This window comes from Limnothrix sp. CMB-01, from assembly GCF_055193175.1.
In genome coordinates this window covers 1-57,671 of sequence record NZ_CM143720.1, presented here as the reverse complement: position 1 = coordinate 57,671, position 57,671 = coordinate 1, and the positions used below count along the sequence as shown (strand labels likewise).

Below are 57,671 nucleotides of genomic sequence, written 5' to 3'. Positions count from 1 at the left end.
GGGCTAAAGACGGTTCCATCCAATCCACCTTGGCCTGTGTCCCCATCAGTTTTTGTACCCAACCAAAATCACCAATCACGGGAAACACCCCAAAATAGCGCAGGGTGCTGACGAATCGATCAAATGCCCAAGTTGCCATTGGTTTGCGTGGGGTGAATCAACGATTTAGGAAACAATGGGAAACGATTTAGGAAAAGACTCGATGCAGTGGACTGATTGATCCTGTGAACTGTATTGATCCTAATGATTTCCACCAATGCTTTGCGGAACCATGGGCCGTGATTTAGCCCAATCGATGGCGCAACCAAAGGGCCATGAGCGGCAAAGCCACCCGATATCCCAAATCGGGCCCGTAAACCAAGCCCTTTTGTTGCAAGCTGGCCAGGGCCCCTTGCAGGCCGCCCCCCCGCGAAAGGCGGTGTTTTTGGACATATTCCCGCGCATGGGGGCGATCGGTCGGATCCAACGCCAAACTTTCCAGCAGCCGCACTTGGGAATCGGGCAGCAACAACAGCAAGGATTCAAACGTGGCCGACAAGTCCTCCACTAACCCGATCGCCGCGCGATCGACTTGCTCCGCCGTAATCGCCACCGGGGTCGCCGTCGATCGGCCCCGTTGCCCCGCCAACACATCAAGCCAAATTCGCCGCGCCAGGGCGATCGACTCGCCAAAATGGCCCCCCGCATTCAGGGCAAACCGTCGAATCGCCTCCGGAGTCCAATGCAACCCCAGCCGATCGCTCCGTTCCCGCAGCCAGGGTTCCAATTCCGCCGCCGACAGGGGAGGCAGCAACAAAATCGCCAAATTGTGATCGGTGACCCACTCATCGGCTGTTGTCGCAATCAGGGCATAGCTCACTCGGGTTTGTCGCTGAATTTCGGCCCGCAAATATTGCTCCCAGCGCCCGTCACGATCCCATGACCTAAGGTGGGGTAAGTTTGCCAAAACCATCACCACCCGATAGTTCAGCCCATCGGCTAACTGTTGGGGCAAGGCCAGCAAAGATTGAAAACTCGCCCACTGATCGGCCGTGGGCGGCAACCGCAGTTCCGGCCGATGACCCCAGCGGATGGTGGCCCCCATGGTTTCGGCCCAGCGTTGCAGGGTTTGGCGCTCCCGCTCTTGGCGGCAGGCTTGCAAAATACCCGTGGCCAAGCAGTCCACCAATCGCTCCGGACTCACGGCCCGCAAGCAATCAATTTCCATGACTTGGGCCCCCAAACTGGCGGCCGCATAGGTCAAAAGGGTGCGCCGACCAATGCCCGGCACTCCGGCCAACAGCACGTCGCCATCCGCTTGCAGAATTTGACACAACTGCTCCCGATCGCTCACGCGGCCCACCAAATAGGGCGGAATAAAGGGATTCAGCGGGGGGCGATCGGGAAATGCATTCGCAGCCGCCACGGGCGAAAGGATGACCATTTTCACAACCTCAGCCAAACCAGTGACGGACTTCAATCAAGATCGATTGCGATCCTGATAGCACTATATAATAGTGCCAGCCGATCCCGCTGACTCATCTCGCCTTAGGGGATCGCAATTTTTAGCGACCAACGCGACCAAAGCCCATTTGCAAATTTTCTGATCCCAAACCCCGCGATCGCCCACCATCCCACTAGAGCGATCGGGTTTGGTCACCCACCCCCTCCAGATCTATGACTATTGACTCTCCTGCCCGCACGGCCACCCCCAACGCGGCGGCAGCCAAGCCCGTGGCCTGGCATTCCCTGGATCCACAAGCCGCGATCGAGCAGTTGCAAGCCCGACCCGAAACCGGCCTCAGTTCCGCCGAAGTGCGCGATCGGCTGGCCCAATACGGGCCCAACGAACTTGATGACGGCGGTGGCCGCAGCGTTTGGGAAATTCTGTTGGGTCAGTTTGGCGACATCATGTTGCTGATGCTGATCGGGGTTGCCTTCGTGTCCGCCGGCCTGGATTTGTTTGAAGGTTGGCAAAGCACCCAACAGGCCAACCTCAGCTTGGCGGAAGGCTTCCAACAGGGCAAATTTCCCTTTCCCAAGGATGCCTTGGCCATCTTTGTGATCGTGATTTTGAACGGCACGTTGGGCTATTTGCAGGAGAGTCGGGCCGAAAAAGCCCTATCCGCCCTCAAAAAATTGTCATCCCCCCGAGTTCGGGTGCAGCGAGATCAGCAAATCTTGGAAGTAGATGCCAAGGAACTGGTTCCCGGCGATGTGATGTTGATTGAAGCCGGAAACCAGGTGGCCGCCGATGGCCGAATTTTGGAACTGGCCAATCTGCAAATTCAAGAAGCCGCCTTGACCGGGGAAGCCCATGCGGTGGATAAGCAGGTGAATTTGACCCTGGATCCGGAAACATCCCTGGGCGATCGCCTCAACCTGGTGTTTCAGGGCACAGAAGTGATTCAGGGCCGCGGCAAGGTGCTGGTCACGGAAACCGGAATGCGGACGGAACTGGGCAAAATTGCCACCATGATCCAGTCCGTGGAAGCGGAAGAAACCCCCCTGCAACAGCGGATGGAGCAGTTGGGCAAGGCCCTGGTCACCGGCTCCATGGTGTTGGTGGTGCTGGTGGTGGTGGGTGGAACCTTTGCCCTGGGTTGGGAAAACTTCCGCAAGCTGTTGGAAGTGTCCCTCAGTATGGCGGTGGCTGTGGTTCCGGAAGGATTGCCCGCCGTAATTACCGTGACGCTGGCCTTGGGAACGCAGCGGATGGTGCGCCGCCATGCCCTGATTCGCAAGCTACCGGCCGTGGAAACCCTTGGCTCAGTCACCACCATTTGTTCCGACAAAACCGGGACGCTGACCCAAAACAAGATGATTGTGCAGGCCCTGGAACTGTGCGATCGCTCCGTGCGGGTCACGGGCCAAGGGTACGAACCCTTCGGCTCTCTGCAACCGGTGGATGCGACGGGCCCAGTGGGTGAGCCGATCGCCGCCGAAACTTTGGCCCAGGAAGCGCCGGACGTATACTTGCTGCTGTCGGCCTGCGTGCTCTGTAACGATGCCATTTTGCAGTGCGACAAAACCGTAACCGATCGGGGCAAGTCGCCTTGGATGATCATTGGTGACCCCACCGAAGGAGGGCTGTTGGCCCTGGCCGGCAAAGGCAACCTGAACCAGGAAGAGTGGACGAAGCGCTATCCCCGCGCCGCTGAAATTCCGTTTTCGTCCGATCGCAAACGGATGAGCGTGTTTGTGCGCACCGATCAGGCCGGGCCCCTGTCGTTGACAGCCATCACCGGCCCCGCCAAGGTTTTGATGGCCAGCAAGGGATCGCCAGAATTGGTGCTGGAACGGTGCGATCGCGTCCAAAGTGGTGCCGAGGCTCGCCCCCTGACCCCAGCCGATCGAGCCGACATTTTGGAGCGCAATAACCAACTGGCCAGCAAAGGACTACGGGTCTTGGGCTTAGCCTACAAACCCTTGGATCAACTGCCCCCCGAAGCCAACAATCATTCATCGGAACCGAACGGCTCCGCCACCGACCCCGAACAGAACCTAATTTGGCTCGGATTGGTGGGCATGATGGACGCGCCGCGCCCGGAAGTGAATGAAGCCGTGGCCCGCTGTCGCATGGCTGGCATTCGCCCAATGATGATTACCGGTGACCACCAACTGACCGCCAAAGCGATCGCCCAGGAGTTGGGCATTTCCGCCGAGGGCGATCGGGTCTTGACCGGCACGGAACTGGAAAGGATGACCCAAGGGGAACTGGAAGAAGCCGTGGGCCGCGTTTCCGTCTATGCCCGCGTTTCCCCAGAACACAAGCTGCGGATTGTGAAAGCCCTGCAACACCAAGGCAAAATCGCCGCCATGACCGGCGACGGCGTGAACGACGCGCCCGCCCTCAAGCAGGCCAACATCGGCATCGCCATGGGCATCACCGGTACCGATGCCAGCAAAGAAGCCAGTGACATGGTGCTACTGGATGACAACTTCGCCACGATCGTTGCCGCCACCGAAGAAGGCCGCGTTGTTTATGACAACATTCGCCGCTTCGTGAAATACATCCTCGGCTCCAACATCGGTGAAGTGCTGACGATCGCCAGCGCTCCTCTGATCATCCCCATTTCCCAGGTGGGTGGCGATTTGGTGCCCCTCACGCCCCTGCAAATTCTGTGGATGAACTTGGTCACCGATGGGTTGCCGGCCTTGGCTTTGGCAATGGAACCCGCTTCCCCGGACGTGATGCAGCGGCCACCCCATGCCCCCCACGAAGGCATCTTCGCGCGTGGATTGGGGGCCTACATGGTGCGGATCGGGATTGTGTTTGCGGTGGTCACCATCGTTCTCATGGTTTGGTCTTATAACTATGCCCAAGGCACTGACCACCCCGAAAGCTGGAAAACCATGGTCTTCACGAGCCTTTGCATTGCCCAGATGGGCCACGCTTTGGCCGTGCGATCGGACACGAAGCTGATTGTGGAAATGAATATGTTCTCCAATCCCTATGTGCTCTGGTCGGTGACGCTCACCACGCTGTTGCAACTGGCGTTGGTTTACCTGCCGCCGCTGCAATCTTTCTTTGGCACTTCGGCGTTGGACTTCACGGAGCTGCTGGTTTGTCTTGGCTTCAGCGCCCTGATTGTGGTTTGGATTGAGGGCGAAAAGCTGTTCCTCCGTTGGTTCTGGAACAAGCGCTAGGCGATCGGCATTCAGCCGCAAGCAGTGACATTACTGAAATCACTGGCATGAGCATGATGGGGGGCGATCGTCCCCCTTTTTTATGGCTTGTTTTTAATGGCTTTTGATGGCTGGTGGCGATCGTGCTTTGGGCCTCGATCGCCGCGAACAGAATCACCCCCCTGAAGACAGCGGCCGGTGATCAAAAAATTGCTAAATGTAACGCGATCGCGCCAGTCTTCAGGTCTGCTGAACTGAAAGTTTAGATTTCTTTATCAATTAATGACCAATCACTGACATTCCTGATCATGATCTCGTCAGCAATCTTGAACACCCAAATGGCTCAATAGCAGGATTTCTGGCAAAAATTGCCCAAAATTCCCATTTTTAATTCTTTACTTACAGCAAAAAAGATTTATGAATAACGCTTTACGAAGTCAGTAGAATAGCAACATCCATAAGGCAGTAAGTATTCTTGCTCACCACCATCATGGCGGATCATTTTCCCTGGCTGACCGCGATCATTCTGTTTCCGCTGATCGCGGCCTTCCTGATTCCCCTCCTCCCCGATCGCAACGGCAAAACCGTCCGCTGGTTCGCACTCAGCGTCGGCGTATTGGACTTTCTATTGATGGTCTATACGTTCTGGACGCACTACGACTCCAGCAACTCCAGCTTCCAACTGGTTGAAAAATATCCCTGGCTGCCGCAAATCGGCTTTAGCTGGGCCGTCTCCGTTGACGGCATCTCGATGCCCCTTGTCCTGTTGGCTGGATTCGTCACCACGTTGGCCATGTGGGCCTCCTGGCAGGTCGATCGCAAGCCCCGGTTGTTCTATTTCCTGATGTTGGTGCTCTATGCAGCCCAAATCGGGGTGTTTGTGGCCCAAGACCTGCTGCTGCTCTTCATTCAGTGGGAATTGGAACTGGTTCCGGTGTATCTACTGGTTTCCATTTGGGGCGGTCAAAAGCGCCGCTACGCCGCCACCAAGTTTCTGATTTACACCGCTGCCGCTTCGATCTTTATCTTGGTTGCTGGTTTGGCCTTGGCCCTGTCCGGCGACGGCCCCGTCACCTTTGACATCGCAGACTTGGCCCTCAAGAACTATTCCTTGGGCTTGGAACTGTTGCTCTATGCGGGTTTGTTGATTGCATTCGGGGTCAAGCTAGCCATTTTCCCCATGCACACTTGGTTGCCGGATGCCCACGGGGAAGCTTCTGCACCCGTGTCCATGATTCTGGCGGGTGTGCTGTTGAAAATGGGCGGCTATGGGTTGATTCGCCTGAATCTGGAATTGCTGTCCGATGCCCACATCTACTTCGCACCGGTACTGGCCATTCTGGGGGTGGTGAACATCATTTATGGTGCTTTCGCTTCCTTTGCCCAAACGAATATGAAGCGCCGCTTGGCCTATTCGTCCGTGTCGCACATGGGCTTCGTGCTGCTGGGCATCGCTTCGTTCACCGACTTGGGGGTCAGCGGCGCAATGCTGCAAATGCTGTCCCATGGTCTGATTGCAGCACTGCTGTTCTTCTTGGCGGGTGTGACCTATGACCGCACCCACACCCTGGCGATGGATCAAATGCGCGGCATGGGTCAACTGATGCCGAAGGTGTTTGCGCTGTTCACGGCGGGGGCGCTGGCTTCCTTGGCGCTGCCGGGGATGAGTGGTTTTGCCAGTGAGCTGGCGGTGTTCGTTGGGTTCACCAGCAGCGATATCTATAGCTCCACGTTCTGCACGGTGACGGTGTTCTTGGCTGCGGTGGGCGTGATTCTCACGCCGATTTATCTGCTGTCGATGCTGCGTCAGGTGTTTTACGGCACGAGTGCGGATCTGGCTTGCGAGGTGGGCAATGCAGGCCTGCAAAACCAGGATGTGGAAGGCGCAGTTTGTTTCGGTACCGATTGCGTGTTGCCGGATCAGGCCGTGTTCCGGGATGCCCGGAAGCGTGAGGTGGCCATTTCGATGGCGTTCCTGATTCCGATCGTGGCGATCGGGGTGTATCCGCAACTGGCCACGAAGGTCTATGACGTGAAGACGGTGGCCGTGAACTCGCAGGTGCGGGAGTCTTACACGATCGCGAAGGCCAATCCTGAGTTCTTTGCCCAGGGTCTGTTCCAACGGTCGATCGCCCAGAAGGTGGCTCAGGCTCCGACGCTGGCGGAATAGGGCAGTGGAACCGGGTTGGAAAATGCCCGGTTTCGCCGCTCGGTCAATTCATTGGTTAACTGAATAGACTTCGATCGGGGGCGATCGCTATCTCAAGAAGATGGTCGATCGCCCCCGATTCAGTTACCAGATCCGCAAAAATACAGCCCAAAAAAAATACAGATCAAAAAAGGGAGCCGATCGACTCCCTTGAAAGCTATCTTTTCAAGCCGCATCCAGACTCATAAGCCTGGATTAGTCATGATTAATTTGCTAAAGACACCCTAGGAAATTCCTGGGAATCCTATTTCTGCATCCAGCTAAACATGGCCCGCAGATCCTTACCGACTTCCTCGATCGGGTGTTCTGCTTCCCGACGACGCATGGCCGTGAAGCCAGCCTTACCGGACTGATTTTCCAACACGAAATTGCGGGCGAAGGTTCCATCTTGGATATCCTTCAGCACCCGACGCATTTCATCCTTGGTTTCGTCAGTGATGATGCGGGGGCCCGTCACGTAATCACCGTATTCCGCCGTGTTGGAGATGCTGTCGCGCATCTTGGCCAAACCGCCTTCCACCACCAAGTCCACAATCAGCTTCACTTCGTGCAAGCACTCGAAGTAAGCCAACTCGGGCTGATAACCCGCTTCCACCAGGGTTTCAAAACCTGCCTTGATCAAGGCGCTCAAGCCACCGCAAAGCACCGCTTGCTCACCAAACAGGTCGGTTTCCGTTTCTTCGCGGAAGGTGGTTTCCAAGATGCCGCCGCGCGTGCCGCCGATGCCCTTGGCGTAGGCCATGGCCAGGTCACGGGCCTTGCCGGTTGCGTCTTGATAAACCGCAAACAGAGCAGGCACGCCTTGGCCTTGCTCATAGGTGCGGCGCACCAGGTGGCCGGGGCCCTTAGGAGCCACCATCACCACGTCCACATCGGCGGGGGGAACCACTTGGCCAAAGTGAATGTTGAAGCCGTGGGCGAAGGCCAACAATTTGCCCGCGCTCAGGTTCGGCAGAATTTCGTTGCTGTAAACGGTCTTTTGCACTTCATCGGGCAGCAGAATCATGATGAAGTCGGCACGCTTGGCGGCTTCGGCCACGGACACGACTTCTAGACCGGCTTCCCGCGCTTTGGCGGTGGATTTGCTGCCTTCGTAAAGGCCGACAATGACGTTTACGCCGCTATCTTTGAGGTTAAGGGCGTGGGCATGGCCTTGGGAGCCATAGCCGACGATCGCGACGGTTTTGCCGTTCAGCAGGTCTAGGTTTGCGTCGTTGTCGTAGTACAACCGAGCCATTTGATTTCTCCTTCGGACGTGGGCCGTGCAAGGGGCATTGCAAGTGTTCGATCCTAGCGCAAAACGGCACGGGAACCGTTGGCCCGGCTCAGGTTGCCTGTGGGCCAAACGTCAAACGGTACGGGAACCGTTGATTTGGCTCAGGTTGCCCTTGGGGAACGCGATCGGGGATTGGTCGTCAAGCGATTTATAGGGAACGTTGAAAGAGGTTTGGGTATGGCGTTGCTAGTGCTGACCGATGGGGATGATCGGCTGAATTTGACGGAAGCCCAGGCGGTTTTGGGGCAGGGGGGCAATGACTCCCTAACCGGAACCAGTGGCGATGACATCCTCTACGGCGGCCTGGGCAACGACACCCTGATCGGCGGTGCTGGAGCCGACATTCTGGGCGGCAACGAGGGGGACAATCGCCTGCGAGGAGGGGCGGGCAGCGATATTTTTGTGATTGAGGCCGGAACCGGCACAGCAACGGCCCTGCAACGGATTGAGGATTTTGATCCAACGAGCGATCGAATTGGGCTGGCTCCGGGGCTGCGGTTCGAGGATTTGGAGATTGTGCGGGTTAGCGATCGCGCCAATGACACCATCGCCACCAGCACCACCGACAGCCCCGGCGAAGTGCTGATTTTTCTGAAGGGCACGACCAATCTGCTGGCCCGGGTGGCCAATGTGCGGTTGGCAGACTTGGGGCGCGATCGATTTGTGGAAGCGGAGGTGCTGCAATTTAGCGACAGCACTTTTCAGATTCGGGAAGATGGCACACCGTTCACCAGTATTCGCATTGAGCGCAGTTTTCCCTTTCTGAAATCGCCAATCACCACCAAAACGGTCACGGTGGGTGTGAGCAATGGCACGGCGATCTTGGGCCAAGATTTGCGCTTGGATGGGCCAGTCGTGGCGGAGTTTGGGGCCGATGAGCGATCAGTCTCGGTGGTGTTGCCGTTGGTGGATGACCTGCTGGTGGAGGGAACGGAAACCCTGCGCCTCACCTTGGCGGATCCAACCGGGGGCAGCAAACTGGGCGATCGCACGCAGGCGACCCTCTTGATTGAGGACAATGACCAGCCTTCAGCGGCTTCACCGGGACGATTGGATTTCAGCGGCTCCGTCTACAGCGTCGAAGAAAGCGATGGTTCCGCCCTGATCGCCATCACGCGCACGGGGGGCACCAACGGCGAAATTACCGCCACGATCGATATTGTCAATGACAGCGCGATCGTCTTCCGCGACCTGGGCGCACCGGAACCCACCGTGGTGCGGTTTGCCGACGGAGACAGCACCACCCAATTTGTCCGGGTTCCGCTGATTGACAACTTCGTGGAGGATGGAACCCGCAGCGCCATTTTGCGGCTGGTGAACCTGACCAACGGAGCCAGCACCGGAGAACGCCCCGCCGCCCGCTTGGAAATCATCGACAACGACGGCCCCGCCGGAACTTTATCCTTCAGCCAGCCAGTTTTTAGCGTGGTGGAAGGCCAGGCAATCGCCTCGGTGACGGTCACCCGCAGCAACGGCAGCAGCGGCCCCGTCACCGCCCTCATTTCCACCACCAGCGGCACGGCGGTTCCCGGTGCTGATTTTGGTATTCCCGCCAGCACTCTGGTGAGCTTTGCCGACGGGGACACCACACCCAAAACCATTCAATTCTCGATCGGGGATGATGCCCTGTTGGAAACCACCGAAGTGGTGAATCTGGCCCTGGTCAACCCGACGGGCGGGGCCTTGCTGGGGCGGCAAAATACGGCCGTGTTGGAGATTGCCGATAACGATCGATTCACAGCCCAGGTCAACTTTGGGCAAGTGCGCGATCTCCAGCCGATCGGCACGGATCCGATTACGGGCGTTCAATTTTCCAGCAATGCCCTAGGAATTTTGGATTACAACGCGGGTGGCAGCGGCAACTTCACCGATCCGCTGCTGAATGCCGGAGCTGCCGCCCAAGTGATGACCTACGGAGAAGGGCGATCGATTGTGATGACCGTGGCCAACGGGTTTCGCGATCGACTTAGTTTCCGTTATGCGGCCCCCTTTGCCCTTGATCCGCGCCGGGATCCCGATGGGGATGGCCGCCATGAAGTGACCCTCTACGATGGGCCCAACGGCACCGGAAACATTTTGGCCATCATCGATCTGCCCCTAACCGCCGACAGCAACTTACCCGTGGGAGCCTATGCCCTGACCCGCGATCCCTTCGTGGTGAACTTCAGTGGCATTGCCCGATCGGTCACCTTCGGCAGCCAAGCAGACAAGCTGATTTTGGACGACATCGCGATCGGCTAGGCTGCTCGCCACTGCAATTCGTAGCCTGCTGAACAGCAAAAATTTTGATTTGCTTCAACATTGACGGGTCGCATATCTAGTGTTTGACTGAAAAAGGTTTTCTGTTTCACGCTAGATATTGTGGGTGTCCCATCAGCTATGGTCTCGCAACTTGAGGTTTCCACCCTATCGCGATCGTCCAACTCCCTCGCTCATGGTTTGGTGCAGGTGTTTACCGCGCCCCGGCGAACGTTTCTGACAGATGTAATGGCCCAGGCCCTGCGCGTGGCCGGCCAGGGACAGTCGGTGTTAGTGGCCCAATTCCTCAAGGGCGGTATTCGTCAGGGCAGCGACCATCCGATCTCCTTGGTGCAACGACTGGATTGGCTGCGTTGTGACCTCTCGCGCAATTTGGATGAAACCCAGCCCACACCCGAAGAAATCGCCGCCATTCGTGATCTTTGGCAACAGGTGGTCGATCGGGTGCAGTCGGGACAATACGAGCTAATCGTGTTGGATGAATTAAGCTTGGCCATTCGGCTGGGGGCGATCGACTGCAAGGAAGTGCTGGATTTGCTCGATCGCTGCCCGCAACACCTGGACGTGATTTTGACTGGGCCCGACGTACCCCAATCGCTGTTGGATGCGGCTGACCAAATCACCGAAGTGCGTCGCAGTCGTCGTTCTTGATCGTTAACTCTGGCTGGTTTGGGCTGGTCTGCTCGATCGGGATTGCGCCCTAGATTGCGCCGTCCCCGAAAGCCATCACAGCCAGGGGTAGCAAGCCCAAGGCTGCTTTATGCTAAGGTGGCTTGCTGCCCTACCTCACTCGCTGACGATCATGCTCAAGAACGATGCCTGGATTACCGAGATGGCCCGCCAAGGGATGATTTCCCCCTTCGAGCCAAAACTTGTACGGCGCATCGAACAGCATCCCGTCATCTCCTATGGGTGCAGCAGTTTTGGCTATGACATCCGCCTGTCGCCCAAGGAATTCAAAATTTTTCGCCACATTCCTGGCACAGTCGTTGATCCCAAAAACTTCAACCCCGCCAACCTGGATCCCGCCGAGCTACACCGCGATGAGAACGGTGAATTTTTCATCCTGCCGGCCCACTCCTACGGCCTCGGAGTCGCCCTAGAGCATTTGCAAATTCCCGACACCATCACCGTCCTTTGCATCGGCAAAAGCACCTACGCCCGTGTCGGCTTGATTGCCAACTTGACCCCAGCGGAGGCGGGCTGGCGCGGCCATTTGACCCTGGAAATTTCCAACGCATCGAGCGCCGATTGCCGGATCTATGCCAATGAAGGCATTGTGCAATTGCTCTTTATGGAAGGGGATCCTTGCGAAGTCAGCTATGAAACCCGCCGGGGGAAATATCAAGACCAACCCGAGTCGATCGTGATTGCTCGAGTCTAATTCGCACCCAGTTTGCCGTTTATCCATCTCCCTTTTCCTGCCCCTCATTGTCGCTTTCCCTCGAACGTCATGGATCTGTTTCGTGTTGAAGTGCTTTCCGCCATGCCCAATCCTCAGCAGTTGGTGTGGGCAGCCATGCACCAGGATTATTCGGAAAACTTTGTGGTTGATGAGCGCGATCAATTCCCCGACGAGGCCCGAGCGGGTGAATTAATTATCAAGCACCTCTTACAGGGAAATCGGGGACATTTTGGGCCGATCGAGCATCCGCAAATTGTGTTTAATGTGGGCTTTTTCCCCCATTCAACCATGCAACAATTGCGGACTCATCGAGTAGGAATCTCCTTCGATGTTCAATGTCTAGCAGGCAGCACAGAAATTACCTTTGTTAACTGTGAAGGTGAAACTAGTCAAAAACACAAAAGAACGATCGCTGAACTTCATGACCTCTGGACAAATGGCGAACGGTCGATCCGAGAGCGCCAAATGCGAGGTCGCCATGGTGAACCACCAGGAACCTATCGACGAAGTTGTCGAAAACGCCTGCAAAAAATGCGATTGCGGGTGCTCAATGAAGAAACCGGCTTTTTTGAAACGGGTCATATTCAAGACGTGATGTGCAGTGGTCTGCAACCCGTTTATCGAGTGACACTCGAAAATGGGAAGACATTGGACTGCACCACGAACCATCGTTTGTTCACAGATCAGGGCTGGAAAACAATGGCAGAAGCTGTTGGGCTAGTCGTGGACGAACAAGGTGAGGTTCTACGGATTGAGCGAGATCGCTTTGTCATGTGCAACGGGATTGCTGTTTCTGCGGAAATACCCACTTACCAAAACCAAGCCTGGCTAACGCCTCGAATAACTCCCCAGCCACCCAGTCGGAAGTTGAAAGCTCATCCTGTGCGGGTGATTGCGGTGGAATACTTGGGAGTCCAGATGACCTATGACTTGGAGGTAAGTGGAGATTGGCATAACTTTGTAGCTAACGGACTCGTGGTTCACAATTCCTTCCGATATTCGGGAATGCGAATTTTGGATGTTTTGAATGGCACTCGATCGCTCGAGGAAATTTTCTACCTGCGGCCGGTTGGTTACTACGCCGATCGCCAAGGGAAAAAGTATTTTTATTCGCCTGAGCAACGGCAAGCGGATTTGGATTGGTGCTTAGAAGCTTGCAAGCGCTATAAACAACGGATTGAGGAAGGCCTGTCCGAAGAGCACGCTCGCGGGTTGATTCCCTTCGATGTGCGCCAGCATTTCGTGATGAGTTGCAATGCCCGATCGCTCATGCACATTCTCGATTTGCGGGCCAAAGCTGACGCACAGTTGGAAATTCAAAAGCTGTGCGACTTGTTGATGGTGCATTTCAAAGATTGGATGCCGGCCTTGGCCGACTGGTATGAAACCAATCGGTTGGGTAAGGCGCGGTTGTCGCCCTAGCGCTGATTATTGACGGTTGGCCGAATGATAATCACGGTGGTGCGATCGAACCCAGGGGGTAGCCCGGGTGGCAGTGGAGAGCTGGGATTGTTCGGTGTGGCGCTAGGGGTGTTGCTGCGGGGGCGATTGGCTCCCTCGCTCACGGTGCTGGGTGTGCCGCTACCGGTTGCGCCGCGCCCACCCAGAGGATCCGCCATCCCATCCAGGGCATCAATCACAAAGGTTTCGGAAAAGCCGGTGCGGGCCGGCCGCCGAGACTCTTCAAAAAAAGAGGGCTTGGGGCTGCTGCCCGAAGAGCCACTGGGGGCTGCCGGTTGGGCGATCGCCCCCATTGTTCCTAACCCCACGCCCAACAAGACTCCGATCGCCCCGCCGCTCAAACGCCATCCCCAGACCATAACCCGCCCCATCGCGATCGCCCTCTTCACTAATCAAGCTCAACAGTTCAGGCAAAATTTCTCGGATTGTAGCCAAGTTATTGCCCCAGCCTGCACCCAGATCGCTATCCAACCCGATCGTCATCCAGATTGAATCCGGCGAACTGCCGCGCTAGGATTCCTAAGCGGTGGCAAGAAACGCCAGCAGTTCCCCCGTTGGAATTGCTAGACGAACAAGAGCCATCGATCGTTTCCCTCGTCGCCGCCCAGACAACCTAGAAAACTGCTCCACCCGATCGGCCCCCTTTGCAACCCATGAGCCAAACCAGCAAAAAACGAGTTCTCTCCGGCGTACAACCCACCGGCAGCATCCACCTCGGCAACTACTTGGGCGCAATCCGTAATTGGGTCGTCGATCAGCACCAGTACGACAATTTTTTCTGTGTGGTGGATTTGCACGCCATCACCGTTCCCCACAATCCGGCGGTGTTGGCCGCGGACAGCTTCAAGATTGCCGCCCTCTACTTGGCCTGTGGAATTGACCTCAGTTGCTCCACAATCTTTATCCAATCCCACGTGAGCGCCCACAGCGAATTGGCTTGGTTGCTGAATTGCGTCACGCCCCTGAATTGGCTGGAGCGGATGATTCAGTTTAAGGAAAAAGCCCTGAAGCAAGGCGAAAATGTCAGTGTGGGTCTGCTGGACTATCCGGTGTTGATGGCGGCGGATATTTTGCTTTATGACGCGGATTTGGTGCCGGTGGGCGAAGACCAGAAGCAGCACTTGGAGTTAACCCGCGATGTGGCGATTCGGGTGAATCATCAATACGGCAGCGAGGAGCGGCCGATTTTGAAAGTGCCTGAACCCGCCATCCGCAAGGAAGGGGCCCGCGTGATGAGCCTGACGGACGGGACGAAGAAGATGTCGAAGTCGGATCCGACGGAGATGAGCCGGATTGAGCTGTTGGACAGCCCCGACACGATCGCCAAGAAAATTAAGCGCTGCAAAACTGACCCCCAGCGCGGTTTGGAGTTTAATAACCCCGATCGCCCCGAATGCCACAACCTGTTGGGTCTCTATCAAATTTTGTCCGGCAAATCCCGCGAGGAAGTGGCGGCGGAATGTGCCGACATGGGTTGGGGACAGTTCAAGCCCCTGCTGACGGAAACGACGATCGCGGCGCTGGAGCCAATTCAGCAAAAATATAACGAAGTGATGGGCGATCGGGGCTATCTGGAATCTGTGTTGCGGGATGGTCGCGAAAAGGCGGCCGCCGTGGCCAATGCCACCCTGCTTCGGGTGAAGGATGCTTTGGGCTATTCGCGACCGCTTTAGGGCCGATTCGAGGGTTAATCACCCGCTGACGGGCGATCAGAGACCATAACCAACTGGACAAGGGAGACGGAAACAGCGATGAAAGCCGTGGTGTTTGGTGCAACCGGCGAAACGGGCCGGCGAATTGTGCAAGCCTTGGTCGATCGCCAAGTGCCTGTGCGGGCCGTGGTGCGCGATTTGGCCACCGCTCGCGCGATTTTGCCGGATTCGGTGGAAGTGGTGCAGGGCAATTTACTCGATCGCCGCTCGATCGACTCTGCCTTAGCCGGTTGCACAGTGGTTTTGAGCGCTGCCGGAGCCAGGCCCAGCTTGGATCCAACGGGGCCCTTGCAGGTGGATTATCTGGGAACCAAGAACTTAACCGATGCAGCCAAGGCGGCGGGCATTGAGCAGTTGGTGCTGGTCTCTTCCCTTTGTGTGTCCAAGCTGCTCCACCCGCTGAATTTGTTTTGGTTGATTTTGTTTTGGAAACAACAAGGTGAGCGCTACTTGCAAAACAGCGGACTGACCTACACGATCGTGCGGCCCGGCGGTCTGAAAAACGAAGATCGGGACACTCCTGTGGTGATGAGCACTGCCGATACGCTCTTTGAGGGATCGATTCCCCGATCGCAGGTGGCCAAGGTTTGTGTCGAAGCCTTGTGGGAACCGGCGGCCCGCAACAAAATTGTGGAAATCGTGGCGCGGGATGATGCCCCCGTGCAGCCTTGGTCAGCCCTTTTTGCCAGCGTTTAAGCGCGGTTCGATCAATGTTTCCTAACTCATCCAATCCCAATCCCTTGGGGGGTTCTGGGTCGTCGCTGCCCGGTTCACTGCCTGGATCTCCCACCGGAGAACCCGGGGGCGATCGCTACGGCACCGGGCTAGTGGCTCCCCAAAGCGTGGATGCGCGCACCAAAAAATTGATGCAGCGCACTTTCTTGATCTTGCTTTTGGCGGGTCTGGCGATCGGGGCGGTCATCTCCGTAGGGGTGGTGATTGCCTTCCAAAAATTTGGACTGATTGGCGTACCCACCCCCAGCGCCCCGATCACGCCAGGGAATTAACCTCAAACTGGCACACAACAAGCCATTAGGATTGGCGCACCACCGCCCCACGCACACATAACCCCAACAGGCTGCCGCTCAACAGCAGCTTCAGGGTTTCCAGCCCAAAGTAGCCCCCATGCCAAAGGGTCATGGCCGCCGGAACCGAGGGAGCAGTGCTAGCCCAAGACAGGGAAGCCCCTAGCCCCGCCATGGTCGGCGCGAGCCAATAGGTTTGCATCAACATGATGGCCATCAGCACCGCCGCGATCGCCACCACCCACCGCTCGCTGAGGCGGCTCACTTCGTGGCGATATCCCAAGGCCAGCGCACCGGCCATCACTACCCCGGCCACCAACAGCCCCACGTGGTTAAACCCATTGAGCAGTAACCAACCCACGGGCGCAAAGTCGGGCCGCTCCATCATGCCGCCCATGTAGAGGGCCGGCATGGCCGCCAGGTCGATCGCCAAGGTGGCCCCAACCCACAACAAGAGGGCGATCTCAACGGTCATTTTCCAAGCCGATTGCCCCAGACCGAGAGCGTGGCTGAGACTGGTTTTAAATTCAGAACTCATGCTCGATCGCCTCCTAAATTCCAATTTCTAGCCTAGGAAACTTCCGAGATCAGCGGTAGCCTTTGTTGGGTTTATTCATGATTTGCACATGAACCGTAATACCGGCGATTGCTGAAGAATCTAGAGAATTGAGGATCATGGTCTGATCGAAAAAATGAAGTTCTTCGGTTGCTCATTGCCCAAGTTTCAGAATGGGTCAGGTTCCAATGTTGACGATCGGCCGATCGATCAGTGCTAGGGCGCTTTGGGGGGTGATTGATCGAGCGCTTGAATGATCCAAGTGTTGTTAAAGGGTTCAATTGCCTGGATTTGGTAGCGGGGATTGGTTTTGAGCCGATCGAGCCATTCTGTCTTGGGCCGATAGGCGATCGCCCGCTGAATGGTTTCAGGAAGGGGCAGATCGGGTTCTTCTAGGTAAATCAGTTGGGCTTGGGATGGCAGGCGACGGGCCAGGGTAAGCAACCGCAGAGCATTGCCGCTGATCACCACGGGTGGCTGCAGCTCGCTCACCCGCTGGGCGATCGCCGGATCGTCGTAACTGCTGTATTTGTTCCACCAGGTGGGAGCCATCACGCCTTGGCTACTGGACCACAGCCCCACCACCCACAACAGGGCGATCGCCCCCGCAGCCCAAGGCCGCCGCCGTTGGTTAGCCCAAGCTTCGCTGAGACCAAAGGCCAGCACCCAGGTGAGGGCCAAGTAGGCCGGAAGGAAGTAGCGGGCAATGGTCGATCGCTGGCCGCCATCCACCGCATCCAACAGGGCAAAGGGCAGGGCGATCGCGCCAGTCAGTAGGGGAAACAGCCAAATATCCGGCGGCGTGACCCGCAGCAACCGCCGAATGCTGATCGCAACCATCGCCAGCAACAACCCGATCGGGAGCCAATGCCAGGACAGGGCGATCGGGTCGGTTTCCTGGGTGATGTCAAACAGGGGCCGATCGAAACAGGCTTGCCAATCCAGGGCGATCGCGCTGAAATTCAGGCCCCAACGCTGTACCAAGGTTCCCCAAGTCAGCTCCCGATCGATCCAACCCATGGGTTTTCGATAGGTCAACCAACAAACCAGCCAGGGACTAAACAGCACCAACGCCCCCAGCAGGGAACCACCCCAGGCCAAAAGGTTATGGCGCAAGGCATTCCAACCCCGGTGCGATCGCTCCAGCCATCCCCGCAGGGCCACGTAGGCTCCTTGGGCAGCAATCCCGAGGGCCAAGGGCAAATGGCCATAGAAATTGCAGGCCACCAAGACTCCGTAGGTCATCCAGGCTGATCGGGTGGGTTTGCCCAAGCGATCGAGCCGCAGAGCACGCAACAGGGCCCAACTGGCCAACAAAAACAACACCACCGCCAAACTGTAGCCCCGGGCTTCGCGGGCATAGACCACTTGGATCGGGGAAACGGCCACCAGACCGATCGCCAAACCAATCACCGATCGGGCCCTGGGCCAATCGGCTAACCAAGCCTGCCCAAACAGAACCAAAGCCGGAAACACCAGCAGGCTCACCAGGGCAGAAAAGGCCCGAATCGCCGCTACCGAGTCCCCTGCCAAGTGCGTCCAGCCCCGCAGCAACAGGTAATAGAGCGGCACTTGGTCGGGGGTTTCGGTGGCCAGGCTGTGGAGCGTCGCCAGCCAAGGATGATCGCCCGATCGCTGCAAGGGAACTAAATCAGCGGGGAAAACAGGCCGCCCCTGGGGCTGGAAAAAGTCCTCCACTTGCTCCTTGGTATAACCAGCAATGCGGACGGAGGTGATGGTTTCGTCGTACCAGTAAACCGCGCGATCGAGGGCCGAAAACCGCAACAGCACCGCCACCACCAAAACGAACCCAATCACCCAACCTGATCGGCCCGGCCCAGATCCGCCGGGCCAAAAACCGCCTAAATTCCCAAATCGGCTCGATCGCTTCGGGGAGCTGCTCATGGGTTCACATCCCGATCGCGGGCAATCTCAGCGGCGGCATCCGGCAAATCATCGAACTCCTCAGGGAGATCATCATCGGGAACATCATCCGCTGGCAATCTCAACCCATGCTCCTGGTCATCATTCATGAATCGATCCTCCTCGACGGCCGACCAATCGGCCGGAGGCCAGTGAAGCGCCAAATAGGGTACATCCCAAGAGTCTTGGCGCGATCGCCCCGCTGCAAAGTTGCGCCCCGTCTCCGCACCGGGGTAGGGCAAATGACCCACCGGAGCCGACAGGTCAAAAATGAGGGAATCGTAAGGAATCAGTTCCACCACCCGATCGGGCGCAGTGCCCCGAAACCGTTGTCACCATAGGGCTAGCCGTTTCCTGTCATCCTGGCACACCGCATCGGGATCAAACAGGGTCACTTGCCAGCCCACATAGTCCGCCAACTGCTCATAAACCTCTGGATCCCACTCTCCCGGCTGTCCACCCAATTCTGTCCACAGGGCCGCTTGAATACTCCAGCCAAATTGCCCGCGACTGTAGGTCACCCACAGCTCATCAATCTGTTGCAGTTCCGCCGTGGGTAATTCCAGAAAGGAGCATTGGGCGGCAAAGTAACGCACTAGCCGATCGGTTTCTCGATCGGCCGATCGCCAATCTCCCACTTTCAATGCTTCAAACAAATCCTGATACAAATCTTGGCGGGCAAACCCGCCCCTTGCTTCCGCACAAATCCGATGGGCTTCGCCTCGGCGGGCAATATCTTCGTAAATGAGCAGGCCATCTCGTTCAACTTTGTGGATCCAATCCTCACAGCCGGTCAGATCTGGTGCAAAGGCATGGCCACAAAATTTACAGGCCTGGTGATCCAGAGGCGCACCACAGTTGGGGCAATGTTCCAAGGACGCATCCAGGGCCAAGGCTCCACAACTGCCACAGGGTCGCGGGGCTAATTGCACCTGAGCCAAGCAGTCTTCATGAAAGAAGCGCTGTAACTGGGGTAAATAAACCACCGCCGAGGGGGCGATCGGCTGCTGACAAACCGCACAGGGCAATCCCAAATAGTCGATCGCCCCGCAATGGGGACAGGCCGCCGCCCCCAAGGGCACTGCTCCGCCACAGTCCAGGCAGGTGGATAACTCAGCCATGCATTCTCCTGCGTTGCTCAACCCCGGGCGATCGCTCCAGTTATGCAAGATTTTGCAACCATCGGGGGCGATCGGCGTTTGTCTGTGGGTTATTTTGCCTGATTTTCTGGTTTCTATTTCCTGGCGCTCAGTGTGTTGATGAACCCCTGTTGATGAACCCTGCGGGTCGTTGCCTGAGCTGCTGGGGTTAATCAACCGTTGGGATCACGGGTTGATGGTAACGCCGTTCAGAATCAATGCAGCGCCAACTCAGTACTAATTCAGTTCAGTACCAATCCAGCGCCGAAGGTTCATAAACAGTTCAAGGGTTACAGCCGCGATCACTCGCTTCGGCGGTCGGGGTTGCGGTGTAGTATGTTCGTTGCGACATCCGGCCCGTTTCGGGGGTCGTTGGTTCAGCCGATCGGCGACGCGCAATCCTGAGGCCTATGCAACGCCAGAAATTTACCCTTGGTTTCATTGTGGTGCTGACGATCGCGGCGATCGCCGTGATTGTTAACCTGCCCGTGCAGTTGGGGCTTGACCTACGCGGTGGCTCCCAACTGACACTCCAGGTCATGACCACGCCGGAAATTCCCCAGGTCACGCCCGAAGATCTCTCGGCCGTCCGCAAAGTTATTGATAACCGGATTAATGAGCTGGGGGTTTCCGAAGCCCTGGTGCAAACGTCCGGCAACGACAAGCTGGTGGTGCAACTGCCGGGGGTCAGCGACCCGGAACAGGCGGAGCGAGTTTTGGGCAACACGGCGCGGCTGGAGTTTCGGGAGCAAAAACCGGGAACCGAGGCCCAATACCAAGCGGAACGGCAAGTTTACGACGAGCTGAAGGCGAAACGGGCCGCGCTGATTCAGGCAGGGGACAAGGCCGCGATCGACGAAAATCAGCGGGCGATCGAACGGAGCCAGGAAGCCATTAGCCAACTGTTTGAAAAAGCGGTGCTCACGGGCCAAGATCTCCGGGAAGCGGGAGCCGCCCCGGATGGTGGTTTGGGTAACTCTTGGGTCGTGATTATTCGCTTTTCGGCCGATGCCGCCGATCGCTATGCGGAACTGACCAAAAAACTGGCGGGCACGGGTCGCGGCCTGGGTATTTTTCTCGATCGGGACTTGTTAACCGCACCCGTGGTGGGGCCGGAATATGCCCAATTGGGAATTACCGGCGGCAGCACCGAAATTCGCGGTAACTTCACCGCCGACTCCTCCCAAGAGTTGGTGATTCAACTGAAGGGTGGAGCCTTGCCCCTGCCCGTGAAGTTGGTGGAAACCCGCACCGTAGGCGCAACTTTGGGTCGCGACAGCGTAGAAAGCAGCATTTGGGCTGGTGTGGGTGGCTTGGTGTTGGTGCTGATCTTTATGGCCATCTACTATCGCCTGCCCGGCGTGGTGGCTGACCTGGCCCTGATCATCTATGCCCTGTTGAACTTTGCAGTATTCGCGTTAGTGCCTGTCACCCTCTCGTTACCAGGGATTGCGGGTTTCATTCTCAGCATCGGGATGGCGGTGGATGCCAACGTGCTGATCTTTGAGCGCACCCGCGAGGAATTGCAAGCGGGCAAGAGTCTTTATCGATCGGTCGAATCCGGTTTCTATCGGGCGTTTTCCAGCATTTTGGATGGTAACGTCACCACCCTGATTGCCTGTGTGGTGCTGTTTTGGCTGGGCACAGGTTTGGTCAAAGGGTTTGCCCTCACCCTGGCGATCGGGGTGTTGTTGAGCATGTTCACCGCCCTCACCTGTAGTCGCACTCTGTTGTTTGTGGCCCTCAGTATTCCTTCCCTGCGCCGTCCTGAGTGGTATTGCCCTGGTCTAAAGGCCGCCAATCTGAAAACGGCTGGCTCGGGCAACTAGCGCCCCCTTCGCCCCATTCCACCTGCCCTCCTGAATCAGCAAGCGCGATGAACCTGAAGATTATTGAAAAAAGTCGGTTGTGGTGGTCGCTGTCCCTGGCTTTGACCGTTGCCGGGGCGATCGCCGTGATTGGTTGCATGGTCACCTTTGGCACGCCCCTGAAGTTGGGACTGGACTTTGTGGGGGGAACTCGCCTGCAACTGCAACTGGACTGCCCAGCCACCGGGGCCCAACCCCAATGCCAAAAACCTGTGGAGCTGGCCGATGTGCGGGCCGTGCTGAACGAACAGGACTTGGGCGGCGCGGCTGTCCAGTTGTTGGATGTGGACTCCAAGGCCCAAGACCGACATATCATCGCCATCCGATCACAGGATTTAGCGGCCGAGAAGCGCACGGCCTTGGTGACCGCCCTGGAAGCCAAATTGGGCAAGTTTGATGCCCAAGGAACGCTGATTGACACGGTGGGGCCCGTGCTGGGGCAGCAGGTGCTGAACTCCGGGGTGATGGCTGTGTTGCTTTCCCTGCTGGGCATTGTGATCTATCTGCGTTTCCGCTTTCAGTGGGACTACGCCATTTTTGCGGTGGTGGCCCTAATCCACGATGTGCTGATTACGGTCGGGGCATTTGCGGCCATGGGCTGGTTTGGCGGCACGGAAATTGACACGCTGTTTATCGTGGCCCTGCTGACGATCATTGGCTTTTCCGTGAATGACACTGTGGTGATTTACGATCGGGTGCGGGAGAACATTGCCCAAAATCCCACCGCCCCGATCGACACAGTGGTGAACGATGCGGTGAATCAAACCCTGACCCGATCGCTCAACACCACCGCCAGCACCTTGCTTTCGGTTGTGGCGATCTTCCTGTTTGGGGGTTCCACCCTGCGGGACTTTTCGCTAGCCCTGATCATTGGGTTCATCTCTGGGGCTTACTCCAGTATTTTCATCGCCAGTACCCTGCTAGCCTGGTGGCGATCGCGCCCGGGCTATGTGCCCCCCAAACCTGCCACGGAAACCGAAACCAAGCTCCAAGACTCTATTTAGCCATTCCCTTCTTTGCTGAATCGGTTGGCTGAATTGGTTGGCTAAATTGGTTGGCTGAACAGAGCTACTGAACGGGTTTGCTGGGTTTCTGCAACTTTGCTGTTGCTGAGTGCCCTAATGCCAGTTTCTTGCTCGACCCCAAAGACTTCTTGATCGGCCGTTTGTCTTTTCTTCCTCGCCCCTTGCCCAAGCGTGCCTGCTCCTTCTTCCTCTCGCTTGCCCAGTCGATCGCGCTGGTTGCTGCTCGTCCTCTGTTGGGGCACGATCGGCCTAGCTAGTCTCTGGGCAATGCGCGAAGAATTTGACCTCTGGCGCACCTATTTCACCTGGGCCGCGGTGCGCTATGCCATTTTTTTCAACCGCTGGCCGGTTTTTGGCCTGTCCCTTTGCCTGGGGCTGACTGTCACCACGCTGATCGATTACGGTCGCCATTATTTCTGTGATCAGCAGCCCGATCGCCCGCATAAACCCTAAATGGGTCACAGGCGTAAACGCTTTAACCAACCCCCAGACCTAGGCATTTTCAGAACCGCGATCGCAAGTTGACTGTCGAGAAAAGTTGATAATAATAAAGAGTGAATTGCAGTGAGCGATCGCTCCTCTTGCTAATCGGGTTTAAGCAATTAGGCCAACGGCTCGATCGCCCCAATGGTTACTTATGCCGTTTACCGAGGAACTACGCCATGTCCGTTGAAATCATAGAAAAGAAGTCAGCCGCCACCATCCGTAAACCAGCACCTCGCTACAAAGTGCTGCTGCATAACGATGACTTTAATTCCATGGAATATGTGGTGGAAACGCTGTTACAAACCGTTAGCAGCCTTACCCAACCCCAAGCCGTTAACATCATGATGGAAGCCCATTTTAACGGCTTGGCTTTGGTCATTACCTGTGCCCAGGAACATGCGGAATTTTATTGCGAAACCCTCAAAAACAAAGGGCTAACCAGCACGATCGAGCCAGACGAATAGGAACCAATTCATCAGTCGTTTTGAGCGATTCTAAGGAACCAAAGACAAGGGGCTTAAGAGCTGATTTATAAAGACAATATTAATCAGCCATCCCCGCTAATCGTTTCACCATCAAATGCATTAAGCAGCCGTAGATCATCCCTTCGCTCGTCTCCGAATACAACTCATAGTCCTTGCTCAATCGCCGAAATCGGTTCAGCCAGCCAAACGTCCGCTCGACAATCCATCGCTTGGGCAACCTCTCAAACCCTCTACCGATTCGGCTGATCACCTCCACGCGCACACTCTCACCACACACACGCTTCACAGCATCCGCAAACTTTTTCCCGGAATACCCCTGATCGACCCAAACAACTTCTAGCCGAGATAGCTTCTCCTTCACTTCCTCTAACACCACAATCGCTCCCAGTCGCTCAGAAGCATTCGCTTCAGTCACCAACACCCCCATTAGGAACCCTTGCGAGTCAACGATAATGTGGCGTTTACGTCCCTTAACCTTTTTGCCACCATCGAAGCCGTAGACCACCCCCTTTTTTCCGTCGTTTTCACCGACTGAGAGTCACCGATACTGACACTAGATTGCTCTGAACGACCTAATTTGCTCCGCAGTTGCTCTCGCATCTGGTCATGCATTTGCTGCCAAATTCCTTTCCGTTGCCATTTCTGGAAGTAATGGTAGACCGTGCTGTAAGGGGGTAAATCGTGAGGCAGCATTTCCCACTGGCAGCCAGTGCGCTGGACGTAAAAGATGCCATTGAGGATTTCTCGGAAATCAACTTCTATCGGATGTCCAAAGCCTTTAGGAGCGGGCAGCAGCGGCTGGAGGAGCACCCACTCATCATCGCTCAAATCACTGGGATAGGCTTTGCGGGTAGGATTGGCAATGACCGGGAGACGACTCATGAGCTGGGTGATACTTCGGGTAGGTCTAGCCTAAAACCGAATTTAGAGCTGCCAAGTCGGCTTTAGCTTCTCTTTATGAATTAGCTCTAAGCCCCTTGCCTCCACCAATCCTGGTGCTTTGCCAATACACTGGTGCTTTGCCAGTGCCCCAAGTTATTGCTCAGACATCTTCTTGATCAGTTAATGGTTGCCCTATAAAGCAGACGGCTTGTACCCCAGCTTTTGGTAAACCGGGAGGGTGAAATGAAAACAACTCCCGCCGCCCGGCCGCTCATCAACCCAAATTTGTCCATAGTGGGCCGAATCGCCCGCTGGCAGGCAGCTAGCCCAATGCCATATCCTTCTGAGCGTTGATCTCGTTGCAGTCGGAATCGCTCCTTAAAGATGGAGCTACGTTGGCTGTCGGGAATGCCGGGGCCGCTGTCGCAAATGCTGACCTGCACATTCTGGGTGGTGCGGTGGAGGGCGGCCACATGGATTGTGCCCCCATCCGGCGTGTATTTCACGGCATTGTCCAGCAGGTTGGAAATCACTTGCCGAATTCGATCGGGTTGGCATAAACCACCGGCAAATCTTGGGGAATATCCGTTTCTAGGGTTTGGTGCTTCAGGCTAATTCGGCTGCTGAAGGTGTCAATCACCGCGTGACAAAGGGCCTTGAGATCCACGGATTGGGGTTGAATGTCGGCCTCTTGCCCCTCCCCTTGGGACACTTCCAACAGGTTGGCAATCAAGCGATCGATCGCCCGAATTTGCGATCGCGCCTGCATCAACAGTCGCTCCCGCAGGCTGTCGGTCATCTGGGCCGCCTGAATGGTGTTGGGTCGATAGCTGGCCTCCAGGGTCTCGATCGCCATCGAAGCCGCCGCTAAAGGGTTTCGCAAATCGTGGGCCACAATCTCGATCGCCCGATCCTTAAACCGCAACAGTTCCCTTAACTCCGCCTTTTCCCGCCCTAACCGAAAGACTTCATCTGACAGACGAATCACCTCCGCCGCCGTTGCCAACGACGAGGGCGAACCATCCGTCGGCATCATGTCCATCGGCTGGTTGTTCTCCGGCAAGTCCAAGCTGTCGTGAATTGCCTCTTGCCACCGCTCCCACCAAGCATCCAGTTGCTGGGCCAAGTCCATTCCCGTCAGGGTTTGGCGAGGGTGGGGATGCACCTTCACCAGCGCAGGCGTGGCAATCAGCCGGAAATGTTCAGCCACGTAGGGCTGCTCGGCCACGTCCACAATGTCGAAAGCAAAGGGGTAACGGGCTTTTAAGGACTGTAATCGACCCTGAATTAGGCTTGCTTGCTCCCAGGAACTGGAGCGGTGATCCACAAACAGAAGCAGTTGCAAGGGCGCGCGTGAGGCAGGGAAAGGATCGGGCGAAACCGACATAAGCGATGAACCATAAGATCAATAAGTTATGGATTCAGGTGGTGCACCGTGACCATCCACCCGCATTCCAGCCAAAAAGGCGCAAACTCTTTACAATCAACGTCAATCAAAATCAAGCTGCAAGCCAGTTGCAATCAAACTACATGCAAACGCTCATCAAGGGCAGTGGGGGGTGATGGAGCTGGCAGTGGTTGCCTCTGTCGATACCAATACCGCAGAAATGCCGTCGCTGGATCAGCCGTTGCTGGATCAAGGGTGGGTTTGGAAATGGGGCCGCAGGCTAAAAGTCGCCAGTCGGTTGAGTTCAGGCTAAGTTGAGCTTGAATGGGTGTTGATTTCTCCAGCCTATCGCTTTTTTCAGCGGGAGCTGCCAATTACGGTAAATCGGGAGGGGTAGAAGCGGCAATTCGATCGAGCGCCGAGCGGGCCGCCTTCGTCACGATCCCGGTTACAACTAGGGTGGCGATCAAACCCAAAATAAAGAGCAACCACTCGATCGGGCTTTTGGCTCGTTCTCCATACCCCGCAAACAGGCTGGCCAAGTCCCGAAAAGAAGCCCCGATATAGACATAGGCAACCGTTCCCGGCAACATCCCGATCGAAGCCAACAGGTAGTCTCGGATCGAAACCTGCGTTAGCCCCAACATATAGTTCAAGGCATTAAAGGGAAACAGCGGCGACAAGCGCATCAGCAACACAATCTTGAGGCCATCTTCTGCAATGGCGCGATCGATCGCCTGAAATTGTCGATTTCCAGCAATCCAGCGCTGTTCCACCCAATCCCGAATGCCATAGCGTCCCACCAGGAACGCCGCCAACGACCCCAGCGTGGCCGCCCAGAAAACAATCACTGATCCCCAACCCACCCCAAACAGCACCCCGGCCCCCAAGGTCAACAGCGATCCGGGAACCAGCGCCACCGTGGCAACCACATACACAACCATGAAAGCGACACCGCTCCAGGGCCCCAGATGCATAATTTCCGATAAAACCCACTCCAAGAACGCCTGCACGCTAACCAGCCTCCCTCAGCCCCAAATCGGTGAATTGCAAGGAATCCCTCGTTTTAGCCCCCCAATACTCTCCGTCTATAAAAATCCGCATCTATAAATCTGCTTCTGCCAGCCATCAAGTCATCAAAAATTTTTGGAAAATCTTACTTGAAATTTAGCTTGATCTTTTCTCGATCGCTACTCGATAAATTCTGAATCTATATTCCCTTCCTCGTTCTCTTCCCTATGGACAGTTAAAAGACCTAAATCAAAATTTTCCCGATGAAGACCCCGACAATAGCAGTAAAATGGTTCAATATTATCTATTGCCACAGAATTGATTCCCACAAAATCACTGGAGCAAAAGCTGCAACTAAAACGGTAACCAAATCCCACTAACCTTGAATTTGACTTTAGAATCTTTTCAGAATCACTTCGTGAATGTCCTATGGATCGGCCGTCCCAAGCTCCAATTCCGCTGCCTTCACACATTCACTACGAACTACTTCTTCAGTTGCTGGAACGAGAAACCAGTGGCACTCTCAAACGAGGCACGGAGGAACACCGACAGCTCCAAGAATTGGTGGCCACCCTGCGCCGGGCACTCGCCGTTCAAAAACAGTTGGAAGCCAGTTGCCAAAACAAACAGCTCCCGATCGAATATCACTGGTCGTTGAATCTGCCAGCCGTTGGCCCTCTGAGCAACGCTGCCAAAGGCGAAGAATAATCCAGAATCAATGATCAATCAGGAGCGATTGATTGATTGGCCAACCATCATCAATCAATTTCACCGATCAATGCTTGATCGACCTTTCATTTCGTATTGATCAATTTTTCATGATTGGCAGTTTGACTATAACCACCAAATTAGTGATTTTGGTTTGATATTGAAATAAATTCAAATGATTCAAGCAATTTCGATAACCTTTGAATAATCTCCAATTAAACTCACTATCGACTCTTTTCCTCCATTTGAATATTTTCTGAAAAAACCATCGCAGTTGATCAATAAAGTAATTTAGTTACCAGCTTTAGCTGATTAGAAATTGGCAAACCCAAAGCTTATTTGATCAGAAAATTAAAGATCAAAGGCTAATAGGCTAATTTAACGAATTTAAATTAACCAAAATAGATCAACATGGATTAATCAAGATCACAAGATCGATTGATCACCAAAATCGCTGGCTTTTGCTCAATTTTTGCCAGTTTAATTGGTCCTTCGCGCCGTGCTCAGTTCCCAATCTTCCCAAGCAGGATGCCAAAGGCCCCAGGCGATCACCCAAAGTGCTTGGGATAGCTCGTTTTGTGACCCATGGCGATCGCTAATTCTTAAGGATTGACCCAAGCCAGCCCGATCAAATCGACCCCATTTCAGAGAAGCTTGTGCCAGTTAGTGGCAGAATGATTTTGGTTTTGTCCATATTTTTAGCTGAATCCTAATTGCAAAAGATTCTCGTTTCTGTCGATTCCGAAACCTGTAAAAACCCCTCCCAATTAAAGATCCAGCCCATCAATGACTCAAGACAAATCTGCCGAATCAGGCGATCGCTCACAGTTTCCAATTTGCAACAAACTGAAATAATTAGCAGGATTATTTTTATCGAATTGTGTCAGATCCTAGAATTGCAGATCAGCGCCAATCGGCGATCTGGTAAAAGTGCCTAGAGAGCAAGCGTTTTCGAGTTTCCATCCTCATCCAACCCAGCCGCAGGAGAGAGTACCGGATGTTCACCTACGTCAAGCCCGCCGTGCGCCACGTCCAACCCGAAGATCTTCGGGGGCGGTCTTTAGTCAAGGTGGTCTACGTCGTTCTGGAAGCGCAGTACCAGAGCGCCTTGACGGCAGCAGTCAAGTCGATTAATGCCAACAATCCGAATGTGGCCGTAGAAATCAGCGGCTATTTGATTGAAGAGCTGCGTAGCCCCGAAAATTACGAAGCCTTTTGTGATGATGTGGCCAGAGCCAACATCTTCATTGCTTCATTGATCTTTATTGAAGACCTGGCCGAAAAGGTGGTGGCCGCCGTGCAGCCCCACCGAGATCGCCTCGATGCGGCCGTGGTTTTCCCCTCCATGCCCCCCGTGATGCGGCTGAACAAGCTGGGCACCTTCTCGATGGCGCAATTGGGTCAGTCCAAGAGCGTGATCGGCGAGTTCATGAAGAAGCGCAAACAGCAAAACGGCAGCGGCTTTGAAGACGCGATGCTGAAGCTGCTGCGGACGCTGCCGAACGTGCTGAAATTCCTGCCCGTGGAAAAGGCGCAGGATGCCCGCAGTTTCATGCTCAGCTTCCAATATTGGCTGGGTGGTTCGCCGGAGAACCTGGAAAACTTCCTGCTAATGCTGGCCGATAAGTATGTCTTTAAAACGGACAAATCGGGTCGCGATCAGTCACGCGAAAAGATTGATTTGGATTATGCCGAGCCGGTCACCTATCCCGACATGGGAATTTGGCACCCGCTAGCTCCCAAGATGTTTGAGGATACGAACGAGTATTTGGCTTGGTATCGCAGCTCGTCAGTCGTGCCCGATGCGGTGCGTGATCCCGATGCGCCCTGTGTGGGGTTGGTGTTGCAGCGGACGCACTTGGTGACAGGTGATGATGCGCACTATGTGGGCATGGTGCAAGAGTTTGAAGCCCAGGGCGCGAAGGTGATCCCGGTGTTTGCGGGGGGCTTGGACTTCTCGAAGCCGGTGGATGAGTATTTCTATTTGCCGAGCAAGAACGGCGGCGAACCGACCACGATCGTCGATGCGGTGGTGTCGTTGACGGGGTTTGCCCTGGTGGGTGGCCCGGCCCGGCAGGATCACCCGAAGGCGATCGAATCCTTGAAGCGGCTGAACCGTCCCTACATGGTGGCGCTGCCGTTGGTGTTCCAAACCACCGAAGAGTGGGAAGAAAGCGAGCTGGGCTTGCACCCGATCCAAGTGGCGCTGCAAATCGCGATTCCTGAGTTGGATGGGGCGATCGAGCCGATTATTGTCTCCGGTCGCGACGGCAACACCGGCAAGGCGATCGCCCTGCAAGACCGCATCCAGGCGATCGCCGAGCGTGCCCTCAAGTGGGCCAACCTGCGCCGCAAACCGAAGCTGCACAAGAAAGTGGCGATCACCGTCTTCAGCTTCCCACCGGACAAGGGCAACGTGGGCACGGCGGCCTATCTGGACGTGTTTGGCTCGATCCACGAAGTGCTGCAAGGGCTGAAGCGCGAAGGCTACGACGTGCAAGACGTGCCCGAGTCGCCCAAGGAGCTGATGGAAGCCGTCCTGAAGGATGCCCAGGCCCAATACGCCAGCCCCGAGCTGAACGTGGCCTACCGAATGAGCGTGGCGGAATACGAAAAGCTCACCCCCTATTCCAAGAAGCTGGAAGAGAACTGGGGCAAACCGCCAGGCAACCTGAACAGCGACGGCCAAAACCTGCTGGTGTTCGGGAAGCATTTCGGCAACGTGTTCATTGGTGTGCAGCCCACCTTCGGCTACGAAGGCGACCCGATGTTGCTGCTGTTCTCGCGATCGGCTAGCCCCCACCACGGATTCGCCGCCTACTACACCTACCTGGAAAAGGTCTGGGGCGCAGATGCGGTGCTGCACTTTGGAACGCACGGTTCGCTGGAGTTCATGCCCGGTAAGCAAATCGGCATGTCCAACGACTGCTATCCCGACAGCCTGATCGGCTCGATCCCCAACCTCTACTACTACGCCGCCAACAACCCCAGCGAAGCGACGATCGCTAAGCGCCGGGGCTATGCGGAAACGATTTCCTACCTGACTCCGCCCGCCGAAAACGCGGGTCTCTACAAGGGTCTGAAGGAACTGAGCGATCTGATTGGCTCCTACCAAACCCTGAAGGACACGGGCCGCGGCCCCTCGATCGTCGATGCGATTATCGAGCAAGCCCGCGCCGTCAACCTGGACAAGGATGTGGAACTGCCGGAAACGGCTGGGAAAGATCTGAGTTCCGAGCAACGGGACACGGTGGTGGGTTCCGTCTACCGCAAGCTGATGGAAATCGAATCGCGCCTGCTGCCCTGCGGTTTGCACGTGATCGGTAAGCCCCCCACGGCCGAAGAAGCGGTGGCCACCCTGGTGAACATTGCCGCCCTCGATCGCCCCGAAGACGGGATCATCGCCCTGCCCCGGATCATCGCCAACAGCATCTATCGCGACATCGAAGAGATCTATCGCAACAGCGATAAGGGCGTGCTGGCCGATGTGGAACTGTTGCAACAAATCACCCTGGCCACCCGCACGGCGGTGAAGGCCATGGTTGATGCCCAAATCGACACCGATGGTCGCCTCTCGAAGCTAGCCAAGTTCAACTTCTTCGGCTTCGGCACGCAAAAGCAGCCCTGGGTTGAAGCCCTGAGCGAGGCTGGGTTTAACAACGTCGATCGCGACTCCCTGAAGCCCCTGTTCGAGTACCTGGAATTCTGCCTCCAGCAAATCGTGGCCGACAACGAAATGGCCTCCCTGCTGCGGGCCCTCGAAGGGGAATACATCCTGCCCGGCCCCGGCGGCGACCCGGTGCGCAACCCGGAAGTGCTGCCCACGGGCAAGAATATGCACGCCCTCGATCCCCAGTCGATTCCGACCACAGCGGCGGTACAGTCGGCCAAGGTGGTGGTCGATCGGCTACTCGATCGCCAACGCCAAGAAAACGGTGGCGCATACCCCGAAACGATCGCCTGCGTCCTCTGGGGCACTGACAACATCAAGACCTACGGCGAATCCCTGGCGCAGATCCTCTGGCTGGTGGGCGTGAAGCCCGTGCCCGATGCCCTGGGTCGCGTCAACAAGCTGGAACTCGTTTCCCTTGAGGAACTGGGTCGCCCCCGGATTGATACGGTGATCACCTGCTCCGGCGTGTTCCGGGATCTGTTTGTGAACCAAATGGCCCTGCCCATCGCGCTGTCAAGATGGCCGCCGAAGCCGATGAGCCGTTGGAAATGAACTTCGTTCGCAAGCACGCCATGGCCCAAGCACAAGAACTCGGCATCAACCTGCGCCAAGCCGCCACCCGCGTGTTCACCAACTCCTCCGGCTCCTACTCCACCAACGTCGGTCTGGCAGTAGAAAACGGCACCTGGGAACAGGAAAAAGACCTGCAAGACATGTACCTATCGCGCAAGTCCTTCGCCTTCTCCGCCGACAACCCCGGCGAAATGGAGCAGTCCCGCGAGTTGCTGGAACGCGCCCTAAAGACCGTCGATGTGACCTTCCAAAACCTGGATTCGTCGGAAATTTCCATGACCGACGTGTCGCACTACTACGACTCCGACCCGACCAAGGTGGTGGCCAGCCTGCGCGGTGACGGCAAAAAGCCCGCCGCCTACATGGCCGACACCAGCACCGCCAACGCCCAGGTGCGCACCCTGTCGGAAACCGTCCGCCTGGATGCCCGCACCAAGATGTTGAATCCCAAGTGGTACGAAGGGATGCTGTCCCACGGCTACGAAGGGGTACGCGAGCTGGCCAAGCGCCTGAACAACACCCTGGGCTGGAGCGCCACGGCGGACGCGGTGGACAACTGGGTCTACGAAGACACAAACGACACCTTTATCGCCGACCCCGAAATGTGCAAGCGGCTGATGGATCTCAACCCTCACTCTTTCCGCCGAATGCTGGGCACGTTGCTGGAAGCCAACGGCCGTGGCTACTGGGATACGAGCGACGAAAACCTCGATCGCCTGCGGGATCTCTACCAAGAAGTGGAAGACCGAATCGAAGGCATTGAATAACGTCTTCGGCTGGCATACCCAGCGCTGATTGCTAGCATGGAGATAGGTCTTCTGTCTCCATGCTTTTGTTTGTGGAAGGATATGGTTTGAAATGTATATAAAACGTCTAGCGCTAGAAAATTATCGAGGCTTTCAAAACCTCAACATCGACTTTCCAAAAGAAAATCGCAATCTAAGTGTTTTTGTCGGAATAAATGGTGCTGGCAAATCTTCCATCCTTGATGCTCTATCTGTAGCGCTGCAAGGTTTTGTTTATAGTCTTTACTCGCTACAAGACGAAAATGTTGAGTGGTCTCTTCGTGACTTGCACCAATTTGATATTCATCCTGATGATATTCAGGTTGACTCTGACCACCTCCTTATAGCAGCCGACTGGGAGATGACTATAAAACAATTTCATGGTCGATTGGATATGCACAATACATCCAACAGTTATCACTTTTTGGCTTGGCGGATGTAGATAAACAAGCCAATACCGATTTTCTTTTGTCAATTCATGCTCAAGAGTTATCCGATTACTTTAAGTCAGTTGGTATCAATTCTGAACAATTTAATTCCTCAAAAGCAATTGATATCCGATTCTTGCCGGTAATAGCATACTATCCAGCTAGAAGAACAGAAGTTTATTCGTCGCATAATCGACGAACTCGACCCCCAATCTATAGCTTGCAGTCTCCTTATGGCGACTATCCCAACTCATTTAGCATTTCATCTCAAGATATTACTTCTCTTTCTGAATGGTTCAAGAGTGAAGAAGATATTGAAAATGCTGAACGATTAACATTCAATATTGAATATCGACGACCCAACTTACAAGTTGTCAGGTCTGCACTAGAAACATTTTCTAAGCAGATTGGTGGTAGTTTTTTTCGAGAAGTTCAGGCTTTACGATTACAGAAAAATCTTTGGAACCCTAGAACCTTACTAACAGTTCAAAAAGAGTCAGCCAGATTAAAGGTTCAGCAACTCTCTGATGGAGAGAAAATGCTGTTGGTGCTGGTGCTTGATATTGCTCGTCGCATGGCTGTTTTCAATCCTTTCTTTAGTACGCCTGAAGAGGCTTTGCAGGGAAAAGGAATTATTTTAATTGACGAAATTGATGCACATTTACATCCCACCTGGCAACGTATGGTTTTACCTGCGTTGACATCAACTTTTCCCAACTGTCAGTTTATTGTGACAACTCATTCACCTCAGGTCATTAGTTCAGTACCTAGCGAATCAATCTTTGTCCTAGATGGTGGCTCAGTGATCTACAATCCTGGCTATACCCACGGTAGAGATACCAATTCAATTCTTCGAGAATTAATGGATGTCTCTGATCGGATGCCTAAAATTCAGGAAAAAATTGATGAATGCTTTTGCCTCGTTGATGATGAAAATCTAGAAGAAGCCAAGCTAAAGCTGAAAGCACTCAACGAGGTTTTGGGTAACAATGATCCAGATATCATTCATCTTAAAACCATGATTGATTTTCTTGAGGAAAATCCTTCTTACCCTGAGCTAACCAGCTGATCGCAAAGATTTATGAAATATATCTCAAAAGCCAAAAAAGAGCCTACTTACTGGCAGGAATACTGTGCAAAGGTTCAAGCTTCTGGCATGTCTGCAAAAGAAGGCTATGAAGCCAGTGATGTGCCTAAAGCTAGACTCTTAGAAGACTTGGTAAAAGAGCAGGGAGCAATCTGTTGCTACTGTATGCGTAGAATTCAGAAAAATTCGAGCGCACCACCACATATCGAACATTATTTACCACAGTCCCTATACCCTGCTCTGGCTCTTGATTACAAAAACTTATTAGCTGTTTGCCAGGGGAGGTCAGCGGATGGAAAAAATATCTCCTATCACTGCGATCATGAAAATGCTAAATCTAATCAAGAATTAAATTGTCTCATTGACGCGATCAGAGGTGTGAATCCGCTATCAGATACCGTCCCAGTGGAAGAGTAGACGGTCAAAATAACCTTGATGTAGAGGAAGATATTCAGACACTGAATCTGAATTCACCTGTTTTGGTCAACGGGAGACGTGACACCCTCAAGGAAATAGAGAAAATGATTCAGAAAGCTTTTAAAACAAAAACTGTTACCAAAGCATTTATCCAAAAGCAAATAGAACGATATAGTAGCCGTGACTCGGATGGATACTTTAAGGAGTATTGCCAAGCCATAGTTTATGTTTTGAAGAAACGCTATTTACCAAAAGCTCAGTGATCTACGAGGGCCGGAACACCAGACGGGAACCCTACCATGCGAGAAAATCGTTGGCTTTTGAAGTCGATCGGGCTGGCGGAATGGCGACCTAAGGATGAGCGATATCGCTTTGCTGACCTTTACGTTTATGGGTTTAATATGAACAAAAAAGGGATGCGATAAAGCATTTTGTTGATGTAGCTGGTTACGGGCTGGCCAAGATAGTACGGAACCGGGGATCAGGAAGAGCGTTGAAGAAACTACAAGCCGATCGCCCTGTTTAAGAATATCGATTTCATTGCTGATCTTAGTGTGGAAGTAATGCATCGCATCGCTTCCACACCAAAGTTTGCACCTATCAAAACCAATGAGTCAACAACTGGGCACTGTTAGAAATGACTTGCCAAAGTCCGATGAAAGCTAAGATTTTGGTGATGTAGGCTAGCCAGTCAGTTTTAGCTGTTGACCTAGCAGCAGCATGGCGCTGTTTCATGGTTGATGCTCCTGGTTACCATTTTTTGTAGGGCAGGAATTTTCCATTCATGGTGATTTTCACGGGATCGCCCTTGGGATTTTCTTCTTTTTCAATGTCCAAGGTGAATTCGATCGCGCTCATGATCCTATCACCAAACTTCTCAAGAAGCACAGCTTTCATCAGCATTCCATAGACCTGCATGATTTCGTAGACCCGATAAATCAGCGGATTGGTAGGAACCATGGGCCCCAGCCCTTTGACCGAAGATTCTGTCAGTTCTGGCACTAAATCTTCGCTGAGTCCCAGAGCGTTGAGCAGCTTGCTAGCTTCATCAGCAGAGGCAGAAGCTTGGCGAGATCACCGCTGCAATCCACACTTCATCCCGACCCATCGCCTGTCCAGCTCCGTGAATGTCACCCCCTTTGCCTTTTTAGCTGCCAATAGGGTTGCGGTGATTGCGGGAATTTCAGTGGTAGACATATTTTTTCCTTTCAATGTTTGGGTTGCGTTGCTGATTTTGACGGGGTTGATTCTGTCTGTGGTCAATGGTGGTTATTTCCGCACCCGAGACTCTTCCACAGCCCGTGTTTCGTAGGACAAATGCTGTTCCATGGCCGCTTTCAGTTCGTGATAGCCCGGATATTGATCCAGTTCTTCCCGACGGCGCGGCCGAGGAAATGGCACATCCAGCACCTGAGCAATGCCCGCAGCCGGGCCCCGTGTCATCATCACAATCTTGTCAGACAACAGCAGCGCTTCTTCAATGCTGTGAGTAATCAAGATCACGGTCTTCCGTTCTTGCTCCCAAATTCGCTCAATTTCGTCTTGGAGAAAACCGCGTGTGAGCGCATCCAAAGCGCCAAAGGGTTCATCCATCAACAAAATTTGTGGATTGATTGCCAGCGCCCTAGCAATGCCTACCCGTTGCTTCATTCCCCCTGAAAGTTCATGGGGGTGTTTAGCCTCAGCTCCCCGTAGCCCCACCAAACCGATGTAGTCTTGGACGATTCATTTCCGTTGGGCAATTCCCATGGTTGGGTAGACTGTTTCCACCGCAAAATCGATGTTTTGCAACCGTCATCCAGGGCATCAGGGCATAGTTTTGAAACACAACGCCGCGATCGGGCCCAGGTGCAGAAACCGGCTGACCATTGATGCTGACTTGTCCCGTGGTGGGCTGAGATAATCCCGCAATAATGTTCAGCAACGTGGACTTTCCACAACCCGATGGCCCAATGATCGAAACGAAGGTGTTAGGCTCCACTTCCAGATCAATATCCGCGATCGCCACAAAAGATTTTGAGGTGCGCCGCAGCAATTTGTCCATTGTGCCCGTGCGTCCCGGGAATACTTTGGAAATACCGTGCAGTGTCAGATGCGCTACAGGCGTTTCAAGGGAGGGGAGCGCCATTTTAGATGCAGGAACTTGCATGGATTAAGACCTTTGACCAAAGGAAACTCGATGTTGTAATACACCAAATAGGTAGTCCATCAGCAGCCCTACCAGCCCAACAATCAAGATGGCAGTAATGATGCTGGTGATCTTCAAGTTATTCCATTCATTCCAAACGAAATAGCCAATTCCACCACTCAACAGAATCTCCGCCGCCACAATCACCAACCAAGCAATTCCTAGGCTAATTCGTAGCCCGGACACAATGTTGGGGGCAGCAGCCGGCAAAATCACTTTGGTAACGATTCGCCAGCGGGAAGCGCCTAAGGTGTGGTCACGTTCAGATAGGCTGGATCTACATTACTGACCTCGAACTTGGTGTTAATTAGGGTCGGCCAGATGCTGGTGATTGCGATGACAAACAGGGCTGTTCTTTCCGAATCTCGCATGAGTGCCAAACCCAATGGCAGCCAGGCGAGCGGAGAAACAGGACGCAGAATTTGAATGAAGGGGTCAACGGCTTTGGAAACCACGGGCGATAGACCAATCAAAATTCCCAGGGGAATGGCGATCGCCGTGCCAATCAAAAACCCACTCAAAACTCGGCGCAAACTGGTCAATAACAAAAGACCAATGCCCTGATCATTGGGCCCATTATCAAAAAATGGGTTCGAGATCCAAAACCAAAGATCGGCGATCGTTTGGCTAGCAGAGGGCATGATGGGCAAGAAGAGTTTGGAATTTGCGCCCAACTCCCACAGACCCAAAAACACTAGCAGAATTCCCACAAACAACAAGAAGGCTTGTTGGTCGGTATTCAGCCGAAATGGCTTAACCTTTGATGGAGCAGAGCGGAGTACTTCATTGGTCACGATGGTAAACCTCGCTAGACTTTAAACCGCTTGATTTGCTCATCAACGTAAGCAGCAGGGTCTTTGGGATCGAAGGTGTCATACTTCAGCTTTTCAGACCGCTCGACAGTGCTGGGCGGCGTTTGACCCAGTTCTTTTTGCAGTTCCGCTGCCAAATCCGTCAAGAAGATATCTTGCGATCTTGTCGTAATCTGCCTTGTCTTTGGGCATCAGATCCCAGCGGACTAATTGTGCTGCAATCCACTTGGAAAAACTCTTCCAAGGATAGGGATCAAACCCGATGCGATCGGGCACATCCTGCGTATTGCCCAGCCCATCTTCAAATTTGCCCGTTAGCACAGCTTCCACCACAGGCAAGGGTTGATTGAGATACTTACGCTCAATCAAAGCCCTGGCAATTTCAGGACGATTAGCTGGCGTATTTGCATAGGCAGCCGCATCAATAATCGACTTGTTTACGGCCCGGAAGGTGTTGGGATTTGCATCAATCCACGATTGACTAGCGGCAAAAGCACAGCAGGGGTGTCCATCCCACAGATCTTTCGTCAACATGTGAATGAACCCAACCTGTTCAAAAACAGCCCGTTGATTGAAGGGATCAGGCATCAACATGGCATCAATTTCACCTGCTGCCATTTTGGCAACACTGTCCGGCGGTGGCACGGGTGAAATTTGCACATCCTTATCTGGATTCAGTCCCCCAGCCGCTAGGTAATAGCGAATCAGCATATTGTGCATCGAAAATGGGAAGGGCACGCCAATTTTGAAGCCCTTGAAGTCTTTGGCTTCCTTCACCTTGCCTTTATGCTTGGCAGCAACGGTAATTGCCTGACCATTGATGTTTTCAATGCTGGCCAGCTTGATAGGAAATGCTGCTGAACCTAAGCCGAGGGTGATCGCGATCGGCATGGGAGAAAGCATGTGGTAAGCATCGAGTTCACCCGCGATCGCAGTCCCGAACAGCGGCCCAGTTGGGCATCTTTTTCACTTGCACATTCAAGCCATATTTGCTGTAGAAACCCAGCGGCTCCGACATCACGATCGGGGTGGCGCAGGTGATAGGAATGAACCCGATCGTTAAATCCTTTTTCTCCAAATTCGTTGGCGCATCCGCCGCAGGGGACTGATCTGTTGTAGGGGCTTGACCCTGTTGTGGTCGCAGCCAGCAGCGGCGATCAATGCTCCAGCCACCACCACCCGTTTTAGGAATTCTCGTCGGCTAAATTCACTGTTGTGAATGGTGTTGCTAAAAAATTCCGTGGAGTGAACACCGAATGCGGCTGCAAATACCTGATCAAGCCCGCCTGCTTCCTTAATCAGCGCCTGACAAAAGCGTTCTCGCTCTGGGTTGCCGCCCATTTGTCGCAGCAGCAGCGCTTCTTTCATCTCCACTTCAGTCAGTGTCCTGGCCAGCTCTAGGGTTTCAGGCTTGTACAAACCCATCCGAATGAGATCATTAACGAGTTCTGCTGGATCGTGGGGCATTCCTTCGGCCGCTTGCCAGTGATCCTGAGGAAAATGAGTTCCTCCGCAGGGACAACGACTGAGTTCGACTTGAGCCTGAGAGCGAATATCCACTGATGACATGAGCTGCTCCAATTGGTATTGCGCAGGACAACATTCGGGTCTGTTGCTTTGCACAATACCAAGGAACAATGGGCGATCGCATTAGAATTTTTTTGGCAAGAGTAGGATTTTTTTTCGCTCTTCAAAGAACAACCTAGAACTTTGTGGGAAGTTTAGAAAATTCTCATTTGGAAAATAATGCGCTAGAAGTCCCTAATTTCGGAAAAATTAAGCAAAAAGCGTCAATTTTTCTGAAATTCTGGAATCACATCTGCGCTTTATGCAGAGATAGTTCTATACACAAATAATTGATCTATTTTGTTGTATTCAATACCATTCCTATGCGAATCGTAGTCGCACAGAGTTTCGCCAGGACTGGGGCGGATCGCCATAGAGCTGCCGAAATTGGCGAGTGAAGTAAGCCACGTCTGCATAGCCCACTCCCGCTGCAATTTGGCGCACGGGTTGATCGGTTTCACAAAGTAACATTCGTGCCTGGGACATACGGCGTTCCGTAATCCAACGCTTGATGCTGTAGCCCGTTAGCTCTTGGGTCAAATTCGTTAAATAGGCAGGTGAATAGCCGACCGCCTTGGCCACATCATTTAACCCATTGGGCGGTGATAATTAGCTTCAATGAATGCAAATACTTGTGATAAACGAGAACAGTCAGGAAAAATTCCGTTTTCGGATTGACTGTTTATTTTGCTTTCTGCTGGGGATGCATGAAAACTCGCTGCCAATTGGGCTTTTCGTTCTAGGCGAGTAGTGATCGCCGCCAACAATTGTTCAACGCTACAGGGCTTGGTTAAATAATCATCTGCGCCCAATTCCATCCCCTGGCGCAAATCTGCCATGGTTGCTTTGGCAGTGAGGAAAATAAATGGAATTGCAGCGGTGGCCGGATGGCGACGAATGGCTGATAGAACGCTGTAACCATCAAGATCAGGCATCATAACGTCGCAGATAATCAAATCTGGCAGATGCATTTGGGCTAACTTGATCCCGATCGAACCGTTCTCAGCCTCGATCGCACAAAACCCCTCAAACGTCAGACATCCCATGAAGATGCTGCGGGTTTGCGCTTCGTCTTCAATCACCAAAACTTTCGTCATGAACTGCCTGATTTACAGTAATGACCTGGGTGGTGTACCATGCCGGCCAAGTTTCGGGCGTATTCTCCAAACCGTGTAGTGTAAGAGGATACACATCCTCATCAGTCGCAAAATTTGTCAGGAATTCTGGACATCATGCGGCAATATTATTGGTCACAGCCTGTTTCAAAGCCGACCACGACACCGGCTGAGGCGCATATCTCCGCCTTACGAGCATCGCCGGAAACTGACCTAGAAACCCTGCGTCGCCAGCATGAGTTAATCCTGAATGCGGTGGGCGAGGGGGTCTATGGGCTGGATCAGCAGGTCGAGTAACCTTTGTGAATCCAGCGGCGGCCAGCATGATTGGTTGGGAAATTCAGGACTTAATTGGTCAGTCTATGCATTCGGTTTTGCATCATTCCAAACCCGATGGCCAACCCTATCCCATCCATGACTGCCCAATCTATCAAGCTTTTCAAGACGGACGAATTCATCGTGCCAACACGGAAGTTTTTTGGCGCAAGGATGGATCGAGTTTTCCCGTTGAATATATCAGCACGCCCATGCAAGATCAGCAGGGAAATGTGATTGGAACGGTGGTTACCTTCCAAGATATTACCCAACGCAAATGGGCAGAGACTTTGTTGCAGCGAACCAATGAAGAGCTTGAGTTGAAAGTGCGCGATCGCACGGCTCAACTTCATCGTGCCAATCAAGAACTACAGGAGCTAAGCGATCTCAAATCTCGCTTTGTTTCGATGGTTTGTCATGAATTTCGTAATCCGCTCAATAATATTTTGCTGTCAGCATCATCGCTTGACCGTTACGATGCACAGCTTTCCCATGAGCAGCGCCATAATTATCTTCAGGGAGTCAAGAATGATGTAGAGCGAATGACTCAAATGATTGATGACATTCTAGTGATCGGTAAAACTGAGGCCCATAAGCTAATGGTTCAACCTCAGCCGATCGAGCTAGTGCAGTTTTGCCATGGCTTGGTAGCAGAAATGCAGGCGACATCTGCTCAACAGTCACTATCGATGTTGAGTCGGCATCGTCATGTGATGGCCAATTTAGACGAAAAACTATTGCGATCGATTCTGACCAACATTCTCTCTAATTCAATTCGATATTCCCATCACCATCAAAGCCCAATTTGTTTGCGACTGTCAAAGCGCAGTGGCCAGGTGACGTTCCAAATTTGCGATCAAGGCATCGGCATTCCCCGCGAAGATTTACCCCACTTATTTGAACCTTTTCGTCGAGGTAAGAATGTCAGTAATATTCCTGGAACTGGTTTGGGTTTGAATATTGTCAAGCGCTTTGTAGACTTGCAGCATGGAACAATCAAAGTAGACAGCAAGCTTAATGTGGGGACGACTTTTAAAATTACGTTACCGCTTGGTTGGAGCGAAACATAGAAATAAGCCATCAATTGCGAGATGAAGCGAGCGATCGCAGCGAAATCGCCCAAACAAGTATTTCTAATTTGCATGGGGCTGGCTGATCAGTTGCAGAGATTCAGAGGATTGGTTGCATGGGGATCGGGCGATCGCGCTAGAATCGGCTCCACTGTGCTATTTCAAGGGCCGATGGGCAACACCACCGACTCCTGCATGTCCCAATACGATATTCCGGCGCTGATTGCTGGCTATTCGCGCGGCTATTTTTTAATGGCCGATGAAACGGGTAACGATTTGGGCTGGTATTGCAGCCGGGAACGGACACTGATTCCGCTGGACGATCGCTTCCGATATCCCAAGTCCCTGCGGCGAGTACTGAATCAAAATCGGTTTACGGTGGCGATTGATTCAGCATTTCGGGATGTGGTGGAAGGCTGTGCCTATCGGGACACCACTTGGATCTCGGAAGAGCTAAAGGAAATTTATTGGGCGCTCCATTGCGCTGGCTATGCCCACAGTTTTGAAACCTGGCAGGGCGACCACCTGGCCGGTGGCGTTTTGGGGATTGTGATTGGTGGGGCGTTCATTGGCGAATCGATGTTTTATCAAATTCCCGATGGCTCAAAGGTGGCAATGGTCAAGCTGGCTGAGCATCTGCGCCGTCGCGATTTTCTGTTGTTTGATGCCCAGATGATGAATCCACACTTGGAACGATTTGGGCTTATAACATCCGCGATCGCCACTACGAGGTGCTGTTGCATCGTGCAACCCAGCATCGCTGCTCATTTTGCTAGCCATTTTGCCAGGGGTTAGCAATGCAGTTAGCCAAGCGGTTAGCAACGCAGTTAGCCAGTTTGAAAAAGTCAGGGATCAAAAAGCGATCGACTCCCCTGTTTCAGGAATCGATCGCGCTATGCCAAACGGTGAGTAACGCTGGCAATTGTTCGGAAATTGTTCCGCAAACCACCGTTCATCGGGTGGTGGTAATGGGACGCTAATCAACTGAGATCAGTAATCAACTGGGAGTAATTACTTACCGACGGCGGAAGCTGCCAAAGCTCGATCGCATCCGCACGGGCGATCGCCCAAAGCTGCTGCCAAAGCTGCTGCGGGGCCGGGGAGCAGCCACGCGACGGTTAGGGGTGCTGCGGAAGGTGCTGCTCCCAAAGCCGGAGCCAGTGGCCTTGGCTCGGTTGTTGGCGGCCGGGCGGTTCAGCCCCGTGGCGTTGCGAGCCACATTGCCGGTGGCGCGGAACTGCTGGCGGTTGCGCTCGGCCACGGGCAGCGTTGTAGCGGTTTTGATAGCTGCTGATGGCATCACCGTAGCTGCGACCATAGCCGCCGTAGCCCACCAAGGGGCGACCGGCAAACAGGCCGGGGCAGCACGTAATGGGGTGCAAACAAAGCATTCGCCACCACTTGACCCGCGATCGCCCCAGCAAAGGGAGACCAGAAACTAGACTCACGGCGAACAATCACCGTTTGTTGCTCACCCGTTTGGGGATTGGTTTGGACAGCGGTTTCGCTATGGAGATATTCGATTTTGAAGTCTTCGTTGAGGTACAGCACGGGCCGACCGTCTTTCATGGCCAGGTAGGGCTTTTTCCCTTGGGCGATCGCCTCGTCATCCAGCCGGGCCATCTGCAACTCGGAGGTACGAAAAACCGGCGAAGCACCAGCGGGCGTGTTTAACAGCATCAGGGCATATTCCCCCGTGCCGTCGTCATAGGCGGCCTGCTGAACCGGATAGTCGCCCGTGGGCAGGGATTTGGCAGCACTAGGCGCGGCGGCCACAATGGCGCTGGGCAAGGCTTCCGCTCGCACCACCGTTGGTGAGCCGGTGATCGTGACCCAGGCGATCGCGATCGCCAGTACCAAAGCCAATAATTTTCGGAGCATAGGGCTATCTCAAAACAACAAAATCACGCTTGAGGCCATTGGGCGGCCAAGAAGCTGAGTTCTGTGGTGAAGCCGGCAATGGTGAAGTCTGCAATCCGCCAGCAACGAATCGATCGCGCGGTGGCGGCCGAACCAAGAGCCGCAGCCCCAAAACAGCAAGCCAAAACAGCAAGCGAGCATTGATTAAAAAAGACCGACCCTGATTTCTCGGATTGTGATTCCGATGGGACGGCATTCCTCCAAAAGACCCCCTAAGCGGGAGTTTCTACAGCGGAATCAGTTCCGGGAAATTTTGCAGGAGCTGATCATTCGTTAGCTCATCTCCCAGACGGGCAGGGGCAAAGTGTACCTGCACAGCCCGCAATTTTTGATTGTAGTGGAGGTTTGCCAGGCCCTTGAGACCCGTTGCTAAGGCTTCAGAATCGGCCAGGTTGGTTTCGAGGCTGGGACTTCGCCTTCATAGCCCACCGTCAACATCACCAACAGGTTGCTCGTGGCCGGAGGGTCAGCAGGTCGTCATCCAGTTGGCTGGGCAAATCCAGGTCAGGTTGACTGAGATAGCGGTCCGCCGAGTCGGTGAATAGGTCATTGAACCGATCGCCCGCTTCTCCTTCATCCCAAAACACATCCCCCTCATTGCTGGCGGACTGCCAATAGGTTCGATATTGCAGCAGGCTTTCGCAAAGGTCTGACAGGCCCTGGCCCAAAACGTCCAAGTCCCCTTCCGCTTCGATCGCCTCCCGAGCAATTTGGTTGAGCTTGCCCAGCAAGGGGGCCACTTCTGACCCAGCTAGATGCACAAAAATGCGGGTGACGACGAAGCGGCTTTTGCCCGTCAGTCGATTCCACTGATCACCTAAACTCATGGTTCTGGAACGCTGTTGACGCGATGTTGACGCGGTACTGATTCGGTCTTGATTCAGTCTTGATTCGGTACTGATTCGAGATCAAATCAATCCGGTTTGAATGCAAATTGAATACAAATTGAATGCAACAGGAGTGGCTCAAAATCCAAAAGCGTGCAAGCCTTGGCTTGCTTACTGTCCAGCTTATCCTGTGGAGCGGGGGTGGCTCTGGCGAGATAACCGACCGCTGGCCGGCCTAGCGGAATGATGGCTAATCGGGTATCGACTGCGTTGCATTCCTGAGGCGTGGTGGGACAAAGGGAGTTTTAGGGAAGTGATCGATCGCGCGATCGGGGCAAATGGGCGGCGTTTGGGCGATGATTCGGCGGTAGTCGGGATTTGGGAATGGTGAAAGGTGTGCGGAGTGGTTGGTGTTGGCGAGCGATCGGGCTGGTGGGCTGCCTGGGATGGCTGTGGGGTGGAATCCTGACCCCAGCCGGGGCCGAGCCGGGGCCGGCTGTGCAAGCGCCCCAAACGCCCTTGGACTGGCGTTATCAATATCGCAAAGTGCGCCATCCCCAAGGATTTTGGGCGATCGAACTGCCGATCGATTGGAATATGCCGCTCCATCGGGATTATCACTCGGTGTTCTATAGTGAGCCCATCGCCCCGTCTCGAGGATGGCAACCCAAACCCCTGCCCCATCGCTGATTCGGTTGGATTTGGTACTGCTAGATTAATCGATGGAAGCGGCGGAAACGGATTTAACAACTCGGGCAGAAGCGGCAGGCTTGACCTTAACCGAGCGATCGACTCTGAGCTTGGCCGGGCTATTTGCTGTGCGAATGGTTTTAGATTCAGTGATTTCAGATCGGGTGATTGCAGATCAAGTAATCTCGGATCAGGCGATGCCAAATCCGGTGAGTTCAGAGGCCAAAGACGCAAAGGACACAAAACCAGAAGCGGGCCCAGAGTTCGATCGCACCTGGCTCACCCTGATTCCCGTCACCCCGCGTTTGAGTTTGTTGCTGGTGGGGAGCTATAACCCCCGCGAAAATCCGACGGCGGAGGCGGTGCTAACCAAAATTCACCGCTCGATCGAGCTGTTTTTTGAGCAACCCACCGACATACGCACACCGGCCCAGCAGTTACTTCCCCTGGAGTTGCCGCCCTTGGAAAATTCACCCGGCGAGCAGGAACCCCAAACCCCCTAGAAATAATCCAATTCAAAACAACTCAACACAATTCAATTCAAAACCATCCCAACTATCAAAACCATCAAAAATGGGGCGATCGAGAAGTTCGATCGCCCCATTAGTTAATTCCTGGTTAATGCATGGGTCACTGATAACAGGCCCTTGGAATTAAGAACCCACCGTAGCCGGTTCCAGCTTTTCCAGCATCAGCTTCGATCGCTTCAACAGGGCTGGCACTGGAATTGGGTAGCGACCATTGAAACAAGCCGTACAGAAATTCTGCGTGGCATCTTGGGTCGCTTCCAGCATCCCTTCTTCGCTCAGGTAAGCCAGCGTATCCACACCAATTTGATTGGCAATTTCCTGCACTGACTTGGTGGCCGCAATCAGTTGCGATTGGTTATCCGTGTCGATGCCATAGAAGCAAGGATGGGTGACCGGCGGCGAAGAAATGCGCATGTGAACTTCCGTGGCTCCCGCATCCCGCAAGGCTTTTACGATCTTGCGGCTGGCGGTTCCCCGGACGATTCAATTATCCACAATAATCACCCGTTTGCCCGCGAGCACATCCCGCAACGGGTTCAGCTTCATCCGAATTCCCGATTCCCGCATGGTTTGGGTCGGTTGAATGAAGGTGCGGCCCACGTAGCGGTTTTTGATCAACCCTTCGGCGTAGGTGATGCCCGAAACCTGGGAATAGCCGATCGCGGCAGGAACACCGGAATCGGGCACAGCAATCACAATGTCCGCATCGATCGGGGTTTCGATCGCCAAACGCCGTCCCAACCGCATCCGATAGCTATAGAGGCTGTCGTTGTGGAACTTGCTGTCTGGGCGAGCGAAATAGATCATCTCAAAAACGCACAGCTTCGGCTCCGGCTGCGTGGCCCAAAAGAAGGAGGCGAGACCATCGTTCGTGATCCAAACCATTTCCCCCGGTTCCACATCCCGCAGATAGTCCGCGCCGATGATGTCTAGGGCACAGGTTTCCGAAGCCAGCACATAGCGCTCGGGCGCACCGGGCAGCGTGCCAATCACCAGCGGTCGCACGCCGTTGGTGTCGCGAGTGCCGATCATGCCGTCGGGAGTCCCAATGACCAAACTGAAGGCCCCTTGGCATTGCTGGAAGCCCAATGGCCCCTTCCATCCAACCCAAACCGCTGTCCACCTCTTGGCCAATGGCGATCGCGATCGCCTTCGGAGTCCGTGGTGGTGGCAAATTCACAGTTGCGGGCGGCCAAGGAATCTCGCAGTTCCGCCGTGTTGACCAAGTTGCCATTGTGGGCCAGGGCCAAAGACCCCAAGCGCGTTTTCACCACGGCCGGTTGTGCATTGACACGACGGCTGGATCCGGTGGTGGAGTAGCGGGTGTGGCCCACGGCCAAATTTCCCGGTAGCTCTTGCAGAATTTTTTCGTTGAAGACTTGCGAAACGAGGCCCATGTCCTTGTGGACATGCACCGTTGAGCCATCAAAGGTGGCAATCCCCGCCGATTCTTGCCCCCGGAGCTGGAGTGCAAAGAGTGAAAATAAGCAAGGGTGGCGATGTTTTCGCCCGGCGTGTAAACCCCAAAACGCCACAGGCTTCTTCGGGTTTGTCGGGCCGATTGCCCATCAGATTGAACAGGTCTTCAGACTCGGAGGGAAACATTGGGCGACAATGACTCCTAGCAGCAAGAGCGGGTGAATTAGCAAAAGACGGTCAGAATCGCGATCGAGTGAGGCTGGCGCGGCTGGTTAGCGCAATGTTTCCTGAGCCAGGTGATTCCTGGTGCAGCGATTGGAAGCCAAAAAATCGGCCACTCAGGAAGTTAACAAGCTCTTAACGATCCCGCCTTAACAGTAACAGAAGTTGCGGAATCGATCGGCTGTGGCGATGGCGAATTCAAGGGCAATCATCATCGGGGCAATTTCCATGGCATCCCGATCGCGTCTCCATGATCCTGGCTGGCTCCCGATCGGCTTGCTGGGCAAGCACCAAGCTCGCCCCTGTGGCTGATCAGCGGTTCATCGCCTGATTGCACTGCTGATTGATTGTCGTTGATTATCAAGTCGATTGTTATCTATTATCAACCTGACTATTCAATGAACGATTAAACGATTAATCGATAACGATCAGCAGTGATCCTTGGTGGGCGATCGATTGGCGCGAGATGACGATGACGGGGCAATCTCCCTTAAACCAACCGCTCCATCCGGCGGGCGATCGCCTTGCTCCAGCCTTCGGTCATGGTTGCCAGGGCCGGATTGATCGCCGTTGCGCCGTCCGGTGCGTCGATCACCAGCCGATCGCCCCGACGGTTCCCAGCTTGGCCCAATCGGAGCCGAGCTGCTCGGTCAACCAGGCTTCAAAATCAGCCGCCCCATCGCCCGCCACGGACACCACGATCCGCGCGCCGCCTTCGCCGAACAGGCCGCATTCCCAGCGATCGGCTCTGGGCTCGATCGCGACTGTTGCGCCCAGGTTGCCGCTAATGCAGGACTCGGCCAGGGTGACAGCCAGGCCGCCTTCCGCGCAGTCGTGGGCCGATTCAATCCAGCCCTGGCGAATGCCGTTGCGACAAGCGGCTTGCACGGCCCGCTCCCGATCGAACTCCACCACGGGCGGCCGACCGGCGATCGTGCCATGGATCGCCGCCAGATAATCCGACGCGCCCAGGGTGACAGGAGCTTGCGCGCCCAGCAGATAGATGCCATCGCCCGCCCCTTGGAAGCCCTGGCCGGCGATTTGGTGAATGTTCTCGATCGCCCCCACCATGCCCACCACGGGCGTGGGATAGATCGCCTGGGGATTGCCCTCGGAATCCAAGGTTTCGTTATAGAGCGACACGTTGCCGCCCGTGACCGGCGTACCCAACTCCCGGCAGGCATCGGCCAGGCCGCGACAAGCATTGGCCAACTGCCAATAGCCCACGGGCTTTTCGGGGCTGCCGAAGTTGAGGTTATCGGTCACGGCCAGCGGTTCCGCCCCCACGCAAGACAGGTTGCGGGCCGCCTCCGCCACCACACCCAAGGCCCCTTGGTAGGGGTCGAGGTACACATGGCGAGCATTGCAATCCACCGTGGCCGCCACGCCCTTGTTGAAGGGAGTGGTCGCGTCGGTCACCAGTTGGGCCGCAGCCCGCACCACCGCCGCATCGGCTCCACCGGGCACGATCACCGTGTTGTTTTGCACCTGGTGATCGTATTGGCGATAGACCCAGGATTTTGAGGCGATCGAGGGGGTTTCCAGCAGGCTTTGCAGCACCGCGCTCCAGGGGCGATCGCCCAACCCTGTCACCGAACAAGCGGGAACGAGTCCGGCGACCAAGCCCAGGCCGTTCGGCGTAGGCCGGCGCTTCCGCCATCAGTTCCCGGCGATAGATCGGGGTGTTGTCCGCCAGGGCCGTCGCCGGAATTTCCGCCGCGATTCCCCCCTGGAACCGAATCCGGACGATCGACTCCTCGATCACTTCCCCAGCCACCACCGCTTGCAGACCCCAGCGATGGAAGATGTCGATCAGCTCCTGTTCGCGGCCCTTGTGCGCCACAAACAACATCCGCTCCTGGGACTCCGACAGCAAATATTCGTAGGGAACCATCCCCGACTCGCGCACGGGAATCTTGTCGAGATCTAAATCAATGCCTACGCCGCCCTTGGCCGCCATTTCCGCCGTGGAGCAGGTGATGCCCGCCGCGCCCATGTCCTGGTCGCTGCCACTGCGCCGGTTTTGAAGGCTTCCAACAGGCTTCGATCAGGGACTTTTCGAGGAACGGATTACCCACCTGTACGGCCGGGCGATCGTCCATCGACTCATCGGTCAACTCCGCGCTGGCAGCCTGCCCCGCCCATGCCGTCGCGGCCCGTTGTGGATTCCCATGTACAGCACCGGGTTGCCAATGCCATAGGCTCCCGCCTTGACGATTTCCGGTGTTTCCATCAGCCCCAGGGCCATGGCATTCACCAGCGGGTTGCCACTGTAAGCGGGGTCAAAATAGACCTCACCGCCAACGGTGGGCACGCCCACGCAGTTGCCGTAGTGGGAAATGCCAGCCACCACCCCTTCAAACAGGCGGCGGTTGCGGGCATCATCCAGGGAGCCAAACCGCAGGGCATTCAAAATGGCGATCGGGCGGGCCCCCATGGTGAAGATGTCCCGCAGGATGCCGCCCACGCCGGTCGCCGCCCCCTGGAAGGGTTCCACGGCGGACGGGTGGTTGTGGGATTCGATCTTGAAGGCCAGGTGCAGCCCATCGCCCAGATCCACCACGCCAGCGTTTTCGCCGGGGCCCACGAGGATGCGCGGGCCGCTGGTGGGAAATTGGCTGAGCAGGGGGCGAGAATTCTTGTAGCAGCAGTGTTCCGACCACATCACACCAAACATCCCCAGTTCGGCTTTGTTGGGGTGGCGGCCCAGTCGATTCACAATATCGACGTATTCATCGGGCTTGATGCCTTCGGCGGTGATTTCAGCGATCGGGAAGGGTGCGGATTCGAGAACGGTTTCGGGGGTTGACACGGCTTTGGTGGCGCGATTCAGAAAGCGCCCTAATTGTACAACCGAGGCGATCGGCGTGCCCGCCCCCACTTCCCTTACTCCTTCAGTAACTAAAGTTCAGTTTATCTTGTAGCTCGCAAGCACTATAGCAGCGCACAGCTAGTGAAGTAATGGTACGGCTCTACCAGAGTAGTGATCACAGGCACCATCAGGGATGATGTGGTAGTGGTAAAATTGTTGTAGACATCTAAAATTATTGTAGGCATCAGGGTTCTATTTAACCTTTACTCAGTTATTCGCAGCTCTTAATACTACCTTAAGACTGAAATCAACACAGGAACAATCGTAAGATGTGAAGCTTGTCCATCGTCAAGGTAAAACACTACTAAGCAATATCTGGGATAATAAAATGGCAACACTTCCTAACTTTTTGGAATCGCGAGAGAAACTAGCAGAATTCTTTTCTCAGCAGTTTACCGACAAGGAAAAAGGACAAGCCTTTGAAGATTTTTGCAAGGCATTAATTATTCAAATGCAAAATCCAAATCAATCTTCTTTGGAAGTAATTCCTGACCTGTCTCGAATTGAAACCACCAAGGGAAGTCATGACAAAGGAATTGACTTGAAAGGTTTTGGGGAAGAAGGACAGCTAGTCCTTATAGGACAATCTAAGTTCAGAATTAGAACCATTGAAGAAATTGATTCAGTTATTTCAAAATTCGAGGGATTTATCCAAGAGACTGATCATCAACAGCCTCCACAACAGCTCAGTCTTCTAAAACATAACTCATCTCTTGGTGATGGTTACGGCATCACCTTTATTGTTTTGACGATGAGTGATTTACGCAGTTCTGAAAATGGTCTTTTGGCAAAATACTCAAGAGCCAACTTGTCATCATGCGCCTTCCACAGAAGCTTAGAAGAGCGAAATAAAATACTATTCATTGATGGAACAGATATCCTATCTATCCTAAAGGCAAACTTTTCCAAGCTTTCCGGAAAACTGCCTGATATAGAACTACGTTTTTATGGGCAAATACTTCAAGTTGAAAATGCTTACATCGGCGTTGTTTCTGGATATGAATTGAAGCGCCTGTACCATGAATTTGGTGAAGCAATTTTCTTTGAAAATATCAGGCTCTTTCTTGGCGAAGGAAGCAAGGTTTCAAAATCTGGAGGTGATAGCGTAAATCAAGTTATTCTCAAAACGGTCAAACAGGAACCAGAAGTGATGCTGGCTCGCAACAATGGAATTACCTTTAGATCATCTAAAATTATTGCTGGTGACACAACAATACTTAATTTGTCCGAGGCAAGCATTATTAATGGTTGTCAAACAACTATGTGTTTCGTCAAGGGATTGATTGATGATGAATCTTTGGAGAAAGATAATATCTCTTTGTACGATAAGCCTCCTTTTGTATTAGTTAAAGTTGTTGAAACAAACAATTCTTGGGATATAGCAAAATCGGCTAATTTTCAGAATGAAGTCGTCCAGATTGATTTGGAGCTGGCAAGGTATTTCCGTCCGCAAATTGTACAGCGCGCCAGTGTAAACCTTGGTATCTTTGCTGAGCAGGCTTCTTTGGAAAATCAAAAAGACACGCCATATTCGATTATTAAAACCATGACGAAAGTAACAGTGGATTATGATTCAACAAGATTCACGTTTATTGGTTTATTTAGTCGAGTGCTAAACAATACAATTGCAGGAGACTATACAGCACTCAGGACAGACCTTCTTGAAGAATTTCTGAGTAATGATGACACCGGACAAAAATATTTGGACTGATTTTTGATATGAACTCTAAGTTTCTTAGTGATTATTCAAAGATTAGTGAATTGAAATCCAGGAAGTCTCAAGAAAAGGATAAAAATCAAGAATCAGTAGCCGATACCCTCTGGTCTCGTCTGGAAAAGCCAAATTACCAAGCATTCATGAATATACTTGTTGCTTGCGTGATTAACCGTAGGAATATCTATGCTCAATCTCGTCAAATTGCATTCCATGAAATGGAAAGCTTTTTAGAAGGAGTTATCAATTTCAATGATAAACAAAGAACTAAGTATTATCTCAGTGCTGGAAAGCGATAACAACAGTGGCAATTGAGAATAAGGTTGCTAGAGAAATAAACCTGAAACAACTGTTTGCCAAATTTCGCGATTTGGGAACTGGCGTTGGCTTTAGCAATCTCTATGAAACTATTACTAGTACATACCTTCTAGAACTAGAGCTTTAGGGTCACGTATTAATGTCGCGTATTAATTCTGTACGATATGGGTTGTCATTTCTCGCACAGCTAGAATCAGGGCAAATTGTGCATCGCCCCAGTCATCCCATGCAAGTCCCCATTTACCAGCAGCTCTGATTCCCATCACCCATCAACTGCGGGCATACTTTCAGTAAAACTACCCCATCGCCTTGATCGACTAATGCTATTCGGCTCATGGGCACGGGGAGAGGCAACCGCTGATTCAGACCTGGATTTATTGGTGGTTTTACGCGATCCGGTTTCACCCAGCCGAGAAATTAGCCAAACCAGTGAATTTATTGGTCAACTTTGCTTACATTACAACATTTTGATATCGCTACTCTTTATGGGGCGATTCGCGCTTTGAATTTGAGAATTCTCCTCTGCTGCGAAATATCCGGCGCGAGGGAATTACACTATGACCCCAGAGCAAGCCGCTCTTTTGGTAAAGTCACAACGCAGCTTGCAAGCAGCCGATAGCCTATTAACGCAGGGCTTCTACGATTTTGCAGTTTCTCGGGCTTATTACGCTGCCTTTTATATCGCAGAAGCCTTGCTAGATCGCGAAGGGTTGGCCTTTTCGAGTCACGCAGCAGTCATCGGTGCTTTTGGACAGCACTTGGCCCGGACAGGGATTGTTCCTGTGAAATTTCACCGGTTTCTAATCGATGCGCAGGCTCAAAGAACTCGCGCTGATTATGACACCAGTTCTGACCTTTCCCTCACTGATGCTCAAGCGCTAATTGATCAGGCACAGGAACTCTATTCCGTTGCGGTAGACCTGCTGCGCGACGAATAGCTACACACGTGATCGCGACAGGATTCGCACCACTTGATTGGGTTGGCCCGTGGGGACGGCGGGACTCCACAGGATGGTTTCGCCGATGCCGCAGAGGTGCAGGCTCTTGACAAGGTGATTGACCGACTCGCTTTGACCCACGAGGATGATCCGGTTGCAGCGATCGTCCAGATGGTTCAGGCGTTCCAGAATGGGTCGATCGCCGTTGGTTGGGGTAGTCATATCGATTGAGCGCTGCTGAATTGACAACAAACTTACTGTAGTCGATTAAGTTGTCAACTCGCAACCTTTACGCGATTTCCCGAGTTTGACACCATGAGCGGCATGGAAGCTGGAAAGCACTACGCGAAACGCTACAGCAACACAACCTCACGCAAAATCGTTTAGCCGTAACGATGGGAATTGCGCGCGGCACGATGAGCCATTGGGTGGCGGAACGCGCGACCCGACGGCGGAAGCCATCCCAACCATTGTGGATGCCCTAGAGCAGTTGAACCCGGAAGCGGCGCGGGCCTTTGTTGAGGCGTATTTAGGCCGGGCGATCGGGAACTGTCACCCAAGCAGATTGAAGATGGAAGCTGAATGGAAGCCGGGAAAGCACTACGCAAAACATTGCAGCAGTACAACATCGCCCAGAATCGACTGGCGGTGAGCATGGGCATCAATCGCGCCACCATTAGCCATTGGTTTGCGGAACACGCCACCCGACGGCGGAATCGATTCCGGCGATCGGGATGCGCTGGAGCATTTGAACCCAGAAGCGGCGCAGGTTTTTGTTGAAGCCTATTTGGCCGGGCGATCGGGGAGCTGGCTCCTAAAGAGTCTGAGGGCGAGGGCTGAGCGGAAACGGCCGGAAAAGCATTACGCGAAACACCCCACAGTTAGCCTGCTGTCCGAAGTCAGCAGACGAGGGCTATGGGTATTGGTTGGCCGGCCAAGAGCGGCCGCAGATGAGCTGTTGATCAGGTCATTCAACAGTTAATTGATTGTGGGCAAAAATGTTAACTGCTGTTAGATTTGTTGTATCTTTCTCAGTCTAATTTAAAAATTTAGCATCCATAAATTTAGGACTCAATTATGTTTTTATACCTCGTGATTTTGCCATGTGCCTTAACAAGTGTTTCAGACTAGGTTTTCTTTAGTTAAAGAGGTGCTTCTTTATACTTTGCACAGTTCACCACTGAGGCTACTGGGCTAAGCAATGACAAGCCATTCAACCCAAAACGGTCTAACCGTTCCGGCTAAATCAATGAAATTTGGACTTCGTTCGATCGGCACTCGCTTGTTTGTGGCGGTGATTCTGCCGCTTCTATTGGTCTGGCAGCTTAGGGTATTTATTTTATAGTGAGCTGAAGTCTGTTCGGATTTTGCAACTAACGTCGGAAACGGATAACAAGGTTCGACATCTTGATGCGGAGCTGCTCAGTGGTGAAACCTTTTTAAAGAGTTTGGTTTCCTAACTATCTTCTTGCACGATAGTGGTGTGCGATCGCCTGAGGCCCTACGAGAAATTAGTACTTTCATTTATGTCAGCTCGTCCTAAGCTGATCACTGGATTTGGGGTGATGCAGTTCCCCAAGGGCTTGGTCGATTGTGAGTGGTTTGGGCCCATATTGAAGAATCTATTCCCATCGCGGGGTTAGCCTGGCTCAAAATCCTAAATTTATGCTGGTTGATTGATGGTAGTAGATTAATATCCCAAGATGCAATATTTTAAAGACGTGGCTAAGGCCCATCGCGATCTTTGGTCAGAGCCTTATATGAATGATAATTATCCCATTCCTGCTCATGACCTTTTCAGGGACGATTCGTAATCAAAAAGGTCAATTAATTGCCGTGATGAACGGAGATATTAATATTGATGATCTTAATAAAGATATTGATGCTAGTGATTCTTAATTTGAGTCAAGATGATCCTTCAATTCAATAGCAATGGCTACCATGCCCTAATCACAAAAAATGGGCAACTCTTGAGTTATTCTCTTGATTCCTTGTCAGGCTGCCCAAATGGCTAATGTTTCATCCATTCCATCCCTAAAACCGGTTTGGGAACAAATTCGTTACCAAATTAACCAAGGCATTGAAAAATCACATTTTGAATCTGATTCAATCTATTGGGTTTATCAAACAGTTCCCAGAACCCAATGGGTGATGCTGGAAGTGATTCCCTATGATGACGGTTGCCAAGCCTGCTCTGCTAGGAGCCATTAGCGCCACAATCATTGCAGCCGTCTTTTTGCTTTTGGTTGTTTGGTTATTTATTCGATTTTTAAATTGCTGTTTGCAACCCATTTTAGATGTTTGCGATTGCACTATTGGGATTATAGGGACATCAACAATTCAGGCGATGAAATTAGCCACTTGTCTGATGTCTTTTTCAATATGGTTAATCAGCAGCAAACCCTACTGCGAAAGTTGCAAACAGCCAACAATCAACTCGCGCAGTCAAAATCCACTGAACAGATAATTTCTTGGAACCATGAGCCACCAACTCCGCACTCCGTTAAATACAATTTTGGGAGTGGCGGAAATTTTGCAAGAGGGTATCTTTGGTGGAGTTAATAAGCAACAGCACAAAGCCTTAGAAAATATTGAAAAAGTGGCGCGCATCTTCTGGCTTTAATTAACGATATTTTGGATATTGCCAAAATCGAGTCGGAATTTTTGGAGCTGAATTGCACGACCGTCGCGATCGGGGCGCTTTGCGCATCAAGTGTGGCATTCATTCAGCCCCAAGCCGAACAAAAGAATATTCGACTGGAAACCAATCTATCGCCTAATTTGCCAGATCTATATATCGATGAACGTCGTATCCGCCAAGTTTTTGTTGAATTTGCTCAATAATGCCTTTAAAATTACGCCAGAAGGGGGACACATCACCCTAGAAGTGACTTGCCAAAGGAAGAGGGCGAGGACGAGGCAGACAAAAATGGAGAATTACAAAAATATTTTGTGCGAATTTCGATCACTGATACGGGTATTTGGGATTGCGCCAGAAGATATCAAGCGTCTTTTTCAGCCGTTCGTGCAAATTGATAGTGCCCTCAATCGTAAATATGAGGGAACGGGTTTGGGTTTGGCTCTTAGTGAAGCGAATTGTCGAACTTCACGGTGGTCGTGTGGGGTTGACCAGTGAAGTGAATGTGGTAGTTGTTTTACGTTCGATTTGCCTTATATTGAAAACGCGATTTTCCGTTGGGCGAGAACGGAAGGCAAGCCCAATTTACAGAAAGATCGGGAAACCTGCACTGAAGTAGCCCGAGAATGAGGACTGAAAAGGAATCGCCTAGATTTTTTCGATCGCCAGGTCGCGCAACCAAAGAAGCGATCGTCCTGCCACTCACGACCCTTTTCGCGGCTTAGATAACCGGTGAGTGGGGAAGCCAGTTCGATTGCCACGCTGTGCAGATTTTCCATTTCCAGTAATTTTGGTGGCTGGGAAGTGATATAGACCGCGTGAAGCTTGACTGTGCTGGCTCCTCTATTTTGATCTGTTACTTGTTAGTCGTTTCAGGCAATCAATCAAAAATGCACGAATTCGCAATTGTTCGATTTTTTCATCTATATAAGTTATTGATTTGGTCATCGGCTTCTTGAGCATAGGGCGGATTTTTTAGGCAATTTTTCTAGCTCCCATAAATTCAACGAACCAGGATAGGAAACATTGAGCTTAACCAAGCGTTCTAGGGTGGTGGGTTTAATCAAATTCTATACGGTTGCCTTGGGCTGTTTTTTGAGCATGGTGGTTGGGTTCACCAACAGAAGTCACTAATTTTATGGCTTGTTCATAGTCTTCAGGATTGAGATATTTGTTACCAAGTTTCATAAGCTGCGAAACACACCCCATCGGGTAGCGTATCGCGGCTGCTGGATTTACATTCACCGATGATTAAATAGGGCGATTCACAAACAAAATCTTAGACCGCCTGCGCCGCCAACACTATCGGGATCAAGGTGAGCTTTGGGGTTTTGATTGCGGTTAGAAAATCCCAAAGAAAATCATGGCTTGGCGCACCAGCCGCTCGAAATTCATTGCCTTCGCTGGATGCGCCGACTTTAGAAATTTTGCTCATCCAGGGACTGAGACGGACGATCGCCCTGGCACGCGCCACCCCAAAGGCTTGGATGCGGTTGTCGTAATTGTGTGGCGCTGGGCAGTGTGTTGGCTAAATCAGCAAGGGTGGATTGGAGGGCTTCGAGTTCTGAATGTTCGGGCGGCTGTCGATCGCGTAGTCGTCGCGATCGCCTGTTTGAAAACCGCTTCTGGCAGCACCGGCTCAGGATTTTCCGCTGTGAAGGGACGGGCATCACCACGGATTTTCCGATCGCGCTGCGAGGCTCTTCAAAATCGGTGCTCCAGCGGGTGGGGGGTGAAGCAGTCGAAAAGCACGGACGGTGGCTAGGAAGAAATGTCCTTTGGTGGTGATTCAGCTGAGCGAGGAAATCCTCAGACCAAATGGTGAGGGCCTGGCGATCGCGTCAAATGAACCGGCGAAAGTCGTCAATAATTTGGCATTTCACACAGGCGACGATCGCCCGGATGGGCAGGGAAAGCTCTCGGAACCCGAAATCTGCGAATCGGTAAGGGCGATCGGGTGCTATTGGGGATTGAGGCGATTCCGGGAATCGGCTGAAGCGCCAACATACGCTGGGGGCTTGATGAACGTGGCGGACACACATCGCCAACATTCGCCCTTGCAACAGTGCCTAGAAATCTCAGATTCTGGCAAGCAGAGGGCGGCGGTGGGTTTGGGTTGTAGTTCCATG

At 53.4% G+C, this 57,671-nt stretch carries 50 protein-coding genes and 10 pseudogenes (1 of these 60 running past the window's edge); 36 read left to right on the top strand and 24 right to left on the bottom strand.

What is annotated here, in order from left to right:
• Both ACZA91_RS00300 and ACZA91_RS00295 read right to left on the bottom strand, forming a co-directional pair.
• Nucleotides 1-139, bottom strand: the beginning of a protein-coding gene (locus ACZA91_RS00300; protein ID WP_463184140.1) for a CIA30 family protein. Its footprint begins 968 nt before the window's first position; 139 of the gene's 1,107 nt are visible here — the first part of the coding sequence; the start codon lies at nt 137-139; its stop codon lies off the left edge, out of view.
• A 144-nt stretch (nt 140-283) separates the two neighbouring features.
• Nucleotides 284-1,423 (bottom strand): ATP-binding protein, encoded by a 1,140-nt coding sequence (locus ACZA91_RS00295; RefSeq protein WP_463186482.1) that lies wholly within the window; start codon nt 1,421-1,423, stop codon nt 284-286.
• A gap of 233 nt (nt 1,424-1,656) precedes the next feature.
• On the opposite strand from ACZA91_RS00295, the gene ACZA91_RS00290 reads away from it, so the two are divergent.
• Entirely contained in the window at nt 1,657-4,629 is a 2,973-nt protein-coding gene (locus tag ACZA91_RS00290) for a cation-translocating P-type ATPase (RefSeq protein WP_463184138.1), read from the top strand.
• Nucleotides 4,630-5,095: 466 nt separating this feature from the next.
• Nucleotides 5,096-6,778: an NAD(P)H-quinone oxidoreductase subunit 4 gene (locus ACZA91_RS00285; RefSeq protein WP_099533614.1), complete on the top strand. Its 1,683-nt coding sequence runs from the start codon at nt 5,096-5,098 to the stop codon at nt 6,776-6,778.
• Between the two features lie 283 nt (nt 6,779-7,061).
• Here the strand turns inward: ACZA91_RS00285 and ilvC are convergent, their stop codons facing one another.
• Nucleotides 7,062-8,054: a ketol-acid reductoisomerase gene (gene ilvC, locus ACZA91_RS00280; protein WP_099533592.1), complete on the bottom strand. Its 993-nt coding sequence runs from the start codon at nt 8,052-8,054 to the stop codon at nt 7,062-7,064.
• A 99-nt stretch (nt 8,055-8,153) separates the two neighbouring features.
• On the opposite strand from ilvC, the gene ACZA91_RS00275 reads away from it, so the two are divergent.
• The 4 genes from ACZA91_RS00275 to thyX all read left to right on the top strand — a co-directional run bounded on the left by ACZA91_RS00275 (nt 8,154) and on the right by thyX (nt 13,179).
• Nucleotides 8,154-10,334, top strand: coding sequence for a Calx-beta domain-containing protein (locus ACZA91_RS00275; RefSeq protein ID WP_463184136.1), 2,181 nt, complete (start codon nt 8,154-8,156; stop codon nt 10,332-10,334).
• A 138-nt stretch (nt 10,335-10,472) separates the two neighbouring features.
• Nucleotides 10,473-11,003 carry a cob(I)yrinic acid a,c-diamide adenosyltransferase gene (locus ACZA91_RS00270; RefSeq protein ID WP_099533594.1) on the top strand — a complete coding sequence of 177 codons (531 nt, stop codon included), beginning with the start codon at nt 10,473-10,475 and terminating at the stop codon, nt 11,001-11,003.
• Nucleotides 11,004-11,154: 151 nt separating this feature from the next.
• Nucleotides 11,155-11,736, top strand: coding sequence for a dCTP deaminase (gene dcd / locus ACZA91_RS00265; RefSeq protein WP_099533595.1), 582 nt, complete (start codon nt 11,155-11,157; stop codon nt 11,734-11,736).
• Between the two features lie 69 nt (nt 11,737-11,805).
• Entirely contained in the window at nt 11,806-13,179 is a 1,374-nt protein-coding gene (gene thyX, locus ACZA91_RS00260) for an FAD-dependent thymidylate synthase (protein WP_463184134.1), read from the top strand.
• On the opposite strand, the gene ACZA91_RS00255 is transcribed toward thyX, so the two are convergent.
• On the bottom strand, nt 13,176-13,589 hold the full coding sequence (locus tag ACZA91_RS00255) for a hypothetical protein (protein WP_463184133.1): 414 nt from the start codon (nt 13,587-13,589) through the stop codon (nt 13,176-13,178). The two genes, thyX and ACZA91_RS00255, sit on opposite strands and share 4 nt — an antisense overlap.
• 282 nt (nt 13,590-13,871) lie before the next feature.
• Between ACZA91_RS00255 and trpS the strand changes: the two genes are divergently transcribed.
• From trpS to ACZA91_RS00240, 3 genes are all read left to right on the top strand, one after another.
• On the top strand, nt 13,872-14,891 hold the full coding sequence (gene trpS, locus ACZA91_RS00250) for a tryptophan--tRNA ligase (RefSeq protein ID WP_099533599.1): 1,020 nt from the start codon (nt 13,872-13,874) through the stop codon (nt 14,889-14,891).
• Nucleotides 14,892-14,969: 78 nt separating this feature from the next.
• Entirely contained in the window at nt 14,970-15,626 is a 657-nt protein-coding gene (locus tag ACZA91_RS00245) for an SDR family oxidoreductase (RefSeq protein WP_190355142.1), read from the top strand.
• A gap of 14 nt (nt 15,627-15,640) precedes the next feature.
• Nucleotides 15,641-15,937, top strand: a complete 297-nt coding sequence (locus tag ACZA91_RS00240; RefSeq protein WP_463184129.1) for a hypothetical protein — start codon at nt 15,641-15,643, stop codon at nt 15,935-15,937.
• Between the two features lie 25 nt (nt 15,938-15,962).
• Here the strand turns inward: ACZA91_RS00240 and ACZA91_RS00235 are convergent, their stop codons facing one another.
• The 4 genes from ACZA91_RS00235 to ACZA91_RS00220 all read right to left on the bottom strand — a co-directional run bounded on the left by ACZA91_RS00235 (nt 15,963) and on the right by ACZA91_RS00220 (nt 19,555).
• Nucleotides 15,963-16,493 carry a DUF4149 domain-containing protein gene (locus ACZA91_RS00235; RefSeq protein WP_190355141.1) on the bottom strand — a complete coding sequence of 177 codons (531 nt, stop codon included), beginning with the start codon at nt 16,491-16,493 and terminating at the stop codon, nt 15,963-15,965.
• A 234-nt stretch (nt 16,494-16,727) separates the two neighbouring features.
• Nucleotides 16,728-18,416 (bottom strand): glycosyltransferase family 39 protein, encoded by a 1,689-nt coding sequence (locus ACZA91_RS00230; RefSeq protein WP_463184127.1) that lies wholly within the window; start codon nt 18,414-18,416, stop codon nt 16,728-16,730.
• On the bottom strand, nt 18,413-18,733 hold the full coding sequence (locus ACZA91_RS00225) for a hypothetical protein (RefSeq protein WP_463184125.1): 321 nt from the start codon (nt 18,731-18,733) through the stop codon (nt 18,413-18,415). The genes ACZA91_RS00230 and ACZA91_RS00225 overlap by 4 nt, the downstream gene beginning before the upstream one ends.
• 33 nt (nt 18,734-18,766) lie before the next feature.
• Nucleotides 18,767-19,555: a GUN4 domain-containing protein gene (locus ACZA91_RS00220; protein ID WP_463184124.1), complete on the bottom strand. Its 789-nt coding sequence runs from the start codon at nt 19,553-19,555 to the stop codon at nt 18,767-18,769.
• Between the two features lie 428 nt (nt 19,556-19,983).
• Here ACZA91_RS00220 and secD point away from each other — a divergent pair, with 428 nt between their 5' ends.
• The 4 genes from secD to clpS all read left to right on the top strand — a co-directional run bounded on the left by secD (nt 19,984) and on the right by clpS (nt 23,416).
• Nucleotides 19,984-21,402, top strand: a complete 1,419-nt coding sequence (gene secD, locus ACZA91_RS00215) for a protein translocase subunit SecD (RefSeq protein WP_190528506.1) — start codon at nt 19,984-19,986, stop codon at nt 21,400-21,402.
• A 47-nt stretch (nt 21,403-21,449) separates the two neighbouring features.
• Nucleotides 21,450-22,445 carry a protein translocase subunit SecF gene (gene secF, locus ACZA91_RS00210; RefSeq protein WP_190355137.1) on the top strand — a complete coding sequence of 332 codons (996 nt, stop codon included), beginning with the start codon at nt 21,450-21,452 and terminating at the stop codon, nt 22,443-22,445.
• Between the two features lie 192 nt (nt 22,446-22,637).
• Complete coding sequence (locus tag ACZA91_RS00205) at nt 22,638-22,919, top strand: hypothetical protein (protein ID WP_143473041.1); 282 nt, start codon at nt 22,638-22,640, stop codon at nt 22,917-22,919.
• A gap of 209 nt (nt 22,920-23,128) precedes the next feature.
• Nucleotides 23,129-23,416: an ATP-dependent Clp protease adapter ClpS gene (gene clpS, locus ACZA91_RS00200; protein ID WP_099533615.1), complete on the top strand. Its 288-nt coding sequence runs from the start codon at nt 23,129-23,131 to the stop codon at nt 23,414-23,416.
• Nucleotides 23,417-23,495: 79 nt separating this feature from the next.
• On the opposite strand, the gene ACZA91_RS00195 is transcribed toward clpS, so the two are convergent.
• The 3 genes and pseudogenes from ACZA91_RS00195 to ACZA91_RS00185 all read right to left on the bottom strand — a co-directional run bounded on the left by ACZA91_RS00195 (nt 23,496) and on the right by ACZA91_RS00185 (nt 26,719).
• Nucleotides 23,496-24,319 (bottom strand): IS5 family transposase gene (locus tag ACZA91_RS00195; RefSeq protein WP_463183673.1). Its coding sequence is split into 2 segments (ribosomal slippage): nt 23,496-23,941 and nt 23,941-24,319, totalling 825 coding nucleotides; the frame shifts between segments, so codons are not numbered across the junction.
• Nucleotides 24,320-24,511: 192 nt separating this feature from the next.
• Nucleotides 24,512-25,706: pseudogene (locus tag ACZA91_RS00190) on the bottom strand (histidine kinase).
• A gap of 374 nt (nt 25,707-26,080) precedes the next feature.
• A complete protein-coding gene (locus ACZA91_RS00185; RefSeq protein WP_370567699.1) occupies nt 26,081-26,719 on the bottom strand; it encodes a TVP38/TMEM64 family protein in 639 nt (212 codons plus the stop codon).
• A 427-nt stretch (nt 26,720-27,146) separates the two neighbouring features.
• Between ACZA91_RS00185 and ACZA91_RS00180 the strand changes: the two genes are divergently transcribed.
• From ACZA91_RS00180 to ACZA91_RS00155, 6 genes and pseudogenes are all read left to right on the top strand, one after another.
• Nucleotides 27,147-27,425 carry a DUF5340 family protein gene (locus tag ACZA91_RS00180; protein WP_463184061.1) on the top strand — a complete coding sequence of 93 codons (279 nt, stop codon included), beginning with the start codon at nt 27,147-27,149 and terminating at the stop codon, nt 27,423-27,425.
• A 997-nt stretch (nt 27,426-28,422) separates the two neighbouring features.
• Nucleotides 28,423-32,438, top strand: a pseudogene (locus tag ACZA91_RS00175) (magnesium chelatase subunit H).
• A 91-nt stretch (nt 32,439-32,529) separates the two neighbouring features.
• Nucleotides 32,530-32,898, top strand: coding sequence for an AAA family ATPase (locus ACZA91_RS00170; protein WP_463184122.1), 369 nt, complete (start codon nt 32,530-32,532; stop codon nt 32,896-32,898).
• Nucleotides 32,886-33,953, top strand: a complete 1,068-nt coding sequence (locus ACZA91_RS00165; RefSeq protein WP_463184120.1) for an AAA family ATPase — start codon at nt 32,886-32,888, stop codon at nt 33,951-33,953. Before ACZA91_RS00170 ends, ACZA91_RS00165 begins: the two co-directional genes overlap by 13 nt.
• A gap of 12 nt (nt 33,954-33,965) precedes the next feature.
• Nucleotides 33,966-34,388 (top strand): retron system putative HNH endonuclease, encoded by a 423-nt coding sequence (locus ACZA91_RS00160; protein WP_463184118.1) that lies wholly within the window; start codon nt 33,966-33,968, stop codon nt 34,386-34,388.
• Between the two features lie 299 nt (nt 34,389-34,687).
• Nucleotides 34,688-34,813 carry a hypothetical protein gene (locus tag ACZA91_RS00155; RefSeq protein WP_255407535.1) on the top strand — a complete coding sequence of 42 codons (126 nt, stop codon included), beginning with the start codon at nt 34,688-34,690 and terminating at the stop codon, nt 34,811-34,813.
• 325 nt (nt 34,814-35,138) lie between these two features.
• On the opposite strand, the pseudogene cynS reads toward ACZA91_RS00155, so the two are convergent.
• The 6 genes and pseudogenes from cynS to ACZA91_RS00125 form a co-directional block, all read right to left on the bottom strand.
• Nucleotides 35,139-35,585, bottom strand: a pseudogene (gene cynS, locus ACZA91_RS00150) (cyanase).
• Between the two features lie 72 nt (nt 35,586-35,657).
• Nucleotides 35,658-36,516: pseudogene (locus ACZA91_RS00145) on the bottom strand (ABC transporter ATP-binding protein).
• Between the two features lie 24 nt (nt 36,517-36,540).
• Nucleotides 36,541-37,370: pseudogene (locus tag ACZA91_RS00140) on the bottom strand (ABC transporter permease).
• Nucleotides 37,371-37,384: 14 nt separating this feature from the next.
• Nucleotides 37,385-38,957 (bottom strand): annotated as a pseudogene (locus ACZA91_RS00135) (ABC transporter substrate-binding protein).
• A 318-nt stretch (nt 38,958-39,275) separates the two neighbouring features.
• Nucleotides 39,276-39,536: a helix-turn-helix domain-containing protein gene (locus tag ACZA91_RS00130; RefSeq protein ID WP_463184117.1), complete on the bottom strand. Its 261-nt coding sequence runs from the start codon at nt 39,534-39,536 to the stop codon at nt 39,276-39,278.
• A 5-nt stretch (nt 39,537-39,541) separates the two neighbouring features.
• Nucleotides 39,542-40,036 (bottom strand): response regulator transcription factor, encoded by a 495-nt coding sequence (locus ACZA91_RS00125; RefSeq protein ID WP_463186481.1) that lies wholly within the window; start codon nt 40,034-40,036, stop codon nt 39,542-39,544.
• A 129-nt stretch (nt 40,037-40,165) separates the two neighbouring features.
• Between ACZA91_RS00125 and ACZA91_RS00120 the strand changes: the two genes are divergently transcribed.
• From ACZA91_RS00120 to ACZA91_RS00105, 4 genes and pseudogenes are all read left to right on the top strand, one after another.
• On the top strand, nt 40,166-40,366 hold the full coding sequence (locus tag ACZA91_RS00120; RefSeq protein ID WP_463184116.1) for a hypothetical protein: 201 nt from the start codon (nt 40,166-40,168) through the stop codon (nt 40,364-40,366).
• Between the two features lie 5 nt (nt 40,367-40,371).
• Nucleotides 40,372-41,454: a PAS domain-containing sensor histidine kinase gene (locus tag ACZA91_RS00115; protein ID WP_463184114.1), complete on the top strand. Its 1,083-nt coding sequence runs from the start codon at nt 40,372-40,374 to the stop codon at nt 41,452-41,454.
• Nucleotides 41,455-41,649: 195 nt separating this feature from the next.
• Nucleotides 41,650-42,230, top strand: a pseudogene (aat, locus tag ACZA91_RS00110) (leucyl/phenylalanyl-tRNA--protein transferase).
• A 21-nt stretch (nt 42,231-42,251) separates the two neighbouring features.
• Nucleotides 42,252-42,434 (top strand): hypothetical protein, encoded by a 183-nt coding sequence (locus tag ACZA91_RS00105; protein WP_463184050.1) that lies wholly within the window; start codon nt 42,252-42,254, stop codon nt 42,432-42,434.
• 35 nt (nt 42,435-42,469) lie between these two features.
• Here ACZA91_RS00105 and ACZA91_RS00100 read toward each other — a convergent pair whose 3' ends face one another.
• From ACZA91_RS00100 to ACZA91_RS00090, 3 genes and pseudogenes are all read right to left on the bottom strand, one after another.
• Entirely contained in the window at nt 42,470-42,754 is a 285-nt protein-coding gene (locus ACZA91_RS00100) for a hypothetical protein (RefSeq protein WP_463184112.1), read from the bottom strand.
• Nucleotides 42,754-43,335, bottom strand: a complete 582-nt coding sequence (locus tag ACZA91_RS00095; RefSeq protein WP_463184111.1) for a hypothetical protein — start codon at nt 43,333-43,335, stop codon at nt 42,754-42,756. Before ACZA91_RS00095 ends, ACZA91_RS00100 begins: the two co-directional genes overlap by 1 nt.
• A 265-nt stretch (nt 43,336-43,600) precedes the next feature.
• Nucleotides 43,601-44,201: pseudogene (locus ACZA91_RS00090) on the bottom strand (DUF1517 domain-containing protein).
• A gap of 384 nt (nt 44,202-44,585) precedes the next feature.
• On the opposite strand from ACZA91_RS00090, the gene ACZA91_RS00085 reads away from it, so the two are divergent.
• Together ACZA91_RS00085 and ACZA91_RS00080 are read left to right on the top strand one after the other, a co-directional pair.
• Nucleotides 44,586-44,891 carry a hypothetical protein gene (locus tag ACZA91_RS00085; RefSeq protein ID WP_463184109.1) on the top strand — a complete coding sequence of 102 codons (306 nt, stop codon included), beginning with the start codon at nt 44,586-44,588 and terminating at the stop codon, nt 44,889-44,891.
• Nucleotides 44,892-44,923: 32 nt separating this feature from the next.
• Nucleotides 44,924-45,394: a hypothetical protein gene (locus tag ACZA91_RS00080; protein ID WP_463184106.1), complete on the top strand. Its 471-nt coding sequence runs from the start codon at nt 44,924-44,926 to the stop codon at nt 45,392-45,394.
• A gap of 150 nt (nt 45,395-45,544) precedes the next feature.
• Here ACZA91_RS00080 and purF read toward each other — a convergent pair.
• A pseudogene (gene purF, locus ACZA91_RS00075) lies at nt 45,545-47,026 on the bottom strand (amidophosphoribosyltransferase).
• Between the two features lie 225 nt (nt 47,027-47,251).
• On the opposite strand from purF, the gene ACZA91_RS00070 reads away from it, so the two are divergent.
• Nucleotides 47,252-47,374 (top strand): hypothetical protein, encoded by a 123-nt coding sequence (locus ACZA91_RS00070; protein ID WP_463184105.1) that lies wholly within the window; start codon nt 47,252-47,254, stop codon nt 47,372-47,374.
• Nucleotides 47,375-47,552: 178 nt separating this feature from the next.
• Here ACZA91_RS00070 and purL read toward each other — a convergent pair.
• Nucleotides 47,553-49,874, bottom strand: a pseudogene (gene purL, locus ACZA91_RS00065) (phosphoribosylformylglycinamidine synthase subunit PurL).
• 331 nt (nt 49,875-50,205) lie between these two features.
• On the opposite strand from purL, the gene ACZA91_RS00060 reads away from it, so the two are divergent.
• The 4 genes from ACZA91_RS00060 to ACZA91_RS00045 all read left to right on the top strand — a co-directional run bounded on the left by ACZA91_RS00060 (nt 50,206) and on the right by ACZA91_RS00045 (nt 52,904).
• On the top strand, nt 50,206-51,645 hold the full coding sequence (locus ACZA91_RS00060) for an AIPR family protein (RefSeq protein WP_463184103.1): 1,440 nt from the start codon (nt 50,206-50,208) through the stop codon (nt 51,643-51,645).
• 8 nt (nt 51,646-51,653) lie between these two features.
• A complete protein-coding gene (locus ACZA91_RS00055) occupies nt 51,654-51,947 on the top strand; it encodes a hypothetical protein (protein ID WP_463184101.1) in 294 nt (97 codons plus the stop codon).
• A gap of 339 nt (nt 51,948-52,286) precedes the next feature.
• Nucleotides 52,287-52,472 (top strand): nucleotidyltransferase domain-containing protein, encoded by a 186-nt coding sequence (locus ACZA91_RS00050; RefSeq protein WP_463184098.1) that lies wholly within the window; start codon nt 52,287-52,289, stop codon nt 52,470-52,472.
• Between the two features lie 51 nt (nt 52,473-52,523).
• A complete protein-coding gene (locus tag ACZA91_RS00045; RefSeq protein WP_190530559.1) occupies nt 52,524-52,904 on the top strand; it encodes a HEPN domain-containing protein in 381 nt (126 codons plus the stop codon).
• Here ACZA91_RS00045 and ACZA91_RS00040 read toward each other — a convergent pair whose 3' ends face one another.
• Nucleotides 52,905-53,126: a hypothetical protein gene (locus ACZA91_RS00040; protein WP_463184097.1), complete on the bottom strand. Its 222-nt coding sequence runs from the start codon at nt 53,124-53,126 to the stop codon at nt 52,905-52,907.
• Between the two features lie 360 nt (nt 53,127-53,486).
• Between ACZA91_RS00040 and ACZA91_RS00035 the strand changes: the two genes are divergently transcribed.
• The 5 genes from ACZA91_RS00035 (at nt 53,487) to ACZA91_RS00015 (ending at nt 56,040) form a co-directional block, all read left to right on the top strand.
• Entirely contained in the window at nt 53,487-53,684 is a 198-nt protein-coding gene (locus ACZA91_RS00035) for a helix-turn-helix domain-containing protein (protein ID WP_463184094.1), read from the top strand.
• 1,390 nt (nt 53,685-55,074) lie between these two features.
• Entirely contained in the window at nt 55,075-55,371 is a 297-nt protein-coding gene (locus ACZA91_RS00030) for a hypothetical protein (protein ID WP_463184092.1), read from the top strand.
• A gap of 12 nt (nt 55,372-55,383) precedes the next feature.
• A complete protein-coding gene (locus tag ACZA91_RS00025; RefSeq protein WP_463184091.1) occupies nt 55,384-55,527 on the top strand; it encodes a histidine kinase dimerization/phospho-acceptor domain-containing protein in 144 nt (47 codons plus the stop codon).
• 11 nt (nt 55,528-55,538) lie between these two features.
• Nucleotides 55,539-55,748, top strand: a complete 210-nt coding sequence (locus ACZA91_RS00020) for a sensor histidine kinase (RefSeq protein ID WP_463186491.1) — start codon at nt 55,539-55,541, stop codon at nt 55,746-55,748.
• Nucleotides 55,705-56,040, top strand: coding sequence for an ATP-binding protein (locus ACZA91_RS00015; RefSeq protein WP_463184088.1), 336 nt, complete (start codon nt 55,705-55,707; stop codon nt 56,038-56,040). Before ACZA91_RS00020 ends, ACZA91_RS00015 begins: the two co-directional genes overlap by 44 nt.
• Nucleotides 56,041-56,601: 561 nt before the next feature.
• On the opposite strand, the gene ACZA91_RS00010 is transcribed toward ACZA91_RS00015, so the two are convergent.
• Nucleotides 56,602-56,730, bottom strand: a complete 129-nt coding sequence (locus ACZA91_RS00010; protein ID WP_463184086.1) for a hypothetical protein — start codon at nt 56,728-56,730, stop codon at nt 56,602-56,604.
• Nucleotides 56,731-57,084: 354 nt separating this feature from the next.
• Between ACZA91_RS00010 and ACZA91_RS00005 the strand changes: the two genes are divergently transcribed.
• The gene (locus ACZA91_RS00005; RefSeq protein ID WP_463184083.1) at nt 57,085-57,330 is read left to right on the top strand and encodes a hypothetical protein; all 246 of its coding nucleotides are present in this window, start codon (nt 57,085-57,087) and stop codon (nt 57,328-57,330) included.
• The last annotated feature ends 341 nt before the right edge of the window (nt 57,331-57,671 follow it).

Bases quoted from the DNA above. Each gene is read 5' to 3' on its own strand.
- ACZA91_RS00295 (WP_463186482.1), bottom strand. From the start codon at position 1,423: ATGGTCATCCTTTCGCCCGTGGCGGCTGCGAATGCATTTCCCGATCGC.
- ACZA91_RS00290 (WP_463184138.1), top strand. From the start codon at position 1,657: ATGACTATTGACTCTCCTGCCCGCACGGCCACCCCCAACGCGGCGGCA.
- ilvC (WP_099533592.1), bottom strand. From the start codon at position 8,054: ATGGCTCGGTTGTACTACGACAACGACGCAAACCTAGACCTGCTGAAC.
- ACZA91_RS00270 (WP_099533594.1), top strand. From the start codon at position 10,473: ATGGTCTCGCAACTTGAGGTTTCCACCCTATCGCGATCGTCCAACTCC.
- dcd (WP_099533595.1), top strand. From the start codon at position 11,155: ATGCTCAAGAACGATGCCTGGATTACCGAGATGGCCCGCCAAGGGATG.
- thyX (WP_463184134.1), top strand. From the start codon at position 11,806: ATGGATCTGTTTCGTGTTGAAGTGCTTTCCGCCATGCCCAATCCTCAG.
- ACZA91_RS00255 (WP_463184133.1), bottom strand. From the start codon at position 13,589: ATGGGGCGGGTTATGGTCTGGGGATGGCGTTTGAGCGGCGGGGCGATC.
- trpS (WP_099533599.1), top strand. From the start codon at position 13,872: ATGAGCCAAACCAGCAAAAAACGAGTTCTCTCCGGCGTACAACCCACC.
- ACZA91_RS00245 (WP_190355142.1), top strand. From the start codon at position 14,970: ATGAAAGCCGTGGTGTTTGGTGCAACCGGCGAAACGGGCCGGCGAATT.
- ACZA91_RS00240 (WP_463184129.1), top strand. From the start codon at position 15,641: ATGTTTCCTAACTCATCCAATCCCAATCCCTTGGGGGGTTCTGGGTCG.
- ACZA91_RS00235 (WP_190355141.1), bottom strand. From the start codon at position 16,493: ATGAGTTCTGAATTTAAAACCAGTCTCAGCCACGCTCTCGGTCTGGGG.
- ACZA91_RS00230 (WP_463184127.1), bottom strand. From the start codon at position 18,416: ATGAGCAGCTCCCCGAAGCGATCGAGCCGATTTGGGAATTTAGGCGGT.
- ACZA91_RS00220 (WP_463184124.1), bottom strand. From the start codon at position 19,555: ATGGCTGAGTTATCCACCTGCCTGGACTGTGGCGGAGCAGTGCCCTTG.
- secD (WP_190528506.1), top strand. From the start codon at position 19,984: ATGCAACGCCAGAAATTTACCCTTGGTTTCATTGTGGTGCTGACGATC.
- secF (WP_190355137.1), top strand. From the start codon at position 21,450: ATGAACCTGAAGATTATTGAAAAAAGTCGGTTGTGGTGGTCGCTGTCC.
- clpS (WP_099533615.1), top strand. From the start codon at position 23,129: ATGTCCGTTGAAATCATAGAAAAGAAGTCAGCCGCCACCATCCGTAAA.
- ACZA91_RS00180 (WP_463184061.1), top strand. From the start codon at position 27,147: ATGGATCGGCCGTCCCAAGCTCCAATTCCGCTGCCTTCACACATTCAC.
- ACZA91_RS00170 (WP_463184122.1), top strand. From the start codon at position 32,530: ATGTATATAAAACGTCTAGCGCTAGAAAATTATCGAGGCTTTCAAAAC.
- ACZA91_RS00160 (WP_463184118.1), top strand. From the start codon at position 33,966: ATGAAATATATCTCAAAAGCCAAAAAAGAGCCTACTTACTGGCAGGAA.
- ACZA91_RS00155 (WP_255407535.1), top strand. From the start codon at position 34,688: ATGCGAGAAAATCGTTGGCTTTTGAAGTCGATCGGGCTGGCGGAATGG.
- ACZA91_RS00105 (WP_463184050.1), top strand. From the start codon at position 42,252: ATGCAGTTAGCCAAGCGGTTAGCAACGCAGTTAGCCAGTTTGAAAAAG.
- ACZA91_RS00100 (WP_463184112.1), bottom strand. From the start codon at position 42,754: ATGCCATCAGCAGCTATCAAAACCGCTACAACGCTGCCCGTGGCCGAG.
- ACZA91_RS00095 (WP_463184111.1), bottom strand. From the start codon at position 43,335: ATGCTCCGAAAATTATTGGCTTTGGTACTGGCGATCGCGATCGCCTGG.
- ACZA91_RS00085 (WP_463184109.1), top strand. From the start codon at position 44,586: ATGGTGAAAGGTGTGCGGAGTGGTTGGTGTTGGCGAGCGATCGGGCTG.
- ACZA91_RS00080 (WP_463184106.1), top strand. From the start codon at position 44,924: ATGGAAGCGGCGGAAACGGATTTAACAACTCGGGCAGAAGCGGCAGGC.
- ACZA91_RS00070 (WP_463184105.1), top strand. From the start codon at position 47,252: ATGGCGAATTCAAGGGCAATCATCATCGGGGCAATTTCCATGGCATCC.
- ACZA91_RS00055 (WP_463184101.1), top strand. From the start codon at position 51,654: ATGAACTCTAAGTTTCTTAGTGATTATTCAAAGATTAGTGAATTGAAA.
- ACZA91_RS00050 (WP_463184098.1), top strand. From the start codon at position 52,287: ATGCTATTCGGCTCATGGGCACGGGGAGAGGCAACCGCTGATTCAGAC.
- ACZA91_RS00045 (WP_190530559.1), top strand. From the start codon at position 52,524: ATGACCCCAGAGCAAGCCGCTCTTTTGGTAAAGTCACAACGCAGCTTG.
- ACZA91_RS00040 (WP_463184097.1), bottom strand. From the start codon at position 53,126: ATGACTACCCCAACCAACGGCGATCGACCCATTCTGGAACGCCTGAAC.
- ACZA91_RS00035 (WP_463184094.1), top strand. From the start codon at position 53,487: ATGGAAGCCGGGAAAGCACTACGCAAAACATTGCAGCAGTACAACATC.
- ACZA91_RS00030 (WP_463184092.1), top strand. From the start codon at position 55,075: ATGATGACGGTTGCCAAGCCTGCTCTGCTAGGAGCCATTAGCGCCACA.
- ACZA91_RS00025 (WP_463184091.1), top strand. From the start codon at position 55,384: ATGAGCCACCAACTCCGCACTCCGTTAAATACAATTTTGGGAGTGGCG.
- ACZA91_RS00015 (WP_463184088.1), top strand. From the start codon at position 55,705: ATGAACGTCGTATCCGCCAAGTTTTTGTTGAATTTGCTCAATAATGCC.
- ACZA91_RS00010 (WP_463184086.1), bottom strand. From the start codon at position 56,730: ATGAAACTTGGTAACAAATATCTCAATCCTGAAGACTATGAACAAGCC.